Raw genomic sequence first — 49,928 nt, forward strand, 5'->3', positions numbered from 1 at the left:
CGGCCGGGCCCCGCCCCCGCACGCCCCTGAGCACCTTCGACTCGGTCGCCGTGCCCCCGGCACGGCTCCCTCCTCGGCGGCACTCATGCACGCACCGGGACGACGCCCACCACGACAGCCCTATCCGCGCGACCTCTGAGAGATCGCCCGGGGCTGGGCGCCGCGGTGTGCGGCCGCGGGACCTGGGGAGGGAAGCGAGCGGTCGAGGGCCGTGCCGGGCACAGTGATGCCGGTGTCCCGCACCCCCGATGAGTGGCTCGTCGAGCTGGGCGGGATCGCACGCCGGCGTTGGCTGCCGACGCCGCGCGCCACAACCGGCTGACGGTCCATGGCTGGATCGTGCTGCGGTTCAGCGACGAGGCGGTGATGGGTGACCCGTCAGGCGTGGCCGCCACTCTCCACGAGGCGGTGGCCCTCGCCAACGTGCTGAAGGAAGTCACGCGATCTGGGTGCGCGCAGGCGTGAGTGCCTGGCTGAGAACGGACTCGCTTCAGCACTCGGGTCGGTGCCCTCTGACATCCAACCCTCAGCCCACGCGGTAGGCCGACTCCAGGCGTTCGAGCTCCTCGCCGGAGTAGACCGCGATGCGCTGCAGGCTCGGCAACGAGTCACGGCAGCCGGTGTAGCCGATGTTGAACTCGCCGTCGTAGCTCACGGCGGTGATGTTGAGGGCCTGGCCGTTGAACAGGAGGCTCACCGGGTAGATCTCCTCCACCCGTGATCCGTCGATGTAGCGAGCCTCGCTCGGACCCGGCACGTTCGAGATCACCAGGTTCGACGCCGGTCGGCCGCGGCCGCCGAGGCCGAGGATCGACTGGCCGAGGAACGGCGCCATCAGAGCGGCGGTGTAGGCATCCATCCCCGCCCGTCCGACGGCGGGCAGGCGGCTCTTCCCCAGCCGGACCGACGCCTGGATGGCCTCCATCCGCTCGAGCGGATGGTCGACGTCGGTCCCGAGCGAGGCGTAGAGGAACGTGATGGCGTTGCCCACGCTGGCGCCCGACGTCGCGGGCCGCACCGACACCGGCACGTTGGCGGTCAGGGTCTCCGTCGGCAACGCGTCGTTCTCGGCGAGGTAGCGGCGCAACGCGCCGCCGCAGATCGCCAGGAAGACGTCGTTGAGGCTGCCGTCCGCCGCCTGGGCCACGGCGCGGAGCCGGTCGACGGGGTAGTGCTGGGTCGCGAATCGGCGGGGTGTGTGGATCCGGCCGTTGAAGATCGTCTTCGGTGCGCGATAGGGCGCCGCCTGGTCGCACTCGCGCCGTCCGGTCACGGTCTCCAGGTAGGTCCGTCCCAACGACGACGCGACGGCGTTCGCCCCGGCCACGGCGCCCGCAGCCTTGGTGACCAGCGGCGTCGCGGGCACCCGCGCCGGCTCGACCGCGCGCGAGGCGCGCACGATGCCGGACTGGTCGGGGCCGCGCGTGCCGATCGCCCAGGGCGGCAGCATCCCGCGGGCGCCGGGGTCGGCCGACATGGTGCGCCGCAGCAGCCGGACGCCGCCCACGCCGTCGACCTGGGAGTGGTGCGCCTTGAAGTACAGCGACCAGCGGTCCTCCTCGAGGCCCTCGATCACGTGGCACTCCCACAGCGGGTAGCGGCGATCCATCTTCGCCGAGTGCAGCCGCGAGATGAGGACGCCGAGCTCTCGCTGGGAGCCCGGCGCGGGGAGCGCGGAGTGCCGGAGGTGGTAGTCGAGGTCGATCTCCTCGTCGGGCACCTCGACCCAGCTCGGCACCGGGCCGCGCTTGAAGAGGAAGTTGAACGGCGGGGCGAATCGTCGCTCCTCGCGCCACCGCGCGACCAGGTCGGCGACGAAGGTCGGCTGGTCGGCCGGCACCCGGAAGTTGGCCAGCATCCCGACGTGCATCGGTGTGCGATGCGACTCGGCGAAGAGCCAGGCGGAGTCGTTGACGGCGAGCAGCTTGCGGGGCACGGGACCCACCGTAGTGGGCATGTGGCCCAGGTCACTTGGCCTGCCCGCAGAGCGCGGCCGCGCGGACGGCGTGGTCCTCCACGGCCGATAGTTGCGCCGCGTGGTTGGGTTGAGTCATGGATCGCCCCCCTGCCGACGCCGCCACCACGCTCGGCGAGCTCCGCGCCTCAGGCCACGTTCACAAGACCCTGCGCGCCGAACTGCGCGACAACCTCCTCGCTCGCCTCGCGGCCGGCGAGGATCCCTGGCCCGGTCTGCACGGATTCGAGAACACCGTCGTGCCGCAGGTCGAACGAGCGCTGATCGCCGGGCACGACATCGTGCTGCTCGGCGAGCGCGGCCAGGGCAAGACCCGACTGCTCCGCACCATGATCGGGCTGTTGGACGAGTGGACGCCGGTCATCGCCGGCTCCGAGCTGGGCGAGCACCCGTTCGAGCCGATCACCGTGGACTCCCGACGTCGCGCCGCCGAGCTCGGCGACGCTCTTCCGGTGGCCTGGCGGCACCGATCGGAGCGGTACTCCGAGAAGCTCGCCACCCCCGACACCTCGGTCGCCGACCTGATCGGCGACGTCGATCCGATGAAGGTCGCCGAGGGCCGCTCGCTGGGTGATCCCGAGACCATCCACTTCGGCCTGATCCCGCGCAGCCACCGCGGCATCGTCGCCATCAACGAGCTGCCCGACCTCGCCGAGCGCATCCAGGTCGCGATGCTCAACGTGATGGAGGAGCGCGACATCCAGATCCGCGGCTACGTGCTGCGGCTGCCGCTCGACGTCCTCGTCGTGGCGAGCGCGAACCCCGAGGACTACACCAACCGCGGCCGCATCATCACCCCGCTGAAGGACCGTTTCGGTGCCGAGATCCGGACCCACTACCCGACCGAGCTCGACGCCGAGATCGCGGTGATCCGCCAGGAGTCCGAGCTCGTCGCCGACGTGCCCGACTACCTTGTCGAGGTGCTGGCGCGCTTCACACGCGCGCTGCGCGAGTCCAGCTCGGTCGACCAGCGCTCGGGTGTCTCGGCCCGCTTCGCGATCGCGGGCGCCGAGACGATCGCCGCCGCCGCCCTGCACCGGGCCACGCGCCAGGGCGAGCAGGTCGCCGTCGCCCGCGTCGTCGACCTGGAGACCGCGGTCGACGTGCTCGGCGGCAAGATCGAGTTCGAGACCGGGGAGGAGGGGCGGGAGACCGAGGTCCTCACCCACCTCCTCCGCACCGCGACCGCCGAGACCTGTCGCGCGCACCTGCGCGGCATCGACTTCGCGTTGCTCGTGGAGGCCATCGAGTCCGGAGCGATGGTCACGACCGGCGAGCAGGTCACCGCCCGCGACTTCCTGGCCGGGCTCCCGGTGCTGGGGGAGTCCGCGCTCTACGACGAGATCTGCGAGCGACTCGGCGGCACCGACGACGGGTCGCGGGCCGGGGCGATCGAGCTCGCGCTCGAGGGGCTCTACCTGGCCCGCAAGATCGGCAAGGACGTCGTCGGCGCGGAGACGGTTTATGGCTGACCTGCGGTCCGCGACGCCGGACGACGTGGTCGGGCTCCGGAGCCTCGGCGAGGCGGTGCTGCCTGCGACGTACGACCCGATCGACCCCGCGCTGTCGGCGTTGATCCTCGACGAGTGGTGGGCGGTTGACCGGCTCGCTGAGCAGGTCGAGCGGCTCCCGCACGTGGTCGCCGAGGCCGGCGGCGAGATCGTCGGGATGGCGAACCTCGGGCGCCGCGGCGACCGCGAGGTGATGTGGAAGCTCTACGTGCACCCGCAGCACCAGGGCTCCGGCCTCGGCGCCCGCCTGCTCGCCGCGACCGAGGACCTCGTCGAGGGCGACGCGCTCTGGCTCGAGCACGTGGCCGGCAACGACCAGGCGGCCGGCTTCTACGCCCGCCATGGCTTCGCCGAGGTCGAACGGGTCGCCAACCCGCCGTACCCCGACGACGTCTGGATGCGGAAGGCGCTTCGATGAGGTGGGGCAAAGGCGCTTCGATGAGGTGGGGCAGATGAAGGACCGCACCCGGTTCAAGAGGTACGACGGCGGCGATCCGCTGGCGCCACCCGTCGATCTCGCCGAGGCGCTCGAGGCCATCGGCGAGGACGTGATGGCCGGGTACAGCCCGGAGCGGGCCATGCGGGAGTTCCTCCGCCGCGGCCCTTCGACGGGCTCAGGAACCGGCAAGGGTCTCGACGATCTGGCGCGTCAGGTCGCGCAGCGGCGCCGGGAACTGCTGGATCGGCACAACCTCGACGGCACCCTGGCGGAGATCCGCGAGCTGCTCGACCGCGCCGTGCTGGAGGAGCGCAAGCAGCTCGCCCGAGACGCGATGATGGACGACGCCGACCGCGCCTTCCGCGAGATGCAGCTGGAGAACCTCTCGCCCAACACCGCCGCGGCCGTCACCGAGCTGGGCGACTACGACTGGCAGAGCCCGGAGGCGCGCCGCGATTTCGAGCAGATCAAGGACCTCCTGGGGCGTGAGCTGCTCGACCAGCGGTTCGCGGGGATGAAGCAGGCGCTGGAGAACGCCAGCGACGCCGACCGCGCCGCCGTCCAGAAGATGGTGAGCGACCTCAACGACCTCGTGGAGAAGCACGCCCGCGGCGAGGACACCGACGAGGACTTCGAGCGGTTCATGGCCGAGCACGGCCAGCACTTCCCCGAGAACCCGCGCAACGTCGAGGAGCTGCTCGACACGCTGGCTCAGCGCTCGGCCGCCGCTCAACGGATGTTGAACTCGATGAGCCCCGAGCAGCGCCAGCAGCTGATGGAGCTCTCGGCGCAGGCGTTCGGGTCGCCGGAGCTGATGGACTCCTTGGCCCGGCTCGATTCCAACCTGCAGGCGTTGCGGCCGGGGGAGGACTGGAGTGGATCGGAGAGCTTCGGCGGCGGGCAGGGGCTCGGCCTCGGCGACGGTACCGGCGTCCTGCAGGACCTCGCCGACCTCGACGCGCTCTCCGACCAGCTCTCCCAGGGCTACGGCGGCGCGCGACTGGACGACGTCGACCTCGACAAGCTGGCTCGTCAGCTCGGCGACCAGGCCGCCGTGGACGCCCGCACGTTGCAGCAGCTCGAGCAGGCACTGCGCAACGGCGGCACGCTGCGCCGTGGGTCGGACGGTCAGCTCAAGCTGACCCCGAAGGCCATGCGGCAGTTGGGCAAGGCGCTGCTGCGCGACGTCGCGGACAAGATGAGCGGACGTCAGGGCCAGCGCGACATGGACAAGGCCGGGGCGGCCGGCGAACGCTCGGGTGCGACCCGCGGCTGGGCCTTCGGCGACACCGAGCCGTGGGACATCGGCCGGACGACGCTCAACGGCGTCCTACGCCGGGCCGCGGACCCGAGCGACACGCGTCGCATCGCCATCGACGACGTCGAGGTGCAGGAGACCGAGGCCCGCACCCAGGCGTGCGTGGCTCTGCTGGTCGACACCTCGTTCTCGATGGCGATGGACGGTCGGTGGGTGCCGATGAAGCGCACCGCACTGGCGCTGCACACGCTGATCCGCAGTCGTTTCCGCGGCGACCACCTGCAGCTGATCACCTTCGGGCGTCACGCCGAGGTGATGGACATCGAGCAGCTCACCGCCCTCGACTCGCGGTGGGACAAGGGCACGAACCTGCACCACGGCCTGCTGCTGGCCAACCGGCACTTCCGCAAGCACCCGAACTCCCAGCCCGTGCTGCTGATCGTCACCGACGGCGAGCCGACCTCGCACCTGGAGCCCGACGGCGAGGTCTTCTTCTCCTATCCGCCGCACCCGCTGACCATCGCCTACGCCGTGCGCGAGCTCGACAACGCGCGGCGTCTCGGCGCCCAGACGACGTTCTTCCGCCTGGGTGAGGACCCTGGCCTGGAGCGCTTCATCGGGTCGATGGCCCAGCGCGTCGACGGCACCGTTGTCAGCCCCGAGTTGGACGACCTCGGCGCTGCCGTCGTGGGCTCCTACCTGGGCAGCCGGGACGCCGGCCGCCCCGGCGGCTTCGGTTACCGCGGCGCCTACGGAGACATGTTCGGCGGTCGGGGGTTCTGGGCGGGCTGACGCCTGCCCGTCCGCTTCGGAGGAGGGGGCGACGCGGCGCCCGGTAGCGTGCCCGGCGATGTCCGAACCCACCACGACCGTCCTCGTGCTGTTGGCGCTGGCGGCCCTGCTGGCGGGGTTCGTGGACGCCGTCGTCGGCGGAGGAGGGCTGATCCAGCTCCCCGCCCTGCTGCTGGGGCTGCCGCATGCCGCGCCGGTCGAGGTGCTGGCCACCAACAAACTCGCCTCGTTCTGCGGGACGACGGTCAGCTCGGCCACCTACTACCGCCGCGTGCGGCCCGACCCACGCACGTTCGGCCCGCTCATGCTCGCGGCGTTCATCGGATCGGCATGCGGGGCTGCGGTGGCGAGCCGGATACCCGCGGAGGCCTTCGACCCGATCGTGCTGGCTGCGTTGCTGATCGTCGGCGCCTACGTCGTGCGCTCGCCGTCCCTGGGTGGGGTCACGACGCTGCGGTTCGCCGGACGGCGACACACCGCCGCCGCGTTGGTCGCGGGTCTGGTGATCGGGGCCTACGACGGGATGCTCGGGCCGGGCACGGGCAGCTTCTTGGTGTTCGCACTCGTGGGCGTTCTCGGGTACTCGTTCCTGGAGGGCAGCGCCAAGGCACGGCTGGCGAACTGGGCCACGAACCTCGCTGCGCTCGCCGTCTTCGTGCCGCAGGGAGCGGTGCTGTGGCACGTCGGGCTCGTGATGGGTGCGGCGAACCTGGTCGGGGGCTACCTCGGAGCCCGGACGGCGGTCGCGCGCGGCTCGCGGTTCGTGCGGGTCCTGTTCCTGGTCGTGGTCGGAGCCTTCGTGGTGCGCATCGGTGGCGAGCTGGTCGGTCTGTGGGGATGAGCGCGAGCCGCTACCTGGTGCCCGCGCGCGATGCCGAGGCGGAGATCGAGGTCAAGCGGTCTCGATTCCTCGCCACGTTGAAGCGCGTCACCGCCGAGGACGACGCCCGGGCGCTGGTCGCGCGACTGCGCAAGGAGCACGGGGACGCCCGCCACCACTGCTCGGCCTTCGTGATCGGCCCGCCGCCCCGATCCGTCGAACGCTCCCACGACGACGGCGAGCCCGCCGGCACGGCCGGAGCGCCGATGCTGGAGGTGCTGCGTGGCGCCGAGGTGAGCGACGTCGTCGTGGTCGTGACGCGCTGGTTCGGTGGGACGCTGCTCGGCGCCGGCGGGTTGGTGCGGGCCTACGGGGACGCCGTCCGCTCGGCGTTGGCCGAGGCCGGTACGACGCCGCGCGAACGCCTTCGCGAGTTCGAGGTGGCACTCGATCACGGGGTCGCGGGCCGGGTGGAATCCGAGCTGCGCCAGCGGGGCATCGCGGTGCTCGGGGCCGGTTACGGCACGCACACCGTGCTGCGACTGGCGATATCGCCGAGCGCGGAGGCCGCACTGCATGCCACGATCGCAGAACTGACGGCGGGCGCGTCCGCGGCGTCCTGCGTCGGAGAGAGGTGGGTGGAGACGTGAACGAGCCCTTCTGGATCAGCGCCTTCCTGGACTTCTCCGCCGACACCTTCGAGCCCGGTGTCGCCTTCTGGAGCGCCGTGAGCGGGTACGCGGTGTCACCGTCTCGTGGCGACGACGGCGAGTTCGCCACGCTCGTGCCGCCCGACGGCGACGACTACCTCCGGGTCCAGAGGCTCGGTGAGGGCGCGACGCGTCTGCATGTCGACATCCATGTCGACCACCCACGGGTCGCCGCCGATGCCGCGCTCGCACTCGGGGCGACCGAGCCGGCGGGCGCCAACGACCACGGGCACGACTACGTCGTGCTGACCTCGCCTGCGGGCCTCACGCTCTGTTTCGTGAACCACCCCGGCACCCGCCGGCCGCCGGTGGCGCGCTGGCCCGCGGGCGCCTCGCTCATCGACCAGGTCTGCCTCGACCTGCCGCCGTCGACCTTCGACGTCGAGGCATCGTTCTGGGCCGGGGTCACCGGGTGGCCGCTGACGCCGGCGTCGATGCCGGAGTTCACCCGACTGCACGGACCGCCGACCTTCCCGCTCCGGTTCCTCCTCCAGCGGCTCGGCGACGAGCGTCCGGCAGGCGCGCACCTCGACCTGGCGGTCTCCGACCGAAGTGCCGAGACCGCTCGGCATCTCACCCTGGGTGCCGACGTCGTGGCGGTGCACGAGCGGTGGACGGTGCTCCGCGACCCGGCAGGTTCGCTCTACTGCCTCACCGACCGCTCGCCGGCCGGGTCGTCAGGCTGAGGGTGCGAAGCCGGGCACGAACTCCTCGAGCAGCTCGCGGAAGGGCACCTCGGCGCCGAGCTGGCACAGGACGCCGATGCCGCCCACCCAGGTGCGGTGGATCAGCAGGTACTCGGGTGGCAGGTTGAGCTTGATCGCCACGGTGTAGGACGGCGCCTTGGGATTGTTGATCCGCTCGAACTGCTCGCGCATCCAGTCGCGGGTGAAGCGGAAGCGCTCGACGCGGGTGGGCTCGAAGAGCGGTGAGAGGTAGTCGATGAGCTGCGCGCCGTCGAGCCGGATCTTGTCGCGCAGGAAACCCTCCGTGCGCAGCTGTTCGACGACGCGATCGGGGTCGCCGTCGCTGCACACCCGGAGCATCGCGCCAAGGCCGGTCGGCAGTCCGCCGTCGGGAAGCCGGGCTACGGCGCCGAAGTCGAGGATGCCGAGTCGACCCGGCGATCCGTCGGGCCCTGGCAGCAGACGGAAATTGCCCGGGTGCGGGTCGGCATGGAGCATTCCGGTGCGCGCCGGACCGGCGAGGAGGAACCGCACCAGCAGCTCGCCATAGTGGTCTCGCTCGGCCTGGCTGCCCTCGCGGATCACCTGGGCCAGACTCGCCGTGGACTCCAGCCACTGCGTCACCAGCACGGTGTCGCCGACGGCGACCGCATCGGGCACCTCGATCCAGGGATCGTCGGCGAAGGCGAGGTGGAAGGCGCGCTGGGACTCGGCCTCCAGCCGGTAGTCGAGCTCCTCGACGGCGCGTGCCTGCATCTCCTCCACGAGCGGTTTGACGTCGAGGCCGGGCACGAGCGGCCCGATCGTGCGGCTGAGTCGGGCGAGCTGGCGCAGGTCGGCACGCAGGGCATCGCCTGCGCCCGGGTACTGCACCTTGACGGCGACCTCCTGATCCGGCGCGTCCGGCGTCTCGCGCCAGCGCCCCCGGTGCACCTGGCCGATCGACGCCGACGCCGTCGGTCCGCCGTCCAGCCAGACCAGGCGCTCGGCGTCAGGCGCCAGCTCGCGGGCGATGATGTCGCGCACGGTCTGGGTCGGCATCGGCGGCGCCGAGTCCTGCAGCTTGGTCAACTGGTCGCGGTACGGCGCGGCCACCTCGTCGGGCAGTGCGGCCTCGAGGACCGAGAGGGCCTGGCCGAACTTCATCGCACCGCCCTTGAGCTCCCCGAGCGTGCGGAACAACTGCTCGGCGGTGCGCTGCTGGATCTCGCCTAGCACGGCCTCAGCCGGGGCGCCCCCGATGCGCTTGCCGAACCCGACCGCACTCCGTCCGGCGTAGCTGAGCGGCAGGGCGGCCAGCCGCGCGGTGCGCGCGGCGGCCTTGCGGGGGAGATCGGCCATACCTCTCATTGTGGACGGTCGGACCAATGCCTACCCCCTCCCCCTGTCCCCGGACCCGCGGCCCGGGTGGACGAGTGGGGCGCGGGGTCCGCCTCCGGCGCTGGAAGCCGCGTCAGCGCCCGTGCTGCGATCGGCAGTGCCGGTCGCGGGCGGTGCTGTCGGCGGCGAAGAGGCCACGGATCATCCGAGCCTGGCCGGCCGCGTACTGCTCGATCTGCTGCTCCACGAGAGGGCGCAGTGGGGCGGGTGCCAGCACCAGCATCTCGGCGTGCCGCCACACGATCTCGCGCCAGCCGCGCATGATCAGGCCGACGCCGAGCTCGTCGAGCGAACCAGCGTCGAGGTCGTCGAAGGAGGGGTCGAACCGGCGTGCCATCTCGGCGAAGACCGGGGCGTAGAGACCGTCCAGGCGCGGGTTGTAGGCGTTGTGGTCGCCCTTGTGGCTGCGACCGCCCGACGCCGTGAGGCCGGCGACGGCGAGCACGTGCGGGAAGTCGCGGTTGATGTGGGCGTTCATCGCGAGCAGGAAGTTGCCGAGCCCGCTCATGGAGCGCTGGTCCTCGGCGTCCAGCGCGATGCGCCATGCGGCGGGGATCGCGGCGCGTCGTCCGGCGTGCCAGTCGTCCATGGTGTCGAAGTAGAGCTGGGCGAAGACCTTGTCGACCCGCTGCAGCCAGCGGCGATCGCGGAAGTGACCGGCGTCGAGCGCCTTCTTCACGTCCTGGGTCACCCGCAGGTAGGCGAGGGAGAAGACGGCGTCGTGCTCGCATCCGCGCGCCAGCGGGCGCAGCCGCCGTTTCATCTCCGCGATCGTCTCGTCGATGCAGGAGTCGGCGCCGTCGGCGCAGAGCGTGCTCGTGTACGGCGTCGCCGGTGCCGGCAGCGGCGCCAGCGCGCCGATCACGGGATCCAGCAGACCGGGCCCCATGGGCCCGTTCTCGGCAGCGGTGGGAGCGGGGACGACGAGGCCCGCGACCAGGCACGCCACCAGCGCGGCGATCAGTGCGCGGGCACGCGTGAACGTGAGCGTGGTCACACGACGGAGCATGCGGCGCAGTCTAGAGATCGCCGTCCATCCCGGTACGGCGCCGGTCAGCGTCGGCGGACAGGTGCGGTCGGCTGCGACGTCGCTACTCCGGGGTTGGCTCCGGTGGCGATCGCGACCACGCGCACGCTGATCCGACGTCCGACGAAGCGGGGTGAGAGCAGCAGGCGGGGGGAGGTGGCGCGCGGGATCGCCTTCCCTCCGGCCAGCCACTGGACGTAGGTCGCGGTCGGCGTCGAGGACCACGTCGGCACGACAGCACGCAGGGTCTTGCCCGCTCGCGGGGTACCCAGCACCCGCGGTTTCGAACGAGCCGTGACCGAGGTGGTGAAGGGTAAGACGAAGTCGCGCGTGACGGTGCCGGTCGCCCCGACCGTGAACGGCGTGCAATCCCGGTCGCTGGTGCCGTCGCGCCACCAGACCGTCCGATAGGTCCCATAGGACTCGGCGGCCAGGCAGTAGGTGCCCGCTCGCACGCCGTCACGGGCGTAGACGCCGTCGCGGTCCACGCCGACGTCGTTGCCCAGCAGAGTCCAGCGACCCGTGCTTGGATCGCGCCCGTACAGCGAGACGGCGACCTCGCGCGCGGGCTCGCCGTACACGTCGGTGACCCTCCCGGTGATGATGGTGCGCAGACCGAGCCTGACGTCGATGCCCGAGACGGCCTGGTTCTCGCCGACCACGATGTCGGTCGCGGTCTCGATGCTGGCGGCGCTCGACCAGATCGCGGAGGAGTATCGCTCGCGTCGGATGCCGGCGTCGTCGTTGACCGCCAGCCGGTAGGAACCCGCATCGAGCCGTGCGAGCCGGAACGAGCCGTCGTCGCCGGTGGCGGTGGTGTTGCACTGCGTCCAGCCGGCCGCTCTGGGGCAGTAGAGACTGACGGCGATACCTCCTGCCGAGCGCCGCTCCGGCAGGATCACGGCACCGGTGATGCTGCCGCCGGTGCGCAGTTGCGCGACCAGGCCCGCGACCTTCTGGCCGCGCTCGAGGGAGATGTCGCCGGCGTCCTCGACTCGACCGACCATGCCCGTGGAGGTCCAGAACTCGCTCATGAAGAGGCCACGCGAGTTCAGTCCGTCGGAGACCCCGAGGCGGTAGGTCCCGGCGGGCAGCCCGGTGAGATCGAAGGCGCCTGACTCATCGGTGTCGTCCCTGCTGCGACTCGTCCAGCCGCCGTCGGTGAGCGAGTACGCGGTGACCGTTGCGTCGCTCACCGGCTGACCGGCGAGCAGGGCGACTCCGCTGATCCGGGTGGACGGTCCGACCGTCAGGTCGATGCCAGGCACCTCGCCTGCGCCCACCGGGATGGGGGTCGCCTCCGTCACCGTCTCGCTGTCGCGCCAGCACCGCTGCTCGGTCGCGGCCGTGGCGTACACGCACACTCGCCAGTCGCGCGTCTGCAACGACGGGAAGTCGAAGTGTCCTTGCTCGTCGGTTCGCGTCTGCGCCCACACATCGCCCTCGCGCGCCGACCCGTAGAGCATCACCTGCGCGTTGGCCACGCCGATACCGCCGTTGTCGCGGACGGTCCCGGAGATGCTGCCCCCGGCTGCCTGGGCCGGGACGGCGAACAGGCCGGCCAGGAGACCGCCTGCGAGGAGGAGCACGGCCAGGAGTCCGCGACTGGCAGGGCGAGGCTTCGTCGGGGAGCGCATCCGGCACGATGCTCACAGCATGGAGTCCCCGCGACCTACGCTGACCGGGTGGAGTTGTCCTTCTCCGGGGAGATCTGGCAGTGGCGCGGCCCGGCGCCGCACCACTTCGTCAGCGTGCCCGAGGCCGAGTGCGAGGAGATCGCCGACGCCGCCGCACTCGTCACCTACGGGTGGGGCATGATCCCCGCCCGCATCACCCTCGGCGCGACGACATGGGACACCTCGCTCTGGCCGAAGGACGGCGGCTACATCGTGCCGATCAAGCTCGCCGTCCGCCGGGCCGAGGAGGTCGACGTCGGTGACGTCGTGAGTCTGCGGCTGGCGATCGGCGAGTAGCCCGACCCGAGCGGGACGGGCGGCTTCCCTGCGGTCAGGATCGCCGCACCGCCCCGACCGACTCCGGCTGGAAGCCGGGGAAGACGGCGGCGGTCGACGCCGCGGTACGTGCGCCGATCACCTCCGCGAGCACCGAGCGGTAGTCCGTGGTGACCTTCAGGTCGGCGTCGCCGCTGACGGTGAGTCCGGGCCACCGGCCGTAGTACTGGCCGCCGCGTACACCCGCGCCGGCGAGCAGCATCGCGTTGCCCCAGCCGTGGTCCAGTCCACGCTCGGCGTTCTCGACCGTGCGGCGGCCGAACTCGCTGATCGTCACCAGGGTCACCTTCGAGGCCGACGGCCCGAGGTCGCGGAAGAACGCGGCGATGGCGGTGGACAACGTCGTGGCCTGGTTGAACATCCAGCCGCCCGTCACCGAGCCGATGTCGGTGTGCATGTCCCAGTTGCCGTGGTCGACGGTGAACACCGCCGAGCCGACGTCGGCCTTCACCGTGCGGGACACCGTGTGCAGTGCACGACCCAGGTCGTTGTTGGGGTAGGTGCTGGAGGTGTCCTTCACCGCCTGGACCGCGCGGAAGTCCGATGCTGCTTCCAGCGCGGCCCGCATCCCACCGGCCATCGGCAGCGATGACCTCGACCACGCCCGGTCGAGTGAGGCGAATCGACGGTCGCTGGCGTCGAGCTTGGAGGCGCCGGCCACGCGGACGGCGCCCACGCTCGACACCGCCATCGTCGGCTCCGGACCGATCATCGCCGCAGGACGGGCGCCGACGCTGAGCCCCTGCAGGGGGGAGGCGTAGCCGTCGGTGCCGAGCAGCCGGTTGAGCCACCCCGTGCGCGCCGACGAGCCGGGGTCGGCGTCCTCGACCTCCTCCATCGCGGAGAAGTGCGAGCGGTTCGGCGCGGGCAGTCCGGCGGCGTGCACGGCGGCGAGGCTGCCGCCGTCCCACAGGGGTTGGAGAGCGCCGAGCGCCGGATGCAGGCCGAACATCGCGTCGGCGCCCCAGAGCCGGTCCTTCGGGACGGCGATGCGGGGGCGGGCGGCGTAGTAGTTCGGGTCGCCGTGCGGCACGACGAGCGAGAGACCGTCGGCCGCCCCGCGCAGCGACAGGACGACGATCGCCCACGGCGAGGCCTGGGTCCCGGCGCGGCCCCCCCCGCGGGGGGGGGCGGGGGCGGGGCGGGGGCCGGCCGGGGCCATGCTGACGACGGTCGAGCCGATGGTGACGGTCGCGCCCGCGAGCGCCGCGCCGCGCAGCAGGCCGCGTCGCGTCGTCGACGGCCCGGTGGGTCCGGCGTCGAGGGCGGCACCCTCGGCACAGCAGGAGCGGAGTGGGCTGGAGGGATGAGTCATCGCGCGTAGTGCTCCGGTGAGTCGAGGAGGGCGGCGAGCAGTCGGGGCATGCCGGTGACGGCGCCGTGGTCGACGCCGGTGACGACGGTGTCGGCGGGCAGTCCGATGGCCAGGCAGCAGGTCTCGAGCATCTCCACCGTCGATCGCCGCGCGAGCACCGTGCGTGCGAGGTGGTCGACCAGGTCCCGCAGGGTGATGGGGAAGGTCGGCACCCACGCCGCGTGCTCGCGGTAGACGATCTGCGCCGTGGGGTAGCTGCGGTTCGCGAGGTTCCAGTGCAGGTCCAGCGAGGCGAGTGCGCGCAACGGGGAGCCCCACGCCGAGGCCTCGATCGGCGCGCCGTCGGGTCGCGGCCAACTGCCGGTGCGCAGTCCGAGAGCGCCGGTCTGGTTCATCATCGCCACCGTGGCGGACTTGCTGTCGACGGGCTGGGCGACCTGAGCCTGGACGGCGCGGTAGCTGGCGACGACGTCCTCGCTCGGGTCGCGCAGCTTCGCGTCCACCGCGTTGCGGAACGCCGTGGAGTCGACAAGCTGGCGCAACACGGGCGCGATCGCGGTCTTGTTCTTCAGGTAGGTCGCGGCGAGCCGGTCGACGATGGCGGCCGGCGGCTCGTCACGGATGAAGACCTTCGCGAGCTTGGTCGCCAGATGCCGCGCCGTGTCGGGGTGGTGGGCGAGGTAGGAGAGGTATCGCCCGGTGAGCGCGCGCCCGTCCGCGGTCGCGTTGGCGTCGGTGAAGCCGTGCACGCGTACGGTCCCGGTCGCGTGGTACTCCGGCACGTAGAGACGCTGCCAGGTGTCGTTGAGGTCGACGCGCCACCCGGTGAGGATCCGCGCGGAGTCCTTGACGTCGTCCTCGGTGTAGAAGCCCGCGCCCAGGGTGTGCAGCTCCAGGAGCTCGCGACCCAGGTTCTCGTTCGGAGCGTCCTTGGTCGACGTCGCGGCGTTGAGGTAGGTCAGCATCGCCGGGTGCACCGTGGTGGCGGCCAGCAACTGGTCGAAGCGACCGAGCGCGTGGCGCCGGATCGTGCGGCCGTAGTCGGCGCGCCAGGTGAAGTGACCGTCGCCGGTCACGGGGACGTGCAGGTGGTTCTCCCAGAAGGCGGTCATCACCTCGAGCACCTGTCGGCTCGAACGCAGGCGCTTGGCCAGCAGCCAGGACGAGTAGTCGTTCATGACCTCCCAGCCCTGACGGGTGCCCTTGCGTTGGCGCAGCCACAGGTCGAGTGGGGAGAGGGAGAGGTCGGGCCACCAGCGGTCGACCTCGTCGCCCCACGGGTCGGCGATCGCGGCCGGTGTGAGCTGCTTCTCGAACCAGGCCCGGTGTCGGTTTCCGCGGACGGCGCGCACCAGCGGAGGCGTCAGGCCATAGCTGAAACGCGCGGCGAGATGACGCTCGGACGGTGTCGGCACGGGCGTGGCAGCGAAGGTGCCGGGCACGAACGCGCCCGCACGCGCGGCGGTGCGCGTCGTCGCAGATGACGTCATGGCTGACATCGGCTCCCTCCCGGACGGGGCCATCGGGGCGGTGCCCCAGATGCTCGGAGCGCCCATCCTCGGCGTCGGGGCGGCGCCGTCGCCGCCTCCGTGGGACTTTCGGACCGATCGGATCGCGCCGATGGCCCACGCGGGCCACCAGGTCTGACCCGGGAGGGCGGGCCGCGACCCGCTCGGTCTAGACGTTCGGTCGGAAAACGGCGCTGTCGGTTCGTGCTCGCTTCGCGCGCCTTACAGTCAGCGTGCGCGTCCTCTCGGACTCCTCGACGCGTTCGGCTCGCGTTGCGAAAGGCCCGCTGATGCGCCACGGTCGCTCACATTCCCTCCTGCTCCGGCTCGCGGTCATCGGCCCGGTGGCGCTGATGCCGATGCTCGTACAGAGCGCTTCCCAGGCGAGGGGTCCGGTCACGATCGACGGCAGCGCGGTCGCGCCGCTTCTCGACATCGAGTCCGCGGTGACCGGCGACGAGGCGCTCAGCGCGTTGCAGGGGTCGATGCGCGCCGCCGCTGCGCGCAACGGGATGGGCCCCGGCGCACTGCACGAGACGGTGTCGACCGACTCGACGGCGTGGGTCACCCCGTCGGGCCGTCTGGTCTACCGCGACCGCATCGGTGTGCCGGCGGCACAGGCACGGACGTTCGAGGCCAAGCGGGCCTTCCCGACCAGCCAGACGTTCACGCTGCACTCCAAGCCGGGCTCGCAGCGCACGATCTACATCGACTTCGACGGCGCCGAGGTCTCCGGCACCGCCTGGAACAGCGAAGGCCTGCCCAACGGCACCTACGAAGGCTTCAGCCTGGACGGCTCGCCTGCCTTCAGCGACGCCGAGCACGCCCGGATCCAGGAGGTCTGGCAGCGGGTCGCGGAGGACTACGCACCGTTCGACGTCGACGTCACCACCGAGGAGCCGCCGGCCGCGGCGATCGATCGCAGCGGCGCCGGCGACCAGGTGTTCGGCACCGTCGCGGTGGTCACCAACAGCACCGTGGCGCTGGCGAAGACGCCGTGCGGCGGCGAGGAGACCTGCACCGGGATCGCCTTCACCGACGTCTTCGACCACTACCGCGGCAACGCGGGCGATGCGGCCACGCATGCCGCCTATCAGCCGGCCTGGGCGTTCACCGCGCACTACAAGGACGTCGTGAGCATCGCCGAGACGGTGAGCCACGAGGTCGGACACAACCTGGGTCTCGCCCACGACGGCGACAACGTGAACGACTACAACACCGGCCAGGGTGCATGGGGGCCCATCATGGGCTCGCCGATGAAGCCGATCACCCAGTGGAGCAAGGGCGACTACCCGCGTGCGGACAACCGCGAGAACGACATCGCCCTGATCCGCGAGAACGGCGCTCCGCAACGGGCCGACGAAGCCGGGTCGACGGTGGCCGCCGCCGCTCCCTACACGACGGCGATGGGCGTGATCTCGGATCGGAGCGACGTCGACGTCTACGCCCTGGGTGCCTGCACCGGCGCCGTCTCGGTCGCGGGCGTGACGGCGTACGCGGGACCGAACCTGGACATGAAGCTCTCGCTGCTCGACGCCTCCGGTGCCGTGGTGGCCTCGGCGGATCCGCCGAGCAGCATGGTCTCGGTCGCACAGTCCGCGGGGATGAACGCGACCGTCTCCGGAACCGGCACCGGCGCACCCCTGTTCGTGGCCGTCGACGGCGTCGGGGCCAAGACCTGGACGACGGGCGGCTACGACGACTACGGCAGCATCGGCTCCTACCTGCTCACTCGCACCGGAGGGTGCGACGGCGAGCCCGTCGACCCCGGACCCGGCCCCGAACCGACCGTGACGGCGCCCGGCGCGCCGACCGGGGTGCAGCTCGCGCCCGGTCGCAAGGGTGGCGCGAAGACTGTCGTCGTGCGTTGGGCCGCCCCCACGGTCGACGGCGGAGCGCCGATCACCCGGTACGTGATCACCGCGGTGCGGATCAGCAACGGGCGTGTCGTCGCGACCCGCTCCTACACGGCGCAGGCGAGCTGGCGAGCCGCCGATATCGGCGTCGGTGCCGGCCAGTGGGCCGTGCGTGTCCGCGCCCAGAACACCGTCGGGCTCAGCACCTACAGCGCCTACAGCAAGCGGGCCACGGCCCGCTGAGCAACCGCACGGCGCGGTCTCTACTGTGACCTCTGACATGAGCGTCGACCCGGCACCGCTGGGGCGACGGCGAGCAGAGCAACGGATCGAAGGAGTAGAGATGGGTCGGTACGACGGACGGGTCGCCGTGGTCACGGGCGCGGCGCGCGGCATCGGATTCGGTATCGCCACGCGGCTGGCCGAGGAGGGTGCCTCGGTGGCGATCGTCGACCTCGACGAGAGCGCGGCGAGCGACGCGGCAGGCCGCCTGCCGGGCTCGGTGCGTCACATCGGGGTCGGCTGCGACGTCAGCGACGGCGCGTCGGTGGACGCCGCGATCGGCCGCGTCGTCGAGGACCTCGGTGGCATCCACGTGCTGGTGAACAACGCCGGCATCACCCGCGACAACCTGCTCTTCAAGATGACCGAGGACGACTGGGACCTCGTCATGGGCGTGCACCTCAAGGGCGCCTTCTTGATGACCAAGGCCGCACAGAAGCACTTCGTGGAGCAGCGCTACGGCAAGATCCTCAACCTCTCGAGCATCTCGGCCATGGGCAACCGCGGCCAGGCCAATTACTCGGCGGCCAAGATGGGCATCCAGGGCTTCACCCGCACCCTCGGCCTCGAGCTCAGCCCGTACGGCATCAACACCAACGCGATCGCCCCGGGCTTCATCGCCACCGAGATGACCGACGCCACGGCAGCGCGTCTGAAGATGGACGTCGAGGAGTTCCGCAAGCTGAACGCGGACGCCAACCCCGTCAAGCGGGTCGGCTTCCCTGAGGACATCGCCGCTGCCGCGGCGTTCCTCTGCAGCGACGAGGCTTCCTACATCACCGGCCAGACGCTCTACGTCGACGGCGGCGGCCGGCTCTGAGTCGTTCCGCGGCGGCGGGCGTACACCGTCGCTGCGGGATCACTGATCTCTGCCTCCGCCGGAGGACTCCACGACACGCCCCGGGACCTGCACGGTCCCGGGGCGTTCGTGCGCGCACACTGGGTGCACCATTGTCGAGCGATCTAGTAGACGAAAGTTCGGGCAGTCGCTGCCGATCCGTCTCGGGTGTTCGAGGACTGTGAGAGGCGAGGTGGCGTGATGGTGCGGTGGGGAGCGCGAGGTCGGCGTGGCCGACGGGGTGTCGTGGCCGGGACCGTGGCGGCCCTCGCACTGGTGCTCGCGGGCTGCGGAGCTGCCTCCGACCGCGCCGCGCGAGCCGCCGCAGACGGTTCGACCGCCCAGGCGACCGGATCGAGCGAGACCTGGCCACTGACCGGGCTTCCGGTGACCAAGGGCTCCTCGGCGCGCAGTACGCCGGTGCTCGTGGTCAAGATGGACAACACCCGCTCCAGTGCGCCGCAGGTCGGCCTCTCCGACGCCGACCTGGTGGTCGAGGAGCTCGTCGAGGGCGGTGTGACCCGGCTGGCCGTCTTCTACTACTCCCAGATGCCGCAGGACGCCGGGCCGGTGCGGTCGATGCGTGCCAGCGATATCGGCATCGTGAGCCCGGTGGACGCCTCGATGGTCACCAGCGGGGCCGCGGGGGTCACGATCGACCGGATCCGCGGCGCCGGCGTCTCCTACTTCGCCGAGGGCGATCCCGGCTTCTATCGATCCAGTTCGCGCTACGCCCCCTACAACCTCTTCGTCGACCTGCAGGACGTCGCCAAGGAGGCCGCGCGGACCGCCTCCCGGCCGGTCGACTACCTGCCGTGGGGGAGCGGCGCGGATTTCCCCAGCGGGCAGCCGGCCGAGCGGTTCTCGGTGCGTTTCTCCGGTGCGCACGCCACCGAGTGGCAGTACTCCGGCAAGCGGTACGCCGTCCAGAACTCCTACGCCGCCTCCGACGACGCGTTCCCCGCCGACTCCGTGGTCGTGCTGCGCGTCCCCGTCGGGGACGCCGGTTATCGCGACCCGGCCGGGAACGCCGTGCCGGAGACGGAGTTCGAGGGCACCGGCGAGGCGATGATCTTCCACGGCGGGCGACTGGTGCGCGGCACCTGGGAGAAGTCCTCGCTCGTGGCGCCGATCCAGCTCCGCACCCAGGCCGGCGCGCTCGCCGTCCCGGCGGGGCGGACCTGGGTCGAGCTCGTGCCCGTGGACGGCGGGTCGGTCGACGTCGGCTGACGCGAGAAGCGCGCCGGTGCCGCTCGAGGCATTCCAGCCCCGGCCCGGTCGAATCAGTCGTCGCTGGTCGTGTCGCTGGGCACCAGGGCGTTCGGCAACGCTGCGCCGCTCTCCACCAGGGCCTGGAAGCCGGCGAGCATGAAGCCGATCGCCGCCTCCACGCGTTCGGCCGCGACGGCCGGGTCGTCGGCGGTGGAGACCGTCTCGCCGGCGGTGGAGAGTGCGCCGAAGAAGATGCGGGCGAAGGTCTGCTTCATCTCCTCGTCGAGCCGCCAGGTGCCGGCCTCGAGCACCGACTCGACGATGTCGAGCACGTTGGCGAACGTCGAGCGCTCTTCCTGTTCGCGGTAGCGCTCGTAGCCGAGCACGGCGGGGCCCTCTTGGATGACGATCCGCCGGTAGGCGGGTTCGCAGACCACCGCGAGGAAGCCGCGCAGACCGGCTAGCGCCTTCTGCCAGGGATCCTTGCGGCCCTTGAGCGCCTTCTGGATCTGCCGGGAGGACTCCTGCTCGACGCGTTCGAAGACGGCTTCGAAGAGCGCCTGCTTGCCGGAGAAGTGGTGGTAGAGCGCACCCTTGGTCACCTCGGCACCGGCCACGATCGAGTCGAGCGAGGTGCTGGCATAGCCGTTCTCGGTGAACAGCCGCTCGGCGACGTCGACGAGCGCCCGCTTGGTCGAGGCCGAGTAGCTGGCCCGGCGTCCGGTCGAGGGGACGCCGGGGACACGCGGGACCTTCGTCACCAGCTTGCCCACCGACGCCTTGGCCATGGGCGAAGCGTATGCGGTGCAGGTCACACTCCGCCCGGCCCCCACCGGGTGGGGTGCTACGCGCTCGTTCGGCGATCGACCGGGTGGGTGACGACGACCACGTACCGAGGTGGGCAGGATCACGGTGTTTGAAGTTTGCAGGACCTTCGGTCGGTCTCATACTGAAGGTACGTACTCGCAGTATGTGAGTGCCGTTCCCGAGGAGCTGACCATGACCTGGAAGTCCTTTCACAACCGGGGCGAGATCCTGCGCTCCGTGATCACCGCTGCCAACGACCGCGTCGACGGACGCCTCCCCATGGACCTGGAGGGGGTCGCTGAGACCTTCGGAGACGAGCTCACCCTGCTCGGTGCTCTGCAGCTGAAGTGGCACACCCGCCTGTCCGGCGCCATCGAGCGCGAGCTCATGCACCAGCCGATGGACCTCGAGTCCGCCGTCTGCGATGCCTGGAACGTGACCGCCGACGAACTGCTCGGCGTCCGCGCGATCCTCGACCACTACCGCGCCAATCCCACGTCCGACGAGATGGCGTGGGCGATGGCCCGATCCACTGCCAAGGAGCGGTGCTTCTTGGCGACCATGGCCGGCCTTGCCGGCTTCGGTGTCGTCGAGGAGGTGGGAGCAGCAGCCATGGGCGCCCGCCTCGAGCAGCGCGCTCGGGCCCGCCGACTGCGGGTGCCGTCCCTCGAGGCCGGTCGCTCGGTGACCGAACCTCGGCCCACGTTCCTCGAGCGCCTGCGCCAGGTGCTCGCGGCCTGATCTCCCTCCTGGTCGACCGCGTTCCCCCCTTCGGTCGACCCCCGCGCCTCGGTCACGAGTCATGATGGGCTCGTGACCGAGGTGCATCCGGGGACCCTGCTGCTGGCCACGCCGGCGCTGGTCGACCCGAACTTCAGCGACGCGGTCGTGCTGATCCTCGATGTCAGCGACGGCGCGGTGGGTGTCGTCCTCAACCGTCCGTCGGGCGTGCCGATCGCCGACGTCCTCGCGCCCTGGGCCGACGTCGTCAGCGAGCCGGAGGTGCTCTTCCGTGGGGGGCCGGTGCAGACCGACGGCGCGCTCGCCGTCGGTCTCGTGACGGGCGACGCCGCTCAGGTCGAGAGTGCGATCGGCGCCGGGATCCGGCCGGTGGTCGACGCCCTGGTGCTGGTCGACCTCGACACCCCGACCGACGCCCTCCCGAACCACCTGCTCGAAGTACGGATCTTCGCCGGCTACGCCGGCTGGGGCGACGGGCAGCTCGAGCGCGAGATCGAGGAGGGCAGCTGGTACGTCGTCGCCGGTCGCGCCGACGACGTCTTCGGCGCCGACACCGCCACCCTGTGGCGCGACGTCCTGCGACGTCAGCCGGGCGACCTGGCCTGGCACTCCACTCGCCCCGTCGACTCCGACCTCAACTGACCCGACCGGTGGTCGAGGAGCTCCAGCGATTCGACCCGGTGGTTGAGGAGCTCCGCGAGGAACGAGCGGGGCGTCCCGAAACCCCGCCCGCCGACCGCGCGCCCGGCTACCGTGCCTCCATGCAGCCCTGCTCGCGCCGCCAGCTGTTGACCGCCGCCTCCGTCGGGGTCGTCGGCCCGCTGATCATCGACTCCTCGGCCGGGGCTGCGGGGCGTGCCGTTATCGCCGTCTCCCAGGTGCCGATCGGCGGCGGAGTGGTGGTCTCCCGACGCGGCGTCGTGGTCACCCGGCAGGCGAAGAGGCGCTTCCGCGTCTTCGACGCCGCCTGCACCCATCAGGGGTGCCCGGTCTCCGACGTGTCGGGCGGGCGGATCACCTGTCCCTGTCACGGGAGCCAGTTCTCCGCGACCACCGGTGCCGTGCTCGCAGGCCCGGCCGGGTCGCCGCTGCCGCCGAAGCGCTTCACGGTCAAGCGCGGCAAGATCTACCTGGCCTGACGCCGACCCGACGTCGCGAGGGCGCACGCTCCACCTGCGAGGATCGCGTCATGGCACGTGGCTCGATGCTCGGTCGGTTCCGGGGACGTCTGGCGAAGCGGGGTGGACGGCGAGACGCGCGCGTCGCAGCTCAGCCGGCTCCCGGTCGCACCGGAGTGGCGCAGTACGCGCCGCGGGCAGACGGTCGCCCCGACCCAGGAGAGGTCGTCTGGGCGTGGGTGCCCTACGAGGACGATCCGCAGCAGGGCAAGGATCGACCCGTCCTGGTGCTCGCCGTCAGCCAGGGCGAACCCGGAGCGGTGCTCGCACTGATGCTGACCAGTCAGGACCACGATCGCGACGCGGCGGAGGAGGCGCGTCGCGGCCGGCACTGGATGGACGTGGGCACCGGTGGGTGGGATCGCCAGCGGCGCCCGAGCGAGGTGCGCCTGGACCGGCTGCTGCGCCTGCCGCTGGACGCCGTCCGGCGCGAGGGGGCCGCGCTGGACCGCCCCGTCTTCGACGCCGTCGTCGCGGCCGCGCGGCAGTTCCACCCCCGCCTGTGATGGCACAACGTGATCGCTGCATCGTCGGTGGACGACGTTCAGGCCGTGAGGCACCGGCGGTTGAGGAGGCCCGAGGTGTGAGGACGGTCTCGAAACCCGGTGGGCGGCCCCTCGGCCGCTGCGCTGGCCCGGCGGGCCCTAGGCTGAAGGCACTATCCCCGGTTGGTCTGCCGGCAGGGCCCGCCTGACTTTGAATCAGGACTAGCGACGTAGGTTCGACTCCTACCCGGGGAGCAGATCTCAGGTCATCCCGAGCGCGCTGTCAGAGGTGTCCGCGAGCCTCGAGCGCCTCGATGAGGGCACTGGTGTCGTGCTGCCCGATGTGCCGCTCGGTGCCGACGAAGAACGTCGGGGTGCCGCGAACACCGCTCGCCTCCGCGCTGCCGATGTCGCGCTCGAGATGGCGCGCGACGTCGTCGGACTCCAGGTCGCCGAGGAACACGTCGACGTCGAGTCCGATCGCTGCGGCATGTTCGATCAGGTCGTCCATGGTCAACAGCTCCTGGTGGGCGAAGAGCCGGTCGTGCATCGGCCAGAACCTGCCCTGGAGCGACGCAGCCTCGACCGCCCGCGCGGCGGGCACCGCGTGGGGATGCACGGTGAGGGGCATGTGGCGGACGACGTAGCGCAGCCGGTCTCCGAAGTGCGCGCGGAGCTCGGCTGCGACGCCGGTCGCCCGTGCGCAGAAGGAGCATTCGAAGTCCAGGTACTCCACGAGGGTCAACTCGGCGTCGGCCGGTCCGTGGATGTGGTCGCGCTCGGGGTCGATCGGGTCGCTCAGGACGCGCGGGAGTGCCGCGTCGGTCTGGCCGAAGCGGCGCGCGGCGATGGCGAACACCACCCAGCCGAGCACGCTGGCGAGCAACGCCGAGAGCAGCACGCCGACCGTCGCCTGCGCGCGGAGCCTCTCGTCGTCGAAGGCCAGACCGACGATCAGGAGCGACACGGTGAATCCGATGCCCGAGAGCGCGGCCCCCGCCAGCGTGTGACCGGCCCCGACGCCCTGGGGCAGGCGGCCCAGCCCGAGCCGGACGGCGCCGAGTGCGCCGGCGCCGATGCCCACGAGCTTGCCGAGCACGAGACCGGCGACGACACCCCAGGTCACCGGCGACGCGAGGGCGTCGCCGAGCACCCCGCCGCGCAGGTCGACGCCGGCGTTGGCGAGTGCGAAGAGCGGCACGACGGCGTAGCTGGTCCACCCGTGGAGTACCTCCTGCAACCGCTCGTTGACCGAGATGGCTCGGTTGAGGCTGGTGCGCGCGGCCCGTTGCACCTCGGGCATCGGCGACTGGCGGAACGCCACGAACTGCCGGTTCGCCTGGCTCACCAGCGACCGCTCGGGGCTCGACGCGGGGATGAGCAGACCGGCGAGCATGCCGGCGATCGAGGCGTGCAGCCCCGACTCGAGCGTGGCCACCCACAGGACCAGCACGATGACCAGATAGGGCGAGGCCCGCCAGACGCCGGTGCGGTCGAGGACGGCCAGCGCGACCAGGCAGGCGCCGGCGACGGCGAGGGCGCGCACGTCGACGGAGTCGGAGTAGACGACGCCGATCACGCTGACCGCGACGATGTCGTCGATCACGGTGAGGGTGAGCAGGAAGATCCTCAGCTGGGTCGAGACCGCGGGGCCGACCAGCGCGAGGACGCCGAGCAGGAAGGCGGTGTCGGTGCCGATCACCACGCCCCACCCGCGTGCGGCCTCGCCGGTCGGGTTGAGGAGCAGATACAAGGCGGCCGGCACGGCCATGCCGCCGATGCCGGCGATCAGCGGGATCGTGATGCGCGAGCGGTCGGTCAGCTCGCCGACCGCGAACTCGCGCCGCACTTCCAACCCGATGACGAAGAAGAACACCACCATCACGCCGTCGTTGATCCAGTGATGCAGGTCCATCCGGATCTCGGCGCCGCCGAAGCGGATGGCGGCTTCGGTGTGCCACAGCGAGGTGTAGGCGTCCGACCACGCCGAGTTCGCCCACAGCAGCGCGACGAGCGCCGTGACGACGAGAAGTCCCGCGCTGCCGGCCTCGGTGTGCATGAACGACCGCAGCGCCGACGGCGTCTGCCCGGCGAAGTCCTGCGAGGTTCCGCTGCACCGGCTCTGGTCGTCGGCCATGCCGACACGCTAAGGCCTCCTGCGCTCGGATCGTTCGGCGCCTCCTGGGCACCCTGCTGGAGGGTGGGCCGACAACGACCGTGCTTTGCGACGATCGCGGTATGAGCACCGTGCTGGAGCATCAGGTGGAGATCGATCGGCCCGTGGGAGACGTCTTCGCCTACCTCGACGACGTCTCCCACGCGCAGGACTGGCTCTACGGCCTGCGCAGCATCGAGCCGGTCGGCGAGCAGGTGAGCGGTGTCGGCGCGGCCTACGACGGCGTCATCGTGGTCGGTGTCGAGCTGTCCACACGGATCGAGTGCACGGCGTGGGAGCAGGATCGGCTGATCGAGCTCACCTCGACCGACGGCATCCGCAACACCCAGCGTTGGACCTTCGAGGCGATCGATGCCGAGCGCACGCGCGTGGGCGCGAGGGTCGAGTACGCCCTGCCGGGTGGACCTGCCGGAGCGGTGATGGGGCGGGCGATGAAGCCGTTCGTGGGCGTGGCGGTGCGCCAGACCAGCCGCCGGCTGGTGCGCAACCTCGAGGCGCAGGCGGCCTGAGCGCCCGAGCCGGAATCGCTGGATTCAGGTTCGGCCGAGGATCTGTGCGACCTCGGCCGAGGCGAAGAACGGCTCGAGACGGGTCCGCACGACGGCGTCGAGCTCACCGGTCGCGGCGGCGGCCTCGAGTGCTCGAGGCACCAGGGCCCGGGCGTGGCGCACGACGTCGTCGCGGGTCAGACCCAGATCCTCGACCAAGGTCGAGACCGGGTGGTCGCCGTAGGCGTCGAGGAACCCGCGGACGAGAGCATCGGCGAGGGCGGTCACCGGGGCGGTCGGCGCCGCGCCGATCAGGAGGTCCTGCACCAGCCCCGCGACGCGCTCGACGTCGTCGCGAGTGGTGACGGTGCTCAGTGGCGGGAGCGGCTGGTCGCCGTAGGTGTCGAACACCTCCAGCACAGCAGCGCGGGTGGCGGGGTCGCGCAGCGTCTCCACCACGATCTTGTTCAGGCGGCGCATCGCGATCGTGGCGCCCTTGCCGGCGGTGTCGCCCAGGAGGCCCTCGAGCTGCTTTCCGGCAGCGCCGGCGGCGCTCGCGCCGATGGAGGCGCCCAGGGAGACCAGCGAGCCGACGCCGGGAAGTTTCTCCGCCACGGCGCGGTTCGCCGCGAGCACCTCGGTGACCAGACGCCCCACGAACCGGGCGGCCAGCCCGGCGACGAGGGGACTCTCGGCGAGTTCGTCCATCACGGTCTCCAGGACGGACACCAGGCGCAGGGCCTCGTTGGTGAGCGCCTCGACGTGGTCGCGGTCGACCAGATCGGTGAGCGACACCGGTTCCTCAGGGCCCTCGTGGGCCACGGCCGCCGCGACCGAGACGGCGGTGCTGGCCGCCGCGCTGGGAGGCAGCGAGGTCAACGCTTCGCGCACGAGCGCCGAGACGGCGTCGGCGTCGACGAGACCGCCCACGGTGATGCGACCGCCCAGTGCCAGCAGGTCATCGACGTCCTGCTCGATCAGCCCGGGAAGGTCCGGGCCGGTCAGCCGCTCGACGATCCACGCCACCTGGGCGTCGAGCAGACGGGCGGCGAGGTCGGTCGCGCTGGTCGAGGCCATGGCAGCAGCCTGCCGTATCGGCGCGTGTGCGCAGGGGAGTGGGGAGTCAGACGCCGGCGGCCTCGCGCAGGTCGCGCCAGGCCTGCGACGCGGCGGTGGTCACCAACGCCTGCTCGGCCTCGACCTCCACGACCGGGCGGGCACCCGCTGCGACGCCGACGTAGCGCAGGCCGGCGGACGGATCCAGGCGCGGCGTCCAGCCCATCCGGCGCAGCATGCCGACGGCGTACTCCCACGCGGCTCCGTGCAGCGAGGAGCCGGAGAGGAAGACGTCGTCCATCGGTGCGGGGAGCACGACCAAGCCCAGGCCCGACGCGAGGTCGAGGTGGGCATCGTGGAAGGAGTCGACCGGCACCTGGAAGATCACGCTCGTTCAACGGTGCTCGGGGGCACGGGGTTACGCCGGTGGTCCGGGCGGGCCGCCACGACGACCACGACGACCACGACGAAACGGGATCTCCCTGCCCAGGTGCACCGATCCGCCCTAGAGTGATGCGGGTGTCCGCAACCCCCACGACGGAACTGACGGTCATCGTCCTCGCTGCCGGCGGTGGCACCCGGATGAAGTCCAAGACGATGAAGGTGCTGCACCCGATCGGCGGCCGTTCGATGATCGGTCACGTGCTCGCCGCAGTCGGCGGTCTCGAGCCCTCCCGTGTGGTGACCGTCGTCGGGCACCAGCGCGAGCAGGTCGGTGGTCACGTGCTGGAACTGATGCCGGACGCCGTGCTCGCCGTCCAGGAGGAACAGCTCGGCACCGGGCATGCGGTGCGGGTGGCCGTCGAGGCCGCAGGTCGAGGGCTGGCGGGCACGGTGCTGGTCGCCTATGGCGACACCCCGCTGCTCACCGCGGAATCGCTACGCGACTTCGCCGCGGAGCACCGCGCTGCACAGGCGGCGGTGAGCATCCTGAGCGGAGTCGTGGAGAACCCGTTCGGCTACGGCCGAGTCGTGCGAGACGACATGGGCGAGGTCGTCGCGATCGTGGAGGAGAAGGACGCCTCGCGCGAGCAGCGCGAGATCACCGAGATCAACTCCGGGATCCTCGCCTTCGACGCGGCCTTCCTCGTCGAGGCGCTTCCGCGCATCGGCAACGACAACGCCAAGGGCGAGTACTACCTGACCGACACCGTGCAGCTGGCACGCGATGCGGGACTCACCGTCACCGCCCACCCCATCGACGATGTCGCACAGACCGAGGGGGCCAACGACCGCGTGCAGCTGGCCGAGCTCGGTCGGGTTCTCAACGACCGGATCGTCACGGGCTGGATGCGCGCGGGCGTCACGGTGATGGACCCCGGATCCACCTGGATCGACGCCGACGCGGTCCTCGCCCAAGACGTCACCATCCTGCCCGGCACCCAGCTGTTGGGTGCCACGGTCGTCGCCGAGGACGCTGTGATCGGGCCGGACACCACCCTGCAGGATTGCGAGATCGGTGTCGGGGCCCGCGTCGTGCGCACCCACGCCCAGCTCGCCGTCATCGGCGCCGAGGCCAACGTCGGCCCGTTCTCCTACCTGCGCCCGGGCACGGTGCTCGGAGCGGGCGGCAAGGTCGGCGGCTTCGTGGAGACCAAGAACGCCCAGATCGGGGACGGCGCGAAGGTGCCGCACCTCTCCTACGTGGGTGACGCAGAGATCGGCGAGGGCACCAACATCGGTGCGGGCACGATCTTCGCCAACTACGACGGCGTGGAGAAGCACCGCACCGTGATCGGCCGGCATGCGCGGACGGCGTCCAACAACACCTTCGTGGCCCCGGTCGAGATCGGCGACGGTGCAGCGACCGGTGCCGGCACCGTCGTGCGCCGGGACGTGCCGCCCGGATCCCTCGCGGTCAGCAGCGGCCCGCAGCGCAACCTGCGCGGATGGACGGTGCGACGACGGGCCGGCACCAAGCAGGCCCAGGCCGCGATCGAGGCCGACCCCGGCTTGGGCCGGCCCGCCCCCGATGCGGAAGAATCCTGACCGCCCCACCCTTGCGAGAAGGAGCCCCCGCGTGACCGGCATCCAGCGGACCACCGAGAAGAACCTGATGGTGTTCAGCGGACGGGCGCATCCCGGCCTCGCGGCCGAGGTCTCCGAGATCCTCGGCACCCCTCTCGTCCCGACCTCGGCCTACGAGTTCGCCAACGGCGAGATCTACGTGCGCTACGAGGAGTCGGTGCGCGGCTGCGACGCCTTCGTGATCCAGAGCCACACCACGCCGATCAACGAGTGGATCATGGAGCACCTGATCATGGTCGACGCGCTCAAGCGCGCCTCTGCCAAGAGGATCACCGTGGTCATGCCGTTCTGGGGCTACAGCCGACAGGACAAGAAGCACCGTGGTCGTGAGCCGATCTCGGCGCGTCTGATGGCCGACCTGTTCAAGACCGCCGGTGCCGACCGCATCATCACCGTCGACCTGCACGCCGACCAGCTCCAGGGCTTCTTCGACGGCCCCGTCGACCACCTGATGGCGCTGCCGCTGCTCACCGACTACATCAAGGGCAAGTACGGCGGCCAGGCGCTCGCCGTCGTGTCGCCGGACGCCGGGCGGATCAAGGTCGCCGAGCGTTGGTCTGCCCGCCTCGGCGGTGCACCGCTGGCCTTCATCCACAAGACCCGTCGCACCGACGTCGCCAACGAGGTCGTGGCCAACCGGGTGGTCGGCGACGTCACGGGCCGGATGTGCGTGCTGACCGACGACATGATCGACACCGGCGGCACGATTGTTAAGGCAGCCGAGGCCCTGATGGCCGAAGGCGCCGCGGGCGTCATCATCGCCGCCACCCACGCGATCCTCTCCGACCCCGCCGTCGACCGGCTCAAGAACAGCCCGGCTGCGGAGATCGTCGTCACCAACACGCTGCCGATCGAGGACGAGCGCTGCTTCGACAAGCTCACCGTGCTCTCGATCGCTCCGCTCGTCGCCCGCGCCATCCGCGAGGTCTTCGAGGACGGCTCGGTCACCTCGATGTTCGACGGTCACGCCTGATCGCAGACGCGCCGGCGGCTGCGATCGTCGGTGGTCGAGCAATCGTCGCGACCGAGGAACGACGTCGCGAAGACGCGTCGAGACCCGGTGAGGTGCGCGCCGACGTCGGCTGTCAGGGGTTGCGAGGCCCTCGCTGGCGCTCAGGCACCGCGACCACCGGTGAGTCGACCGGCGTGTCGACTCGCCGATTGGTCCCCGGCGGACCTTCACCCGTAAGGTTATGGGGTTGCCTCGGCGAGGGAGCGCAAGCTCCGTGATCGACAGGGCCGGTTTGTCACCAGACGCCGCGCTGTCGCGCGGCGTTCGTCGTTTCCGGCCATCTCGCGGCCGAGTCCGGGGCTCACGAACGTTTGACGATGAAGGAGTAGCCCCATGGCTGAGCAGATCCAGGCCGAGTCCCGCACCGAGTTCGGCAAGGGCGCGGCCCGCCGCATCCGCCGCGAGCACAAGATCCCCGCGGTCGTCTACGGCCACGGCAACGACCCCGTCCACGTGACCCTCCCGGGCCACGAGACCACCATGGCGATCAAGCACGGTGGAGCGAACGCGCTGCTGGAGCTCGTCATCGACGGCAAGCCGCAGCTCGCGCTCACCAAGCAGGTCCAGGTCGACCCGATCCGTCGCGTGCTCGAGCACGTCGACTTCGTCGCGGTCAAGCGCGGCGAGAAGGTCACCGTCGACGTCCCGGTGATCGTCACCGGTGACGCCGTCGCCGAGACCCTCGTCGTCACCGAGAACGCCACCGTGCAGCTCGAGGCCGAGGCCACCAACATCCCCGAGCAGATCGAGGTCAGCGTGGAGGGCGCCGAGGTCGGTACCCAGATCACCGCCGCCGACCTGACTCTGCCCTCGGGCACCTCGCTGCTCACCGACGCCGAGACCCTCATCGTCAACATCACCGCCGCTCCGACCGCCGCCGACGTCGAGGCCGAGCTCGCCGAGGCCGAGGCCGAGGCCGGTATCGAGCGCGACGAGCCCGAGGCCGAGGGCGCCGCCCCGGCCGAGGAGGCCGCGGCCACCGAGGAGTGACCTCGCACTTCCTTCGACCGAGCCGGCTCAGGTGGTACCTGGGCCGGCTCGTGTCACCTGTACGTCCGCCCCGCCCCACGGAGGACCACGTGAGCGACCCCGACACCTCGGCGGGCCCGGTGACGCCGGCGAGCCAGGTCTGGCTCGTCGTCGGCCTGGGCAACCCCGGCCCCGACTACGCAGGTCACCGCCACAACATCGGCTACCTGGTGATCGAGGAGCTGGCGAGGCGGATGGGCTCGTCCTTCCGCTCGCACAAGTCCGGTCGCGCCGACGTCGTCGAGGGCCGGCTGGGTGCGCCGGGTACGCCCGCGCCCCGCGTCGTCCTCGCCAAGCCGCGCTCGTACATGAACGAGCTGGGCGGCCCGGTCAAGGCGTTGGCCACCTTCTACAAGGTGCCGCCCGAGCGCATCATCGCGATCCACGACGAGCTCGACATCGCCTTCGGCACGCTGCGTATCAAGGTCGGTGGCGGCGACAACGGCCACAACGGGCTGCGCTCGATGCGGGGCTCGCTGGGCACCGGCGACTTCTACCGCGTGCGTGCGGGCATCGGTCGCCCGCCGGGGCGGCAGGAGGTGAGCGACTTCGTGCTGTCGAACTACAACGGCACCGAGCGCAAGGAGCTGCCGTTCCAGATCGACAGCGCCGCGGACGCCGTCGAGACGCTCATCGCCGACGGTCTCGAGCGCACCCAGCAGCAGTTCAACCGCTGAACCGACCTCCGGCGAGCACCGCGTGGACCCACGCCGTGGATGAGTAGGGTGGTCGCCCGTGACGACGTACACGCCCAGCACCCCACCGGCCGAGGCCGCCACCGACGATCACGCGCTTGCCGCCTGGCTCGCCACCGAGGCCGGACGGCGTCTGCTCGAGGTCCGCGGCGAGGGCCTGGAGGGCAAGGAGCTCAAGGACGCCGGCGACCGTGCCGCGCACGAGCTGCTCATGGAGCTGCTCGCGCAGCTGCGCCCGGGCGACGTGGTGCTCTCGGAGGAGGGCAAGGACGACAAGGCCCGGCTCGAGGCCGACCGCGTCTGGATCGTCGACCCGCTCGACGGCACTCGCGAGTTCTCCGAGCCCCCGCGCGACGACTGGGCAGTGCACGTCGCGCTCTGGGAGCGCGGTGCCGGTGACGGGTCGACCGGCCCCGGCGACCTGACGGCGTGCGCCGTCGCCCAGCCGGTTCTGGGGGAGACGTTCAACACGGCGAAGCCGCCGGTGGTGCCGCCGCGCACGAGCGCCAAGCCGCGCATCGCCGTCAGTCGCAGCCGTCCGCCCGCCTTCGTGGAGGAGCTGGCCGCCGAGCTCGACGCCGAGCTCGTGCCGATGGGCTCGGCCGGGGTGAAGGTGCTCTCGGTCGCGCGCGACGTCTCCGACATCTACGTGCACGCCGGTGGCCAGTACGAGTGGGACTCCGCCGCCCCGATCGGCGTCGCCCGCGCCGCCGGACTGTTCACGAGCCGCATCGACGGCACGCCGATGATCTACAACCGCGACGACGTCTACCTGCCGGACCTCATCGTCTGCCGGCCCGAGCTCGCCGACCAGATCGTGGCCTGGGTGACCTCGCGCGGCATCGGCTGACTCTCCGCCCACGCGTCGACCCGTCTTCATCTGAAGACGGGTCGACGTCGTTTTCCCCGTTGACCCGTCTTTGTCGAAAGACGGGTCAACGCACCAGGGGTGGTGGTCTGGTCCAGCCGTGGAGTTCGCCTGCTGGCGTTCGGCTCCTGTTCACGCACCGAACCTCGAGCGTTTCGTACGTCTCCTGACACTGTCGCAGGCTCGCGCCGCGGGCCCTCTCGGGAACCACCGCACAGCGTCAGGAACAACCGCCTCGTGTCCACCACTCTTCCGGCGTACGACCCCGCCGGCGCCGATCTCGTCGCGCCGCGTGCGTTGTCGCGTCGAGCTCGCGGCGCCGACGCGGTGTTCGTGCACAGTGCGCGTCTGGTCGGGGCCTCGGTCCTGGTCATCACCGGAGGCGTCGCCATCTTCTTGGGCTGGCAGGCCTTCCCGACGCTGCAGCGCTACGGCTGGTCGTTCTTCACCGAGTCGCAGTGGCAGCCCGAGGCCGACGTCATCGGCATCGCCGCCGTGGTGGTGGGCACGTTCGCGGTGGCCACCGTCGCGATGACGATCGCGTTCCCGCTGGCGCTCACCACGGCTCTCTACATCAGCGAGTACGCGCCGGCGCGGATCAAGCCCACCCTGGTGTCCCTGGTCGACCTGATGGCCGCGGTGCCGTCGGTGATCTACGGGCTCTGGGCCTACATCCTGATCATGCCGTACGCCGCCGAGTTCGCGGTCTGGATGGATCGCAACTTCGGCTGGATCCCGATCTTCGCCGTGCGCGGCGGTGACGCCGACAGCGCGATCCCGCTGCTGTCTCGGTACAGTTTCAGCGCCTTCTGCGCCGGCATCGCGGTCGCCATGATGGTGATGCCGATGGCGTGCGCCGTCATGCGGCAGGTCTTCTCGCAGACACCGCCGGGGGAGAGGGAGGCCGCGCTCGCCCTCGGCGCCACCCGGTGGGGCGTCATCCGCGCGGTCGTCCTCCCGTTCGGCCGCGGCGGCATCATCGGCGGCACGATGCTCGGCCTGGGCCGGGCACTCGGCGAGACGATCGCCGTCGCGCTGATCCTCGCGCCTGCGTTCGACGTGAAGTTCCGGGTGCTCGAGCAGGGTGGCGGCACGGTCAGCGCCCTGATCGCCAACCGCTTCGGAGATGCCAGCCCGACGCAGCTCTCCGCACTCCTGGCTGCCGGTCTGGTGCTGTTCCTGATCACCCTGGTGATCAACACGCTCGCCGCCGTCGTGGTCAACCGCTCCCGCTCCGGGGCGGGGGTCGAGGCATGAACACGACGGCACCGGAGGTCTCGACAAGCTCGACCATCGGGAACGGCTCGACCACCGGCAGCGGCTCGACCACCGAGGGGGTCTCGACGAGCTCGAGCACCGGGGACGGCTCGGCCACCGAGGCGCCCCGTACCTTCCTGCCCCGATCCGACGACGACGCCCCGCCGCCGGTGCCCCGAGCCACGCTCGGGCGGATGACCGCCGACGAACGGCTCGTCCGGGTCGGCTCGTGGGTCTCGGCCCTCGGCCTGGCCTGGCTGATCACCCAGCGCCTGCTGCCGTTGGACGGCCTGCCCTGGTTCCTGCTGACCTGGTTCGGCCTTGGGTTGACCGTCACCGCCGTCCTCACGCTCGCCACCGGCACGCGGGTCGAGGCGGTCGACCGGGTTGCCGGCAGTGCGATCACCGGTGCCGCTCTCGTGGTCGCCGTCGCGCTCGGCAGCACCGTCGTCTACGTCGCGGTGAAGGGGTGGGAGCCCGTCTCCCACCTGAACTTCCTGTTCAGCGACATGGCCGGGGTTGGGCCGCGCGACCCCTTCGACGCCGGCGGCATCAAGCACGCGATCATCGGCAGCCTCATCGAGATCGGCATCGCGATCGCCATCACGCTGCCGCTCGGGGTCGGCACCGCGGTCTTCATGACCGAGGTCGGCGGCCGGTTCGCGCGCATCGTGCGTACCGTCGTCGAGGCGATGACGGCGCTGCCCTCGATCGTGGCCGGCCTGTTCGTCTACACCGTGCTGATCGTGACGCTCGGCTACCCGCGCTCGGGCTTCGCCGCGGCGATGGCGCTCTCGGTGATGATGCTCCCGATCATCGCCCGCGCCTCCGACGTCGTGCTGCGCGTCGTGCCGGGCAGCCTGCGCGAGGCGAGCCTCGCGCTCGGCGCCAGTCGCTGGCGCACGGTGTGGCACGTCGTCCTGCCGACGGCACGCTCGGGCCTGGCGACGGCGCTGATCCTCGGCATCGCCCGCGGCATCGGCGAGACCAGCCCGGTCCTGCTCACCAGCGGCTCGGCCAACTTCACCGTCACCGACCCGACGAGCGGCGCCATGCAGTCGTTGCCGCTGTTCATCTACAGCAACGTCCGCAGCGGTGACCCCGTGGCGATCGAGCGGGCCTACGGCGCCGCATTCGTGCTGCTGGCCCTGGTGCTCGTGCTCTTCGTCGTCGCCCGTCTGCTCGCCCGCCCGCGGTCCGGCACTCGCCGTCCGCTGTTCGCCCGATTCCGGAGGACCGTCCGATGACCCGCCGCAGCGCACGATCCCGTGCACACCCCAGCGCCCACCGTCGTCTGGGTGCGCTCGCCGCCAGCCTCGCGCTGGTCTGCTACGCCGCCGTCACCGGCGCCCCGAGTGCGGCCGCGGCCTACGCGACCATCGAGGGCACCGGCTCGACCTGGTCCGAGCTGATCGTCCAGCAGTGGATCGCCGACGTCGACGCCAACGGCATGAAGGTCGTCTACACCGGCGGCGGCTCGACCAAGGGTCGCAAGGACTTCTCCCAGAACAGCACCGACTTCGCGATCTCCGAGATCCCCTACCAGGGCACCGACGAGAGCGGCCAGGCCGACACCAGCAACGGCCGCGCTTTTGCGTACCTGCCGATCGTGGCCGGTGGCACCGCCTTCACCTACCAGCTCAAGGTCGGCAACGAGCTCGTACGCAACCTGCGCCTCTCGGGCGAGACGCTCGCCAAGATCTTCACCAGCAAGATCACCTCGTGGAGCGACCCCGCGATCACCGCGGACAACAACGGCCGCCAGTTCCCCGACAAGGACATCATCCCGGTCTACCGCTCCGACGGCTCCGGCACGACGGCCCAGTTCACCACCTGGCTGGACAAGAGCTATCCCTCGATCTGGCGCCCCTTCTTCGGCCGCAGCGGCCTGACGTCGTACTACCCGCCGGGCGGCAACCGGGTGGGGCAGTCGGGCTCGGACCAGGTCATGAACACGATCTCCGGCTTCGCCGGCGACGGGATGATCGGCTACGTCGAGTACTCCTACCCGGTCAACAAGAACTACCCGGTCGTCAAGGTGCTCAACAGGGCCGGCTACTACGTCGAGCCCACCCAGTACAACGTGGCGGTCGCGCTCACCAAGGCGCGGATCAACATGGACAAGAGCAATCCCGACACCTATCTCACCCAGGTGCTGGACGGCGTCTACAGCAACGCGGACCCGCGGGCCTACCCGGTGTCGTCGTACTCCTACATGGTCATCCCGACCGGGGCGAGCGACCCGCGCATGACCACCGCCAAGCGCCAGACGCTCGCCGACTTCCTGTACTACTCGCTGTGCGGCGGGCAGACCAAGGCCGGCCCCTACGGCTACTCGCCGCTGCCGCTCAACCTAGTGCAGGCCGGCTTCGACCAGATCGCGCAGTTGAAGAAGGCCGACGCAGCCGTCGACCTGACCGACCGCGACGTCCGCTCGTGCAACAACCCGACCTTCGACGGTACGAACCCCGCGAAGAACGTGCTGGCGCAGAAGGCACCCGCTCCGCCGGCGTGCGACAAGCAGGGCGAAGGGCCCTGCGGCTCCGACACCGGCAACAACGACCCGACGGGCGGCGACTCCGGTGGCAACACCGGCGGCGCGACCGATCCGGGGACGGGTGCTAGTGGCGGGAGCGGTGGACCAGACGGCGGTGGCACCGACGTCGGCGATCTGGGCGCCCCCGGTGGTGACGCGCCGCAGGTCGACCCCGAGACCGGCCTGACCGTCGGCGGCACCGGGACCCCCACGACGTCCGGCGGGGCGATCTATGCCAACCCGACGCTGGTCGCGGACCGCCCGGCCGACGCGCGGACCTTCGGCTGGGTCGCCGCCGTCGAGCTGCTGGCGCTGGTGCTGCTTCCCGGTCTCGTCGTCGCCGCGCTCCGCCGTCGTCGTCGGGAGGGCGTGGCATGAGGGGACCAGCCGCCCGTCGTCGACACCGTCTCGGTGTGCTCCTCGGAGTCCTGCTCGCCGTCGTCGTCTCGCTCGCGCTCGGCGCCACCGCCGGCTCGGCCGCCGACCCGCTCGCACGGGCCATCACCCCAGCGGCGAAGGCGGCCCCCGCCGGCAAGGACGGCTTCAGCACGACCAAGACGCTGACCCGCACCTTCGCCGAGGCCGATGGACAGACGACGACCGTGGCCAGCTACGACGTCACCGTGCGGGCCGACCGCACCCAGAACCTCCGTGGCAGGCAGCGCGTGCGAATCACCTGGAGTGGCGCGCAGCCCAGTGGCGGCCGCGCCAGCAATCCCTACGGTGAGAACGGCCTGGCCCAGGAGTACCCCGTCGTGGTCATGCAGTGCCGAGGACGCGACGGAGCCGGCGTGCCAGCAGCTCGCCAGCTGAGGCCGGAGACGTGTTGGACCGCGTCGGTCGCCCAGCGCTCGCAGGTGCTGCGCTCCGACGGCGAGGCGCTGTGGCGCGTCGACCGGTTCGAGGACGAGGCCGACCGCGAACGGGTCTCGGGCATCGATCCTTTCCCTGCCGAGCAGTGCGCCGATGCGGACGTCGAGTCCTACTCCACCCACCTCACCGAGTTCGCCGCTGCGGGCGGCACCGTGTTCCCGGCATGCGACTCCGAGTCGATGCCGCCGGAGGCAGCCGTCGGCGCGGCGTTCCCGCCGGCCGAGGTCGCCGCGTACACCGATGAGAACGGGGCTGGCTCTGTCAAGTTCGAGGTGCGCAGCGACGTCGAGAACGAGTCGTTGGGCTGCTCGCACACCGTCGAGTGCTCGATCGTGGTCGTGCCGATCGTCGGACTCAGCTGCGACACCCCCTCCACGCCGATCTCGATCGCGGACCGGGCCTGCCGCAAGCTCGGCCGGTTCGCGCCCGGCTCCAGCAACTTCGCGAACGAGGGCGTCGACCAGGCGGTCAGCCCGGCGCTGTGGTGGTCGGAGTCGAACTGGCGCAACCGCTTCTCGATCCCGATCACGTTCGGCCTGCCGCCCGACACCTGCGACGTCCTCGACACGCGCCCGCCGACGGGGTTCTACGGCTCCGAGCTGCTCGCGCAGGCCGCGCTGCAGTGGTCGCCGGCCTACTGCCTGGACACGAAGCGCTTCAAGTTCCAGCTCAACCAGATGCCTGACGAGGCCGGCTGGAACCTGATGACATCGGGCGAGGGACCGGCAGCGGTCGTCTCCTCCGAGCACACCGCGCTCGCCGGCCAGCCGATCGGGTACGCCCCGACGGCGGTGACCGGTTTCGCCGTCGGCTACGTGATCGACCGCCCCGAGAACGGCGGCGAGTACACCCAGCTCAAGCTGACTCCGCGTCTGCTGGCCAAGCTGCTCACCCAGAGCTACGTCGGCTCCGACCTCGGTCGTGGGCACCCGGGCATGGCCGGGAATCCGGTGTCGATCCTCAACGATCCCGAGTTCGTCGAGCTCAACCCCGGGCTGAGCCGGATCGACCAGGAGGCCGGCGCCACGCTGCTGTCGCTCTCCACGTCGGCCGACGTCGTGGAGCAGCTGACCTCCTACATCGCTCAGAACCGCGAAGCGAGCGCGTTCGTGGCGGGCAAGGCCGACCCGTGGGGCATGGTCGTCAACCCGTCGTACCGCAAGATCGAGCTGCCGCGCGCGGAGTGGCCGCTGCTCGACACCTACGTGCCGCAGACGCAGAATTCGTGCCGCCAGGCGAACCCGGCGGTCTACTTCAACCAGCTCGCCGCACCGGTGACCACCTTGCGCAAGATCGCCGAGGCGTTGCTGGACTCGCACCCGAACGTGCAGACGCGCTGCGACTACGACGCCTCGACCCAGCAGTACAAGGTCGGCCGCATCGATCGCCAGTCCTTCGGCGCGCGGTTCCTGCTCGGCATCGTCAGCCTGGGTGACGCCGAGCGCTACGGGCTGCGTGCGGCCGCGCTGCAGACGAAGCCGGGGCGCTTCGTCCCCCCGACCGCCCAGTCGCTGGCGAACGCCGTCGACCTGACCACGCAGAAGCGCACGCGGCTGCCGTTCGTCCTCGACCAGGCCGACGTCGCGCGCAGCGGCGGCGCCTACCCCGGCACCATGGTCGTCTACACCGCGGCGAAGCTCAGCGGTCTGGACGCCGAGACCGCGGGCCACCTCGCACAGTTCGTGCGGGTCTCGACCACCGAGGGCCAGCGTCCGGGGAGCGGCAACGGCGAGCTCCCGGCAGGGTTCCTCCCGATCCGTGACACCGGGCCGACGGCGAAGCTGCTCGACGCCGCGGACGACGTCGCCGATGCGATCGAGGCGCAGCGCCCCCCGAAGACTTCTCCGCCAGCCGGCCCCGGTGGCGGCGACGGCGGACCCGACAGCAGCGACGGGGGCACGACACCGCCGGGCGACCTGACGCCGCCCGGTCGGTCGACCCCTGACACGACGCCGCCGACCGGCGCGCCGACGCAGGATCCGGTGCTCACCGCATCGCCCACCGCCGCGACGACCACGGTCGACTCGGGCATCGCGGGCCGCCTCCTGCCCGGTCTGCTCGCGCTCGGTCTCCTGGCCGGTGTCTACAGCGCGGCGTCGCGGTTCTTCGTGCGCGTTCCGCGGCGGCCCGAAGCAGGTGGGCGATGACGCCCACCCCGGCCACCCCGCCCACCCCGACTACTCGGTCGAGCCGGGCAGACGAACGCCCGTCGGCTCGGCCCGGTGGACGTCGCCGGCTCGTCGGCCGTTCACCCGAGCGGTCCGCGGGGGCCGCGAGGCCTCCCCGCGCTCGGAGCGGCCCGCGTCCTCCGGCCGAGGGCAACGGAGCGGTGATCTCCTCGGCAGTCACCATGGTGGCGCTGGTGTGCCTGTGGACGGTGCTGCAGCTCCTGGTGCTCGGTGGCCTCTCGCACGACCGCGCCCAGCAGTTTCTCTACGGGGAGTTCCGCCAGCAGCTCGCCGGGTCGGTCGCGCCCGTCGGACCCGTCGTCCCGGTCGGTGACCCGGTGGCGTTGATGCGCATCCCCGCGATCGGGATGGAACAGGTCGTCGTCGAGGGCACCGCCTCGGGAGACCTCCTCGTCGGCCCCGGTCACCGCCGCGACACCGTCCTCCCCGGCCAGCAGGGTGTCTCGCTGGTCTATGGCCGCGGCGGCACCTACGGAGCCCCGTTCGGCGACATCACCGAGCTGGTGGAGGGCGACGTCATCGTCGTCGTCTCCGGGCAGGGCGAGACCCGCTACTCGGTGACGGGCGTCCGTCGTTCCGGCGACCCCGTGCCCCTCCCGCCTGTGGAGGGCGAGGGTCGCCTGACGCTCGTCACCGCGGAGGGCAGCGGCCGGCTCGCGGGTCTGACCGCCGACACCACCGTCTTCGTCGACGCGAGCAGCCCCGATGCCTTCCCCGCTCCACCCGGCCGCCCGACGGCGGTCCCCGAATCCGAGCAGGCGATGGCGAGCGATCCCGGAGCACTCCCGCTCCTGGCGCTCTGCCTGGCACTGCTCGTGGCGTTGACCCTCGCGGTCGTCGCCGCCCGTGAGCGCTGGTCGCTCACGGTGGTCTGGATCGTCGCGAGTCCGCTCGCGATCGCGGCCGCCTGGCTCACCACCGACACGGTGATGCGCCTGCTGCCGAACCTGATCTGACCTGCATGTCCAGCACCACCGCACGACACCTGTAGTACCCACTTCCGAGTAGGAGCACTGAACCGATGTCTGTTCGAACGTCCTTCGTGGGCCTGGTGACGGCTGCTGTCGCCGGCTCCGCCCTCGTCCTCTCCGCCGGTGCGGCCCACGCCGCCGACCCCGACGACACGACCTTCACCCCCGCCGCCGCCGATCTGATCGGCGCCGGCTCCGACACCAGCCAGCACGCGATGTTCCTCGTCGCCAACGCCTACAACGCCACGACCCCGGCGCCCGCGGCGAAGATCGCCACGTTCGCCGCGACCGGCGGCGGCGACATCGCCCTGCCCTCCGGCGCGATCAAGCGTCCCAACGGGTCCGGCGCGGGCAAGGCGCTGCTCTACGGTGCGGGCAACAACACCGACATCGACTACGCGCGGTCCTCCTCCTCGCTCAGCACGGCCGAGACCGCTGCCGGCCTGCAGCAGTTCCCGTTCGCCGTCGACGTGCTGAAGATGGCGGTCTCGAACACGACGGCCTCGAACGCGCCGACGTCGCTGACCCCCGCGCAGATCGTCTCGATCTACAAGGGCGACGTCACCAACTGGAGCCAGATCGGCGGCAAGGACGGCGCGATCAAGCCGCTCATCCCGCAGACCGGTTCCGGCACCCGTTCGTTCTTCATCTCCCAGCTCCAGGCGGCCAACAACGGCGTCGCCGTGCAGTTGGCCTCCTCGGTCGCCGAGGTGCAGGAGCACGACGACAGCAAGGTGAAGTCCGACGCCAACGCGATCGCGCCGTTCTCGGCTGGCCGTGCGGGCCTGCTCGGCACCACGCTGCGCCTGCTCGGCGGCTTCGAGGCCAAGCGTGCGCTCTACAACGTCGTGCGCCAGGCCGACCTCGGCAAGGCCGAGGTCCAGGCGGCGTTCGGCCCGACCGGCTTCGTGTGCTCCGAGGACGCGCGCGAGCTGATCGTCGAGGCCGGCTTCGACCAGCTCGCCTCGCAGGCAGACGGCGGCGCGTGCGGCGTCGCGACGCAGGCGACCACCAGCAACTTCAAGATCTCCGAGGCCCCGGTGGCCATTCCGACCACCACCTCGGTGACGTCGGCCAGCGCCGCGCCCCGTGCGCTGCGCCTGGTGGCCAAGGTGGCCGGCACGCCCACCCCGACCGGCACGGTCGCGTTCTCCAGCGGCGAGACCACGCTGGGCACCGCCTCGTTGATCGGTGGCACCGCCACTCTCAACCTGACCGGTGCGACCCCGGGCAGCTACCCGGTCACGGCCACCTACACCCCGGCCGCTGACAGCGACTTCGTCACCTCGGCCGGCACCACCACCGCGGTCGTCACGACGTCCTCGACGGTCAAGGCCGCCTTCGCGAAGAGGGTCAAGGCCTCGGCCAAGAAGGTCACCGGCACCGTCACGGTCAGCCTCAGCGGTGTGTCCTCGAAGGCCACCGGCAAGGTCGTGGTGGTCGAGGGCTCCAAGGTCGTCGGTTCGGGCAACCTCTCGGGCGGCAAGGCCACCATCACGCTGACCACCAAGAAGCTCGGCGCCGGCAAGAGCAACCTCATCGTCGTCTGGGGCGGTAACAGCATCGCCGCCGGTTCGTCGGCGAAGTTCGCCATCACCGTCACCAAGAAGTAGGCCCATGCGGGTTGACCCGTCTTTGCCTGAAGACGGGTCAACCCGGAATCTCGCGTCGACCCGTCTTTGTCTGAAGACGGGTCGACGCGGACAACCCCGTGAGCAGGAAGTCCCATGAGCATCGTCGAGAACGACCACACCCAGGTGCTGCCCGCCGTCGGCCCCGTCGGCCCCGCCGACCCGGCAGACCCGACCGGCTCCGCACCCAGCACAGCCCGCGGGCTCGCCGAGCTGCACGCCCGGGAGGTGACCGCGTGGTTCGGGGAGCACAAGGTGCTCGACCGGGTCTCGCTGACGATGCCCGCCGGTGAGATCACCGCGCTGATCGGACCGTCGGGCTGCGGCAAGTCGACCTTCCTGCGCATCCTCAACCGCATGCACGAGCTGGTGCCGTCGGCCCAGCTCGCCGGCGAGGTGCTGCTCGACGGCGCTGACATCTACGCCCCCGACCGTCGCCTGATCGACGCGCGTCGCGCGATCGGGATGGTGTTCCAGAAGCCCAACCCGTTCCCCGCGATGTCGATCCGCGAGAACGTGCTCGCCGGTCTCAAGCTCACCGGCACCAAGGCGAGCCGTTCGGAGAGGGACGAGCTGGTCGAGCACTGCCTGATCAAGGGCGGCCTGTGGAACGAGGTCAAGGACCGGCTCGACGCCCCGGGCGGCGGCCTCTCGGGGGGCCAGCAGCAGCGTCTCTGCATCGCGCGCTCGCTCGCCGTCAAGCCGCGTGTGCTGTTGATGGACGAGCCGTGCTCGGCCCTGGACCCGACCTCGACGCGCGTGATCGAGGAGACCATGGTCGAGCTGGCCCGCGAGGTCACGATTGTGATCGTCACCCACAACATGCAGCAGGCCGCGCGCGTCTCCGACACCTGCGCGTTCTTCCTCGCCTCCCACGGCACGCCCGGCGTGATCGTGGAGCACGGCGAGACCGCCGCGATGTTCGGCAATCCCCAGGACGAGCGCACCTCCGACTACGTCAACGGCCGCTTCGGCTGACCTGCTCGCTGGTCAGATGCGTTGACCCGTCTTTCGTCGAAGACGGGTCAACGCCGACCTCAGGCCAGGGACGACGTCGCGGCGAGGCCGTTGGCGAGCAGTGGCTCCACGGCGTCGCCGATCAGGTCGAACCCGTCGCCGACGGTCTGGCCGGCGCTGAAGCGGTAGTGGATGCCCTCCAGGATCACCGCGATCTTCAGGTAGGCCAGTCCGAGGTGGAAGCCGAGCGCCGTCGAGCCGTCGATGTCGCGGCCGCTGGCGACGGCGTACCGCTCGAGCTGGGTGTCGGCGTCGGGATAGCCCTCTGCCGCGCTGGCGTCGGCGATCGCCGCACCGCCGGGGATCCTGCCGAGGTTGTCGTAGACCATCAGCAGCGCGACGTCGGTGAGCGGGTCGCCGATCGTGGCCATCTCCCAGTCCACGACCGCCTTCACCGGCCGCTCGTCGTCGGCCACGGAGAGCAGGTTGTCCAGGCGGTAGTCGCCGTGCACGATCGCCGACGTCGTGGCGTCGCGGGTCGCGTCGGCTTCCGGCACGTGGGCTGCCAGCCGCGCCAGGAGCGTGTCGGCATCGGGCAGCGGACGGGTGCGCGAGCCCTCGAGCTGTCGTCCCCACCGCTTGACCTGGCGCCCGAGGAATCCGGCCGGTCGGCCGAACTCTCCCAGGCCCACCTCGTCCGGAGCGACGGCGTGCAGGGTGGCGAGTGTCTCCACCATCGCGGCCGCGAGTCGATCGGTGCCGGCGGCACCGAGGTCGGCCAACTCCGCGGCGGTGCGGTAGGGACGCCCCTCCACGCGCGACATCACGTAGAACTGTGCGCCGAGCACCTCGTCGTCACTGCAGAGCGCGAACATCGACGGCACCGGCACGGCGGTTCCGCCTAGCGCCGACATCGCGGTGAACTCGCGGGTCATGTCGTGCGCGGTCGCCTGGACGTGTCCCAGAGGAGGGCGTCGCAGGATCCTCTCGACGTGTCCGTCGGTCACCTCGTAGGTCAGGTTCGACTTGCCGCCGGCGATCAGGCGGGCGCGCAGGTCGGCACCCAGGTCGCCGGGCCGCACGGTGTCGTACCACCGGTGGAAGGCCGCGAGATCGAGACCGGGCAGCTCGGATCCGGGCTCCGACCGGGTCATGAGGTGGCCGCCGATGCGGTGAACCGGTCGACCTTCGCGCGCAGACGGCGCATCCCGGCGAGCCACTGGTCGGTGTGGGCTGCGCGGATCGCGTAGTACTCGCCGACCTCGGGGTGCGGCAGCACCAGGAAGCGATCGTCGTCCAGGCTCGCCAGCCAGGCGTCGGCCACGGCCGACGGCGCCAGCGCCTCGTCGTGGCTGAGCAGGTCCTTGAGCGGTCCGGCCTGGTCGAGCATCGCCGTCTGCACCCCCTGGGGGCAGATGGCCTGCACGGTGACGCCGCGGTCGCCGTAGGTCACCGAGAGCCACTCGGCGAACCCGACGGCGGCGTGCTTGGTGGTGGAGTAGGCGGCTGCGCCGATCATGGTGAGCAGTCCGGCGGCGGACGCCGTCACCACGAATCGCCCGCCCGCACCGCCGGCGTCGTGGTCGGCGACCCAGCCGGGAACGAGTGCCCGGGCCGCTCGCACGTGCGCCATCACGTTCGTCTCGAGCATCTGCTGCCACGCCTGGTCGGGGAGACCGAGCGGATCGGTGACGGTGCGGTCGATGCCGGCGTTCGCGCAGTAGACGTCGATGCGCCCGAGTGCCTCCGTCGCCGCGGTGATCAGGGTGTCGACGCCCTCCGCCGAGGAGCAGTCACCCGGGACGGCGATCGCCCCGAGCTCGTCGGCGGTCGCGGTGCACGAGGCGGGGTCGAGGTCGTTGACGACGACCCGCGCCCCCTCGGCGACCAGCCGCTGGGCGAGTGCACGGCCGATGCCGCCCCCGGCGCCGGTGACGACGACGCCGCGCCCTTCCAGGCTCGGGTGCCCCATCTCAGCTCCCGACCTCGGCGGTCACGGGTGCGCTGCCCAGCACCGAGGCGGCCAACGGGTCCAGCGCACCATGGTCGGCCACGACGGCGGCCAGCTCGTTGAGATGGTGCCCGCGATCTCCCGCGAGGTGCTCTAGGTAGGTCAGCCGCGACGTGCCCGCGCCGACCCGGTACTCGGCGGTCATCGCAATACCACCGTGAAGCTGGATCGCCTCCTGGCCCACGTGGCGGCCCGCGGTGCCGAGCTGCACCGCGACCCGTGCGGCAGCGTCGGAGAGCTGCTCGGAGTCGCGTTCGCCAGCGGCGACCGAGGCGGCCACCATCGTCGCCCACGCGACGAGGCTGTGGGTGAGCTCGACGCTGGTGTACATGTCGGCGGCGCGGAAGGTCAGCGCCTGGAAGTTGTTGAGCGTGACGCCGAACTGCTTGCGACTCTTGAGGTAGGCAGTGGTGTCCACGAGCTGCTGCTCGATGATGCCCAGCGCCTCGTTGGCCCCGAGCACGATCGTGCGGTCGAGGGCCGCCGCGATCGCCGAGGTCTGGTCGGCGCCCGCGTCGCCCAGCGGCGTGGCGGCGACGCCGCCCAGGACGACGCGCGCGCTGCGCCCGCCGTCGTAGGTGGCGTGACCGCTGCGCTCGACGGCATCACCCGGCACGACGAACAGGCCGGTGCCGGCCGGTGTCTCGGCGCTGACGATCAGCACGTCGGCGTTCGCTCCCTGGGGTACGGCGTCGATCCGACCCTGGAGCGTCCACGTGTCGCCGTCCTGCGATGCAGTCACCCCGGAGGCCGAGGGCGACCAACGTCGGGATGCGTGCGCGAAGGAGAGCAGCCGCTCACCGGACGACAGGCCACCGAGCAGCTCCGCGCGCTGCTCCGCCGTGCCGACGTCGGCCACGAGGCCGCCGGCCTGTACGACCGCCGTCAGGTAGGGCTCGGGGGCGAGCACGCGACCGAGCTCCTGCAGCACGATCGCCGCCTCGACCCAGGTCGCGCCCGATCCGCCGTCGTCCTCGCCGAACGGGAGGCCGAGCAGCCCCATCTCCGCGAGCTGGCCCCAGAGCCGCTCGTCGTAGCCTGGGTCGGAGGCGACGGTGCGCCGCCGGTTCTCGTACTCGCCGTAGGTGCGGGCGACCAGGCCCCGCACAGCCTCGCGCAGTGCGCCCTGCTCGTCGTCGTAGGTGAAGTCCATGGTGTCTGTCTCCGTCTCAGAGTCCGAGGATGCCGCGGCTGATGATCTGGCGCTGGATCTCGTTGGACCCGCCGTAGATCGAGGCCTTGCGGAAGTTCAGGTAGGTCGGCACGGAACGGCGGAACCACGCCTCGTCGCTCGCCTCGTCGTCGCCGAGGGCGAACGCGGCCGGTCCGGCGAGGTCGACCACCAGCTCGGTGACCGCCTGCTGCAGCTCGGTGCCCTTCAGCTTCAACACCGAGGACGCCGGGTGGGGTTCGCCGCCGGCCGAGTGAGCGACCACGCGGAGCGCGGTCAGCTCCAGGGCGAGCAGCTCGTTCTCCAGCTCCACGATGCGCGCCCGCAGCAACGGGTCCTCTGCGATGAGGTCGGCGCAGATCCGCTTGGCCCGGGCGAGTGCCTGCTTGGTCGCCCCGACCGGTGCGACGCCGACCCGCTCGTTGCCGAGGAGGAACTTGGCGATCGTCCACCCGCCGTCGACCTCGCCGACGAGATTCGCCCCGGGCACGCGCACGTCGGTGAACCAGACCTCGTTGACCTCGTGGCCGCCGTCGATGAGCTCGATCGGGCGGACCTCCAGGCCCTCGGTGCGCATGTCGATGAGCAGCATCGAGATGCCGGCCTGCTTCTTCACGTCGGGGTTGGTGCGCACGAGCGTGAAGATCCAGTCGCCGTACTGACCCAGTGTCGTCCAGGTCTTCTGGCCGTTGACGATCCAGTCATCGCCGTCGCGCACGGCTGTGGTGCGCAGTGCGGCGAGGTCGGAGCCGGCGTCGGGTTCGGAGAAGCCCTGGCTCCACCAGATGTCGCAGTTCGCGGTCTTCGGCAGGAACTCCTGCTTCTGCTCAGGGGTGCCGAAGTGCGCGATGACCGGCCCGATCATCCCGGCGTTGAACATCAGCGGTGCGGGCACGCCGGCGGCCTGCATCTCCTCGTTCCACAGGTGGCGCTGCAGGTCGGTCCAGTCGCGCCCGCCCCACTCCGAGGGCCAGTGCGGCACGGCGAGGCCCGCCGCGTTGAGGATCTGCATGCTCTGCACGATCTGGTCGCGGCTCAGCTCGCGGCCCTGCAGCACGACGTCGCGGATCTCCTGCGGCACCTGGGTGGTGAAGAACGTGCGCATCTCCTCGCGGAACGCCTGCATCTCCTCGGTCAACTGCAACTGCATTTGTGTCCTCCGCGGCTTGGCTGACTCGGCTCCCCTGCCCCCAGGGGAACCGAGTGGTCTCGATCACCATCTAAGTGGGCGGGTGGGCAGCACGTGAAGCGGGTCGGGCTGTGGGATGCAACAGGATCCGCACCCGGAGCGTTGGAGTCGTGTGAGAGCGGAGACGGTGGTGGTGGTCGGTGGGCAGCGCAGGGTGAGCGGACCGATCCCGTTCGACGACTGGGTGGCGGCGCGCGGCCCGGCACTGCTGCGACTCGCCTTCGTGCTGACCGGCAACGCCGTCGACGCCGAGGACGTCGTGCAGGAGGCGTTGTCGCGGGCCTATCCGCGCTGGTCGCGGATCGCGGGCCTCGCCGACCCCGACGCCTATGTGCGGCGGATGGTCGTCAACGCCCACACCTCGCGCTGGCGGGCCTGGCGCCGACGAGTCGTGCCGGTCGCGGGGATCCTCGAGGAGGCCGACGGTCCGTCGACGGAGCAGGCGCGGCTCGCACCCGACGAGCGGGACCGGCTGTGGCGAGCGTGCCTGGCGCTGCCGGCAGCGCAACGGGTGGCCGTCGTCCTGCGCTTCTATGAGGAACTGGAGTACGCCGAGATCGCGGCGATCGCCGGCGTGCCGGAGGGCACGGTGCGCTCGCGCGTCTCGCGCGGGGTGGCCGCGCTGCGGGCCGGATGGGACGCCGATGAGCGAGAGCAGGATGAGCGATGAGCAGTGATGGGAAGGACTTCGAGGATCGGCTGACCCGGGCGCTGGGCCGCAGTGCGGCCGCGGCGCCGACGCGGGTCGACGGCATCGCGCGAGTCGCGGTGGAGCGCGCCGGGGCGCGGAGCCGACGTCGCGCGGCGGGCGTGGTCGTCGTGGCCGCGGTCGCGGTGCTGGCGGCGCTGACGCCGTCCCTTCTCGCCGGCGGCGGTCCGGCGCGGAGCGTGGTGGCCGGAGGTAGCTCGTCGTCGAGTGCCGACGCGAGATGGCGCACCGTCGAGCTGGCCGGAATCGGGGCGGAGAACGGGCCCGAGCCGGAGTCGATCGAGGTCGAGGTGCCCGACGAGTGGGTCGCGTTGAACCCGGGGGAGTGCGACCGCATCGCCGGTGTGGTGCTCGGGCCGCCCGACGTCGGTTGCGACGGTCCTTCGCTGTCGCTCTTCGTCGGGGCGAACTTCGACATGTGCTGCCCGCCGGGGCTGGTCTCTCGTGACGGCGAGCCGACCGACGGCGGCTATGTCTACGTCGGCGACCAGAGCACCCTCTTCGTCGACAATGCCGACCGCGACGTCGCCCGGCGGATCCTGGCCTCGGCGCGTCCGGCCGGGACGCTCGCGGTCGGCGTGGGGCGGTGGGGGGAGCAGCAGGTGTACCCCGGGGGTGTCGGCGGCTACGGGGTGGAGGACCCGACCACGATCGTCGCGGAGGTGCCGGCCGATGCCCGCGTCTCGGTGCGCGAGGCCGGGCCCGCGTCGGCGTCTCGTGACTGGTGGTCCGCGGTCGCCGTCGCCGACGGCTGGCGGGCGGTGTGGTTCGGCCTGGGTCGGCGCGTCGAGATCACCGGACCGAGTCGTGCGGTGGTCGACGTCGTGGCGAGCACGCTGCGGACGGTGTCGGCGTCCGATTCGGATCGACGCTGGCAGCGGGTCCAGCGCGACGGCATCAGCGTCGAGCTGCCGCTCTCGTGGACCTCGCCGCCGGACTGCACGGACTCCCGTCCAGGCCCGCCGCCGACCTTCGGCGCGGCCGGTGGGGAGTGCCAGGAGGTGCCGGGTGCGTTCTTCTATGCCGACGTCAGCGCGGTGTCCTTCGCTTATGGCCGCGGCGTCTCGGAGTGCGAGTCGGACGGCTGGTGCGTGCTGGGGCTGGTGGGGGACGGTGCGGTCTTCGCCCGGGGTCTCACTCGCGCGCAGGCCGTCCGTCTCGATGCCAGCGTGGAGGCGGCTCCGTAGTGCGCGGGGCGCCCACGCCGCTAGGTTGCCGGGCATGATCCGCCTCCCGCTCCGCCGCTTGACGCCTGCCGTCGCCGTCCTCGTCGTCTCGGGTCTCATCACCGTCTCCGCCTGCGGTGGCGACACCGACAGCGAGCCCGCTGGCGGTGACCAGAGCTCGGCAGCCTCGACCGATGCCGCCACCGACGGTGTCGTCGGGGGACCGGACGACGGGACCGACACGACCGGAGGTGGCTGCACGACGTCGCTGACCGCCATCTACCCGGACGGCAGCGAGGTCGTGCTCGACACCAGTGCCGCGGCCGTCGAGCTCTCCGGTGGTGGGGCCATGACGATCTACGTCGGCGACTACGAGATCCCGACCGCGGACGTCGCCACCGAGACCATCGCTCCGCCGGAGGGCTCTCACCAGGCCTCGATCTTCATCACCACGTTCGATGCCGACGCCCGGCCCGCGCCGCTGACCTCCGGGATGGAGATCACCTACACCGCGGAGACGGGCGCGCTCACCTTCACCACCATGTTGCTCGCCGGTGCCGAGATGTACGGCGAGGCAGCCGAGGCCTCGGGCACGGTCACCCTCACCGAGGTCGGCGACGACGCGCTCTGCTTCGACGTCGACTACGCCGACCAGCAGAAGGCGATGGTCGGCACCGTCTCCGCGCCGATCTACGACACCCCGTTCTGACCGAGCGTCGCGGACAGGGCGGCGTCGGCGGCCCGAGGTTTGGGGCCCGGCGGTCGGTCGGTATGTCTGTCGAGCCTGACGGGCAGAACCCGCGCTTGACGGGCGAACCTTTGCCCGTCCAGTGCGGGTCCTGCCTGCTGGCCGGGGAAACCCCCAAGCGCCGCAGGCAGGTTTCCCCGGTTGGCCGGGGAAACCTGCAACGTCGACGGGCACACCCCGCACCGCCCCGCCGAACGTGCCCGGCGACTGAGGTGGAAAGTCCCGTGCGGCCGGGGCGCTGCGTGCGGCACCATCGTCTCCTGTGGGACATGTCGATGTGGCCGGAGTGCGCTACGAGCTTCCCGACGGCCGGGTGCTGCTCGACGACGGCGGGAT

46 protein-coding genes and 1 tRNA gene are annotated in these 49,928 nt (G+C 71.3%); 33 read left to right on the forward strand and 14 right to left on the reverse strand.

The features are described from left to right. Positions 1–288: 288 nt before the first annotated feature. Entirely contained in the window at positions 289–465 is a 177-nt protein-coding gene (locus KSO97_RS15600; RefSeq protein ID WP_232680502.1) for a DUF559 domain-containing protein, read from the forward strand. A gap of 61 nt (positions 466–526) precedes the next feature. Here the strand turns inward: KSO97_RS15600 and KSO97_RS15605 are convergent, their stop codons facing one another. After that, positions 527–1,936: a wax ester/triacylglycerol synthase family O-acyltransferase gene (locus tag KSO97_RS15605; protein WP_232680504.1), complete on the reverse strand. Its 1,410-nt coding sequence runs from the start codon at positions 1,934–1,936 to the stop codon at positions 527–529. 116 nt (positions 1,937–2,052) lie between these two features. Here KSO97_RS15605 and KSO97_RS15610 point away from each other — a divergent pair, with 116 nt between their 5' ends. Genes KSO97_RS15610 through KSO97_RS15635 form a run of 6 tightly spaced genes read left to right on the forward strand, consistent with a single transcriptional unit; the run spans position 2,053 to position 8,191 of the window. Then, entirely contained in the window at positions 2,053–3,447 is a 1,395-nt protein-coding gene (locus tag KSO97_RS15610) for a magnesium chelatase (protein WP_232680506.1), read from the forward strand. Beyond that, entirely contained in the window at positions 3,440–3,904 is a 465-nt protein-coding gene (locus KSO97_RS15615) for a GNAT family N-acetyltransferase (protein ID WP_232680508.1), read from the forward strand. Before KSO97_RS15610 ends, KSO97_RS15615 begins: the two co-directional genes overlap by 8 nt. A 34-nt stretch (positions 3,905–3,938) precedes the next feature. Continuing rightward, complete coding sequence (locus KSO97_RS15620) at positions 3,939–5,975, forward strand: VWA domain-containing protein (RefSeq protein ID WP_232680510.1); 2,037 nt, start codon at positions 3,939–3,941, stop codon at positions 5,973–5,975. A gap of 58 nt (positions 5,976–6,033) precedes the next feature. Continuing rightward, entirely contained in the window at positions 6,034–6,816 is a 783-nt protein-coding gene (locus tag KSO97_RS15625; RefSeq protein WP_232680512.1) for a TSUP family transporter, read from the forward strand. Next, a complete protein-coding gene (locus KSO97_RS15630; RefSeq protein ID WP_232680514.1) occupies positions 6,813–7,445 on the forward strand; it encodes a YigZ family protein in 633 nt (210 codons plus the stop codon). Before KSO97_RS15625 ends, KSO97_RS15630 begins: the two co-directional genes overlap by 4 nt. Further along, a complete protein-coding gene (locus KSO97_RS15635; protein WP_232680516.1) occupies positions 7,442–8,191 on the forward strand; it encodes a VOC family protein in 750 nt (249 codons plus the stop codon). Before KSO97_RS15630 ends, KSO97_RS15635 begins: the two co-directional genes overlap by 4 nt. Here the strand turns inward: KSO97_RS15635 and KSO97_RS15640 are convergent. The 3 genes from KSO97_RS15640 to KSO97_RS15650 all read right to left on the reverse strand — a co-directional run bounded on the left by KSO97_RS15640 (position 8,183) and on the right by KSO97_RS15650 (position 12,235). Then, on the reverse strand, positions 8,183–9,532 hold the full coding sequence (locus KSO97_RS15640) for an AarF/ABC1/UbiB kinase family protein (protein ID WP_232680518.1): 1,350 nt from the start codon (positions 9,530–9,532) through the stop codon (positions 8,183–8,185). The two genes, KSO97_RS15635 and KSO97_RS15640, sit on opposite strands and share 9 nt — an antisense overlap. Positions 9,533–9,644: 112 nt before the next feature. After that, positions 9,645–10,580: a DUF5995 family protein gene (locus KSO97_RS15645; protein ID WP_232680520.1), complete on the reverse strand. Its 936-nt coding sequence runs from the start codon at positions 10,578–10,580 to the stop codon at positions 9,645–9,647. A 44-nt stretch (positions 10,581–10,624) separates the two neighbouring features. Continuing rightward, the gene (locus KSO97_RS15650; protein WP_232680522.1) at positions 10,625–12,235 is read right to left on the reverse strand and encodes a collagen binding domain-containing protein; all 1,611 of its coding nucleotides are present in this window, start codon (positions 12,233–12,235) and stop codon (positions 10,625–10,627) included. A 48-nt stretch (positions 12,236–12,283) separates the two neighbouring features. On the opposite strand from KSO97_RS15650, the gene KSO97_RS15655 reads away from it, so the two are divergent. Then, the gene (locus KSO97_RS15655) at positions 12,284–12,571 is read left to right on the forward strand and encodes a DUF1905 domain-containing protein (RefSeq protein ID WP_232680524.1); all 288 of its coding nucleotides are present in this window, start codon (positions 12,284–12,286) and stop codon (positions 12,569–12,571) included. Positions 12,572–12,605: 34 nt separating this feature from the next. Here KSO97_RS15655 and KSO97_RS15660 read toward each other — a convergent pair whose 3' ends face one another. Next, the gene (locus tag KSO97_RS15660; RefSeq protein WP_232680526.1) at positions 12,606–13,925 is read right to left on the reverse strand and encodes a DUF1501 domain-containing protein; all 1,320 of its coding nucleotides are present in this window, start codon (positions 13,923–13,925) and stop codon (positions 12,606–12,608) included. Beyond that, a complete protein-coding gene (locus KSO97_RS15665) occupies positions 13,922–15,415 on the reverse strand; it encodes a DUF1800 domain-containing protein (RefSeq protein ID WP_232680528.1) in 1,494 nt (497 codons plus the stop codon). Before KSO97_RS15665 ends, KSO97_RS15660 begins: the two co-directional genes overlap by 4 nt. Here KSO97_RS15665 and KSO97_RS15670 point away from each other — a divergent pair. The 4 genes from KSO97_RS15670 to KSO97_RS15685 all read left to right on the forward strand — a co-directional run bounded on the left by KSO97_RS15670 (position 15,414) and on the right by KSO97_RS15685 (position 19,639). Then, entirely contained in the window at positions 15,414–15,572 is a 159-nt protein-coding gene (locus KSO97_RS15670) for a hypothetical protein (RefSeq protein WP_232680530.1), read from the forward strand. The two genes, KSO97_RS15665 and KSO97_RS15670, sit on opposite strands and share 2 nt — an antisense overlap. 151 nt (positions 15,573–15,723) lie before the next feature. Next, the gene (locus tag KSO97_RS15675) at positions 15,724–17,532 is read left to right on the forward strand and encodes a zinc-dependent metalloprotease family protein (RefSeq protein WP_232680532.1); all 1,809 of its coding nucleotides are present in this window, start codon (positions 15,724–15,726) and stop codon (positions 17,530–17,532) included. Between the two features lie 100 nt (positions 17,533–17,632). Beyond that, positions 17,633–18,391 (forward strand): SDR family NAD(P)-dependent oxidoreductase, encoded by a 759-nt coding sequence (locus KSO97_RS15680; RefSeq protein WP_232680533.1) that lies wholly within the window; start codon positions 17,633–17,635, stop codon positions 18,389–18,391. Positions 18,392–18,655: 264 nt separating this feature from the next. Further along, positions 18,656–19,639, forward strand: a complete 984-nt coding sequence (locus tag KSO97_RS15685; RefSeq protein ID WP_232680534.1) for a DUF3048 domain-containing protein — start codon at positions 18,656–18,658, stop codon at positions 19,637–19,639. A 53-nt stretch (positions 19,640–19,692) separates the two neighbouring features. On the opposite strand, the gene KSO97_RS15690 is transcribed toward KSO97_RS15685, so the two are convergent. After that, positions 19,693–20,409 (reverse strand): TetR/AcrR family transcriptional regulator, encoded by a 717-nt coding sequence (locus KSO97_RS15690; protein ID WP_232680535.1) that lies wholly within the window; start codon positions 20,407–20,409, stop codon positions 19,693–19,695. 211 nt (positions 20,410–20,620) lie between these two features. Here KSO97_RS15690 and KSO97_RS15695 point away from each other — a divergent pair, with 211 nt between their 5' ends. From KSO97_RS15695 to KSO97_RS15715, 5 genes are all read left to right on the forward strand, one after another. Then, a complete protein-coding gene (locus tag KSO97_RS15695) occupies positions 20,621–21,169 on the forward strand; it encodes a hypothetical protein (protein WP_232680536.1) in 549 nt (182 codons plus the stop codon). A 72-nt stretch (positions 21,170–21,241) separates the two neighbouring features. Beyond that, a complete protein-coding gene (locus KSO97_RS15700) occupies positions 21,242–21,811 on the forward strand; it encodes a YqgE/AlgH family protein (RefSeq protein WP_232680538.1) in 570 nt (189 codons plus the stop codon). 119 nt (positions 21,812–21,930) lie between these two features. Next, positions 21,931–22,308, forward strand: coding sequence for a Rieske (2Fe-2S) protein (locus KSO97_RS15705; RefSeq protein ID WP_232680540.1), 378 nt, complete (start codon positions 21,931–21,933; stop codon positions 22,306–22,308). 50 nt (positions 22,309–22,358) lie between these two features. Then, a complete protein-coding gene (locus KSO97_RS15710) occupies positions 22,359–22,853 on the forward strand; it encodes a type II toxin-antitoxin system PemK/MazF family toxin (RefSeq protein ID WP_232680541.1) in 495 nt (164 codons plus the stop codon). 155 nt (positions 22,854–23,008) lie between these two features. Beyond that, positions 23,009–23,087 (forward strand) — tRNA-Gln (locus KSO97_RS15715). A gap of 28 nt (positions 23,088–23,115) precedes the next feature. On the opposite strand, the gene nhaA is transcribed toward KSO97_RS15715, so the two are convergent. Then, positions 23,116–24,969: a Na+/H+ antiporter NhaA gene (gene nhaA / locus KSO97_RS15720; RefSeq protein ID WP_232680543.1), complete on the reverse strand. Its 1,854-nt coding sequence runs from the start codon at positions 24,967–24,969 to the stop codon at positions 23,116–23,118. A gap of 101 nt (positions 24,970–25,070) precedes the next feature. On the opposite strand from nhaA, the gene KSO97_RS15725 reads away from it, so the two are divergent. Then, a complete protein-coding gene (locus tag KSO97_RS15725; protein WP_232680545.1) occupies positions 25,071–25,517 on the forward strand; it encodes an SRPBCC family protein in 447 nt (148 codons plus the stop codon). Positions 25,518–25,541: 24 nt separating this feature from the next. On the opposite strand, the gene KSO97_RS15730 is transcribed toward KSO97_RS15725, so the two are convergent. Together KSO97_RS15730 and KSO97_RS15735 are read right to left on the reverse strand one after the other, a co-directional pair. Continuing rightward, positions 25,542–26,573, reverse strand: a complete 1,032-nt coding sequence (locus tag KSO97_RS15730) for a hypothetical protein (RefSeq protein ID WP_232680547.1) — start codon at positions 26,571–26,573, stop codon at positions 25,542–25,544. A 46-nt stretch (positions 26,574–26,619) separates the two neighbouring features. After that, the gene (locus KSO97_RS15735) at positions 26,620–26,940 is read right to left on the reverse strand and encodes a hypothetical protein (protein ID WP_232680549.1); all 321 of its coding nucleotides are present in this window, start codon (positions 26,938–26,940) and stop codon (positions 26,620–26,622) included. 131 nt (positions 26,941–27,071) lie between these two features. Here KSO97_RS15735 and glmU point away from each other — a divergent pair, with 131 nt between their 5' ends. The 12 genes from glmU (at position 27,072) to KSO97_RS15795 (ending at position 42,619) form a co-directional block, all read left to right on the forward strand. Then, positions 27,072–28,541: a bifunctional UDP-N-acetylglucosamine diphosphorylase/glucosamine-1-phosphate N-acetyltransferase GlmU gene (gene glmU / locus KSO97_RS15740; protein ID WP_308188328.1), complete on the forward strand. Its 1,470-nt coding sequence runs from the start codon at positions 27,072–27,074 to the stop codon at positions 28,539–28,541. A 31-nt stretch (positions 28,542–28,572) separates the two neighbouring features. Further along, entirely contained in the window at positions 28,573–29,553 is a 981-nt protein-coding gene (locus KSO97_RS15745) for a ribose-phosphate diphosphokinase (RefSeq protein WP_308188329.1), read from the forward strand. Positions 29,554–29,925: 372 nt separating this feature from the next. Next, the gene (locus KSO97_RS15750) at positions 29,926–30,582 is read left to right on the forward strand and encodes a 50S ribosomal protein L25/general stress protein Ctc (protein WP_232680551.1); all 657 of its coding nucleotides are present in this window, start codon (positions 29,926–29,928) and stop codon (positions 30,580–30,582) included. Positions 30,583–30,671: 89 nt separating this feature from the next. Then, positions 30,672–31,298, forward strand: a complete 627-nt coding sequence (gene pth / locus KSO97_RS15755; RefSeq protein WP_232680553.1) for an aminoacyl-tRNA hydrolase — start codon at positions 30,672–30,674, stop codon at positions 31,296–31,298. 58 nt (positions 31,299–31,356) lie between these two features. After that, the gene (locus KSO97_RS15760; RefSeq protein WP_232680555.1) at positions 31,357–32,166 is read left to right on the forward strand and encodes a 3'(2'),5'-bisphosphate nucleotidase CysQ; all 810 of its coding nucleotides are present in this window, start codon (positions 31,357–31,359) and stop codon (positions 32,164–32,166) included. Between the two features lie 255 nt (positions 32,167–32,421). Further along, positions 32,422–33,441: a phosphate ABC transporter permease subunit PstC gene (gene pstC / locus KSO97_RS15765; protein WP_232680557.1), complete on the forward strand. Its 1,020-nt coding sequence runs from the start codon at positions 32,422–32,424 to the stop codon at positions 33,439–33,441. Next, positions 33,438–34,688, forward strand: a complete 1,251-nt coding sequence (pstA, locus tag KSO97_RS15770; protein WP_232680559.1) for a phosphate ABC transporter permease PstA — start codon at positions 33,438–33,440, stop codon at positions 34,686–34,688. Before pstC ends, pstA begins: the two co-directional genes overlap by 4 nt. Beyond that, positions 34,685–36,355 (forward strand): substrate-binding domain-containing protein, encoded by a 1,671-nt coding sequence (locus KSO97_RS18070; protein ID WP_269782619.1) that lies wholly within the window; start codon positions 34,685–34,687, stop codon positions 36,353–36,355. Before pstA ends, KSO97_RS18070 begins: the two co-directional genes overlap by 4 nt. Positions 36,356–36,390: 35 nt before the next feature. Beyond that, positions 36,391–38,997: a hypothetical protein gene (locus KSO97_RS15780; protein WP_232680561.1), complete on the forward strand. Its 2,607-nt coding sequence runs from the start codon at positions 36,391–36,393 to the stop codon at positions 38,995–38,997. A 182-nt stretch (positions 38,998–39,179) separates the two neighbouring features. After that, complete coding sequence (locus KSO97_RS15785; protein ID WP_232680562.1) at positions 39,180–39,995, forward strand: sortase; 816 nt, start codon at positions 39,180–39,182, stop codon at positions 39,993–39,995. Positions 39,996–40,060: 65 nt separating this feature from the next. Beyond that, the gene (locus KSO97_RS15790; RefSeq protein ID WP_232680564.1) at positions 40,061–41,623 is read left to right on the forward strand and encodes a substrate-binding domain-containing protein; all 1,563 of its coding nucleotides are present in this window, start codon (positions 40,061–40,063) and stop codon (positions 41,621–41,623) included. Positions 41,624–41,737: 114 nt separating this feature from the next. Further along, on the forward strand, positions 41,738–42,619 hold the full coding sequence (locus KSO97_RS15795) for a phosphate ABC transporter ATP-binding protein (RefSeq protein WP_232680566.1): 882 nt from the start codon (positions 41,738–41,740) through the stop codon (positions 42,617–42,619). 59 nt (positions 42,620–42,678) lie between these two features. On the opposite strand, the gene KSO97_RS15800 is transcribed toward KSO97_RS15795, so the two are convergent. From KSO97_RS15800 to KSO97_RS15815, 4 genes are read right to left on the reverse strand one after another with little or no spacing between them, the layout of a single operon-like run. Then, entirely contained in the window at positions 42,679–43,752 is a 1,074-nt protein-coding gene (locus KSO97_RS15800; RefSeq protein WP_232680568.1) for a phosphotransferase family protein, read from the reverse strand. After that, entirely contained in the window at positions 43,749–44,570 is an 822-nt protein-coding gene (locus KSO97_RS15805) for an SDR family oxidoreductase (protein WP_232680570.1), read from the reverse strand. The genes KSO97_RS15800 and KSO97_RS15805 overlap by 4 nt, the downstream gene beginning before the upstream one ends. Before the next feature lies 1 nt (position 44,571). Then, the gene (locus KSO97_RS15810) at positions 44,572–45,762 is read right to left on the reverse strand and encodes an acyl-CoA dehydrogenase family protein (RefSeq protein ID WP_232680572.1); all 1,191 of its coding nucleotides are present in this window, start codon (positions 45,760–45,762) and stop codon (positions 44,572–44,574) included. A 16-nt stretch (positions 45,763–45,778) separates the two neighbouring features. Continuing rightward, positions 45,779–46,930 carry an acyl-CoA dehydrogenase family protein gene (locus KSO97_RS15815; RefSeq protein ID WP_232680574.1) on the reverse strand — a complete coding sequence of 384 codons (1,152 nt, stop codon included), beginning with the start codon at positions 46,928–46,930 and terminating at the stop codon, positions 45,779–45,781. 193 nt (positions 46,931–47,123) lie between these two features. Between KSO97_RS15815 and KSO97_RS15820 the strand changes: the two genes are divergently transcribed. The 3 genes from KSO97_RS15820 to KSO97_RS15830 are packed head-to-tail and all read left to right on the forward strand — an operon-like array spanning position 47,124 to position 49,553. Continuing rightward, positions 47,124–47,639: a SigE family RNA polymerase sigma factor gene (locus KSO97_RS15820; RefSeq protein WP_232680576.1), complete on the forward strand. Its 516-nt coding sequence runs from the start codon at positions 47,124–47,126 to the stop codon at positions 47,637–47,639. Then, positions 47,636–48,865: a hypothetical protein gene (locus KSO97_RS15825; RefSeq protein WP_232680578.1), complete on the forward strand. Its 1,230-nt coding sequence runs from the start codon at positions 47,636–47,638 to the stop codon at positions 48,863–48,865. The genes KSO97_RS15820 and KSO97_RS15825 overlap by 4 nt, the downstream gene beginning before the upstream one ends. Before the next feature lie 34 nt (positions 48,866–48,899). Continuing rightward, the gene (locus KSO97_RS15830; RefSeq protein WP_232680580.1) at positions 48,900–49,553 is read left to right on the forward strand and encodes a hypothetical protein; all 654 of its coding nucleotides are present in this window, start codon (positions 48,900–48,902) and stop codon (positions 49,551–49,553) included. Positions 49,554–49,928 lie beyond the last annotated feature (375 nt).

Source organism: Nocardioides sp. R-C-SC26 (genome assembly GCF_021246465.1).
Lineage (GTDB): Bacteria > Actinomycetota > Actinomycetes > Propionibacteriales > Nocardioidaceae > Nocardioides.

Bases quoted from the DNA above. Each gene is read 5' to 3' on its own strand.
- KSO97_RS15610 (WP_232680506.1), top strand. From the start codon at position 2,053: ATGGATCGCCCCCCTGCCGACGCCGCCACCACGCTCGGCGAGCTCCGC.
- KSO97_RS15615 (WP_232680508.1), top strand. From the start codon at position 3,440: ATGGCTGACCTGCGGTCCGCGACGCCGGACGACGTGGTCGGGCTCCGG.
- KSO97_RS15620 (WP_232680510.1), top strand. From the start codon at position 3,939: ATGAAGGACCGCACCCGGTTCAAGAGGTACGACGGCGGCGATCCGCTG.
- KSO97_RS15625 (WP_232680512.1), top strand. From the start codon at position 6,034: ATGTCCGAACCCACCACGACCGTCCTCGTGCTGTTGGCGCTGGCGGCC.
- KSO97_RS15630 (WP_232680514.1), top strand. From the start codon at position 6,813: ATGAGCGCGAGCCGCTACCTGGTGCCCGCGCGCGATGCCGAGGCGGAG.
- KSO97_RS15640 (WP_232680518.1), bottom strand. From the start codon at position 9,532: ATGGCCGATCTCCCCCGCAAGGCCGCCGCGCGCACCGCGCGGCTGGCC.
- KSO97_RS15645 (WP_232680520.1), bottom strand. From the start codon at position 10,580: ATGCTCCGTCGTGTGACCACGCTCACGTTCACGCGTGCCCGCGCACTG.
- KSO97_RS15650 (WP_232680522.1), bottom strand. From the start codon at position 12,235: ATGCGCTCCCCGACGAAGCCTCGCCCTGCCAGTCGCGGACTCCTGGCC.
- KSO97_RS15660 (WP_232680526.1), bottom strand. From the start codon at position 13,925: ATGACTCATCCCTCCAGCCCACTCCGCTCCTGCTGTGCCGAGGGTGCC.
- KSO97_RS15670 (WP_232680530.1), top strand. From the start codon at position 15,414: ATGGCTGACATCGGCTCCCTCCCGGACGGGGCCATCGGGGCGGTGCCC.
- KSO97_RS15665 (WP_232680528.1), bottom strand. From the start codon at position 15,415: ATGACGTCATCTGCGACGACGCGCACCGCCGCGCGTGCGGGCGCGTTC.
- KSO97_RS15675 (WP_232680532.1), top strand. From the start codon at position 15,724: ATGCGCCACGGTCGCTCACATTCCCTCCTGCTCCGGCTCGCGGTCATC.
- KSO97_RS15680 (WP_232680533.1), top strand. From the start codon at position 17,633: ATGGGTCGGTACGACGGACGGGTCGCCGTGGTCACGGGCGCGGCGCGC.
- KSO97_RS15690 (WP_232680535.1), bottom strand. From the start codon at position 20,409: ATGGCCAAGGCGTCGGTGGGCAAGCTGGTGACGAAGGTCCCGCGTGTC.
- KSO97_RS15695 (WP_232680536.1), top strand. From the start codon at position 20,621: ATGACCTGGAAGTCCTTTCACAACCGGGGCGAGATCCTGCGCTCCGTG.
- KSO97_RS15705 (WP_232680540.1), top strand. From the start codon at position 21,931: ATGCAGCCCTGCTCGCGCCGCCAGCTGTTGACCGCCGCCTCCGTCGGG.
- KSO97_RS15710 (WP_232680541.1), top strand. From the start codon at position 22,359: ATGGCACGTGGCTCGATGCTCGGTCGGTTCCGGGGACGTCTGGCGAAG.
- nhaA (WP_232680543.1), bottom strand. From the start codon at position 24,969: ATGGCCGACGACCAGAGCCGGTGCAGCGGAACCTCGCAGGACTTCGCC.
- KSO97_RS15725 (WP_232680545.1), top strand. From the start codon at position 25,071: ATGAGCACCGTGCTGGAGCATCAGGTGGAGATCGATCGGCCCGTGGGA.
- KSO97_RS15730 (WP_232680547.1), bottom strand. From the start codon at position 26,573: ATGGCCTCGACCAGCGCGACCGACCTCGCCGCCCGTCTGCTCGACGCC.
- KSO97_RS15750 (WP_232680551.1), top strand. From the start codon at position 29,926: ATGGCTGAGCAGATCCAGGCCGAGTCCCGCACCGAGTTCGGCAAGGGC.
- pstA (WP_232680559.1), top strand. From the start codon at position 33,438: ATGAACACGACGGCACCGGAGGTCTCGACAAGCTCGACCATCGGGAAC.
- KSO97_RS18070 (WP_269782619.1), top strand. From the start codon at position 34,685: ATGACCCGCCGCAGCGCACGATCCCGTGCACACCCCAGCGCCCACCGT.
- KSO97_RS15790 (WP_232680564.1), top strand. From the start codon at position 40,061: ATGTCTGTTCGAACGTCCTTCGTGGGCCTGGTGACGGCTGCTGTCGCC.
- KSO97_RS15795 (WP_232680566.1), top strand. From the start codon at position 41,738: ATGAGCATCGTCGAGAACGACCACACCCAGGTGCTGCCCGCCGTCGGC.
- KSO97_RS15800 (WP_232680568.1), bottom strand. From the start codon at position 43,752: ATGACCCGGTCGGAGCCCGGATCCGAGCTGCCCGGTCTCGATCTCGCG.
- KSO97_RS15805 (WP_232680570.1), bottom strand. From the start codon at position 44,570: ATGGGGCACCCGAGCCTGGAAGGGCGCGGCGTCGTCGTCACCGGCGCC.
- KSO97_RS15810 (WP_232680572.1), bottom strand. From the start codon at position 45,762: ATGGACTTCACCTACGACGACGAGCAGGGCGCACTGCGCGAGGCTGTG.
- KSO97_RS15815 (WP_232680574.1), bottom strand. From the start codon at position 46,930: ATGCAGTTGCAGTTGACCGAGGAGATGCAGGCGTTCCGCGAGGAGATG.
- KSO97_RS15825 (WP_232680578.1), top strand. From the start codon at position 47,636: ATGAGCAGTGATGGGAAGGACTTCGAGGATCGGCTGACCCGGGCGCTG.
- KSO97_RS15830 (WP_232680580.1), top strand. From the start codon at position 48,900: ATGATCCGCCTCCCGCTCCGCCGCTTGACGCCTGCCGTCGCCGTCCTC.